This is a genomic window from Bradyrhizobium cytisi, from assembly GCF_008123515.1.
Taxonomy (GTDB): Bacteria; Pseudomonadota; Alphaproteobacteria; order Rhizobiales; family Xanthobacteraceae; genus Bradyrhizobium; species Bradyrhizobium cytisi.
On sequence record NZ_VSSR01000023.1, the window covers coordinates 167,813 to 225,483 of the forward strand.

Consider the following 57,671-nt stretch of genomic DNA (forward strand, 5'->3'; position numbering starts at 1 on the left):
CGCAGCACGCCGGTCCAAGGCGTCATCAGAATGGCAATGTCGGGAAGGGAGCCGGCGGACCGGCTCCCGGGTTCGTCAGGCCTCAGAAAGAGAGAGGCGGATCAGATGTGGTAGGTCTTCAGCGGCGGGATGCCGTTGAACGCCACCGCCGAGTAGGTCGACGTATAGGCCCCGGTGCCTTCGATCAGCAGCTTGTCGCCGATCTCGAGCGTCACCGGAAGCGGATACGGGTTCTTCTCGTACAGCACGTCGGCGCTGTCGCAAGTCGGGCCGGCGAGCACGCACGGGGTCATGTCCGCGCCGTCATGCGGGGTACGGATGGCATAGCGGATCGACTCGTCCATCGTCTCGGCGAGACCGCCGAACTTGCCGATGTCCAGATACACCCAGCGCACCTCGTCCTCGTCGCTCTTCTTCGAGATGAGCACGACCTCGGATTCGATGATGCCGGCGTTGCCCACCATGCCGCGGCCCGGCTCGATGATGGTTTCCGGAATCTGGTTGCCGAAGTGCTTGCGCAGCGCGCGGAAGATCGAGCGGCCGTAGGTCACGACCGGCGGCACGTCCTTCAGGTACTTGGTCGGGAAGCCGCCGCCCATGTTGACCATGGAGAGGTTGATGCCGCGCTCGGCGCAGTCGCGGAACACCTGCGAGGCCATCGCCAGAGCGCGGTCCCACGCCTTCACCTTGCGCTGCTGCGAGCCGACATGGAAGGAGATGCCGCACGGCTCCAGGCCCAGACGCTTGGCGACGTCGAGCACCTCGACGGCCATTTCCGGGTCGCAGCCGAACTTGCGCGACAGCGGCCATTCGGCGCCGGCGCAGTCATAGAGGATGCGGCAGAACACCTTCGCGCCGGGAGCGGCACGGGCGACTTTCTCGACCTCGGGGACGCAGTCCACGGCAAACAGCCGGATGCCGAGCGCGAAGGCGCGCGCGATATCACGTTCCTTCTTGATCGTGTTGCCGAAGGAGATGCGGTCGGGCGTAGCGCCAGCAGCCAGCGCCATCTCGATCTCGGCGACGGTCGCGGTGTCGAAGCACGAGCCCATCGATGCCAGCAGCGCCAGCACTTCCGGCGCCGGGTTCGCCTTGACGGCATAGAACACGCGGCTGTCGGGCAGCGCCTTGGCAAAGGTCTGGTAATTGTCGCGCACGACCTCGAGGTCGACGACGAGGCAAGGCTCGGTGTCCCGGCCCTCGCTGCGGCGGTTGCGCAGGAATTCCTGAATACGTTCGGTCATAGCACTCTCCCAAACGGCCCAGCGACGGGGATCCGTTCAAAAAATGTCGTCGGATAAGAGTGCTCCGGCCAGATCACGCGATGGAGGCGTGACGAGCCAAAGACTCACATCAGACTGTGCTGCCGTGGATTGGTTGGGAATTTTTCCCGCCCGCACACCTGGCAATGAAGGACAAGCCTTTTCAGTAGCCCGCGCCGGCGTTGGACTGCCGGTAGAGACCAAAAAAGCCCGATCCGTCGTTGCTTTAAGTCGCGTCCCCCGTTGAGAGCGGGGTGCGCCGGTTCGCCTCCGGCTGCCAGTCACGGTTGCAAAGGGCAAAGTCACCTTCGACAAGGCATCTCTTTGAGAGAGATGCTGGACGCTCCGGGTTTGCTTCCGTCATCTGACTTTAAAGGTCTTCCGACTTCTGCACTTCCGAAGAGCCCCTCGGCTTCTTCACCCCTTGGCGGCTGTCCGGCCTCTTGTCCGGATACCTACCGACTGACACACGACCACAGGCACGTGCGAAATTGGGCAAGAACGCACATAAGGGTTTTGAATCTCGATCGCAAGAATTTTTTTAGCCTAGCGACAAGATTACCTAACATCTGCTTGCGCTGTGATGCGCGAGCGACGCTGAAGATGAACAGGCGTTAAGTTTTTCCAGAGCAGCGCGTGTGCGCGCGTCAGCCGCGCTTCGTGAACGGCTCGACACGCTGAGCGGCGCGGATGAAGGCGGTCATCACCAGCACGCCGAGCGCAAACATCACGGCCTGAAGGATGTGCGCGCCCTGGTCGCCGAGCCCGAACAGAATTGCGAGTGCCCAGCCGCCGGCAAATGCCGCACCGAACACCTCGGCACCGATCAGGATGGCGGCGCTGACAACGGTGATGACGCTCGGCCAGACGATCTGACGGGAAGACGAGGAGGAGGCGTTCATGGGCTTTGGGGTCCGTAGCTTCGAGGGCCGCAATCTCCCCGAAAAGGCGGGCGGGAGCAAGGCCAAATGGCCCAAAAAAGCCCCATCGCGTGCTATAGCTGGATCCAACAAATCGGCTCAAAAAACGGACTTGTGATGTCAGACCCCCGCCAAACCACGGACACCGAGGCCAACCCGCTGCTGAAGGCCTGGGTGACGCCATTTGTGACCCCGCCCTTCGACGAGATCAAGCCGGAGCATTTCCTCCCCGCCTTCGAGCGGGCTTTTGCCGATCACTCCGCCGAGATCGCGGCGATCACCAACGATCCGGCCGCGGCCGACTTCGCCAACACCGTCACGGCGCTGGAGCGCTCCGGCAAGCTGCTCAACAAGGTTGCTTCCGTCTTCTACGACCTGGTCTCGGCGCATTCCAACCCGGCCATCCTGGAGATCGACAAGGAGGTTTCCTTGCGGATGGCGCGGCACTGGAATCCAATCATGATGAATGCCGTGCTGTTTGGCCGCATCGCCCAGCTGCACGAGAACCGCGCCAATCTCGGCCTCGACCCGGAGCAGCTCCGCCTGCTGGAGCGCACCTACACCCGCTTCCACCGCGCCGGCGCCGGCCTCTCCGACGAGGCCAAGACGCGCATGGCCGAGATCAACGAGAAGCTGGCCCAGCTCGCGACCGGCTTCAGCCATCATCTGCTCGGCGACGAGCAGGACTGGTTCATGGAGCTCGGTGAGGCCGACCGCCAGGGCCTGCCGGAGAGCTTCGTCGCCGCCGCCAAAGCTGCGGCAGAAGATCGCGGCATGGAAGGCAAGGCCATCGTGACGCTGTCGCGCTCCTCGACCGAGCCGTTCCTGAAGAGCTCGGCCCGGCGCGACCTGCGCGAGAAGGTCTACAAGGCCTTCACGGCGCGCGGCGACAACGGCAATTCCAACGACAACAACACGACCATCGGCGAGATCCTGAAGCTGCGCGAGGAGAGCGCCAAGCTGTTGGGCTACCCGACCTTCGCGGCCTACCGGCTCGAAGACTCCATGGCCAAGACGCCGGATGCGGTTCGCGGCCTGCTCGAACGGGTCTGGAAGCCGGCCCGGGCCCGGGCACTCGCCGACCGCGACGAGATGCAGGCGCTGATCACGGAGGAGGGCGGCAATTTCAAGCTCTCTCCCTGGGATTGGCGCTTCTACGCCGAGAAGCTCCGGCTCCAGCGCGCCAATTTCGACGACGCCGCGATCAAGCCTTATCTGACGCTCGACCATATGATCGCCGCCGCCTTCGACTGCGCCACGCGCCTGTTCGGCGTCACCTTTGCGGAGCGCAAGGACGTGCCGGTCTGGCACCCGGATGTCAGGGTCTGGGAGGTGAAGGGCCCCGACGGCAAGCACAAGGCGCTGTTCTACGGCGACTACTATGCCCGGCCGTCAAAACGCTCCGGCGCGTGGATGACCTCGCTGCGCGACCAGCAGAAGCTCGATGGCGAGATCGCGCCGCTCGTCATCAACGTCTGCAATTTTGCCAAGGGTACCGGAGCCGAGCCCTCGCTGCTGTCACCCGACGATGCCCGCACCCTGTTCCACGAGTTCGGCCACGGGCTGCATGGCATGCTCTCCAATGTGACGTATCCGTCACTGTCGGGCACCTCGGTGTTCACCGATTTCGTTGAGCTGCCCTCGCAGCTCTACGAGCACTGGCAGGAGCGGCCCGAGGTGCTGCAGCAATTCGCCCGCCACTACCAGACCGGCGAGCCGCTGCCGGACGACCTGCTCAGGCGCTTCCTTGCCGCGCGAAAATTCAACCAGGGTTTTGCCACCGTCGAGTTCGTCTCCTCGGCGCTGGTCGATCTCGAATTCCACTCCCAGCCGGCGGCAGCCGTGCAGGATGTCCGCGCCTTCGAGAGACGCGAGCTGGAGAAGATCGGCATGCCCGAGGAAATCGCGATGCGGCACCGGCCGACCCAGTTCGGCCATATCTTCTCCGGCGACCACTACGCGGCCGGCTATTACAGCTACATGTGGTCGGAGGTGATGGACGCCGACGCCTTCGGCGCCTTCGAGGAGGCCGGCAACATCTTCGATCCTGATGTGGCCAAGCGCCTGCACGACGACATCTATTCGAGCGGCGGATCGGTCGATCCGGAAGCCGCCTACGAGGCCTTCCGCGGCCGCCCGCCCGAGCCCGACGCGCTGCTCCGCCGTCGCGGCCTGCTCGACGCTCCGAAGGCGGCCTGATGGGCATGCGCGCCCTGCTAGGATGGTTCCTCTCCGCGGCAATGATGCTCGCGGCAAGTGCGGCAAGCGCGCATCCGCATGTTTCGGTAGCAGTGACGAGCGAGCTGCTTTATGCGCCGGACGGCGCCGTAACCGGCATCCGTCACGCCTGGACTTTCGACGACGCATTCTCGGCCAACGCTGTGCAGGGGCTTCGGGGGGAGGCTACGGGCGCCTACACCCGCGAGGAGCTGGCGCCGTTGGCGCAGACCGAAGTCGAGTCACTGAAGAATAACGCCTACTTCACCTTCTTGAGGGTAAAGGAGAGACTCCCGATTGCAGAGCCTGTCGATTACTTCTTTGACTACAAGGACGACCACCTGACTCTGCATTTTACGCTGCCGCTGAAAACGCCTGTGAAGGCGAAGTTTCTTCATCTGACTATTTTTGATCGTTCCTTTTTCATCGATTTTCGGTTGGCAAACGAGCATCCGCTCAAACTTGTCGGTGCGCCCGCCGGTTGTGAGGTATGGCTGCGGCGGTCAATGGGCAACGACCGGGACCGCAAGCTGGTGCAGGAAGCGAGCGAGGATACCTTCAAGGAGGGCGGTGCGAACGTCGCCGTCGGCCTGTTGTTCGGCGTTCCGATCGAGGTGGAGTGCCCATGATCCTGCCGGTTTGGATACTTCCGATGCGCCGCCTGTTCGGACTGCTGCTCGCCGCCGCGATGACCTTTGCGGCAGGTGCGGCGCGCGCGCATCCGCATGTCTGGATCACCGCGACCAGCGAATTGCTCTACGCCGCGGACGGCAGCATCACCGGCGTGCGCCACGCCTGGACCTTTGACGACATGTTCTCGGCCTATGCGGTGCAGGGGCTCGAGGCCAAGAAGAAAGGGGCCTATACGCGCGAGGAGCTTGGGCCGCTGGCGCAGACCAATGTCGAGTCGCTGAAGGAATATGCTTACTTCACCTTCGCGCGAGCCGACGGCAAGAAGGAGCGATTCCAGGAGCCGGTCGACTATTATCTCGACTACAAGGACACGGTGCTGACCCTGCACTTCACCTTGCCGCTGAAGACGCCGCTCAAGCCGAAGCAACTGATGCTGGAAGTGTTCGACCGATCCTTCTTCATCGACTTCCAGATGGCCAAGGACAACCCGGTCAGGCTGGTCGGTGCGCCCGCGGGCTGTGAGATGAAGCTCGATCGTCCCAGCGACGGCACCGCGACTGCGCAGAAGCTCAATGAGCAGACTTTCATGGACGGACCGAACGCCAATTTCGGCATGATGTTCGCCAACAAGATCACGGTGGATTGCCCTTGAAGCCGCATCTCTCGCATCTTGGTCGCGGGCTCCTCGCCTGCGCCGCTGTTCTCCTCGTCGTCGGCGTGGCCGATGCCGCGCTCCATGATGTCCTCGCGCAAAATCCGTTCGGCGCGCCGAAGTCGGCGCAGGCGGCCGAGCCCGAGGCCAGCGGCCTCATCGGCTGGCTGCTGGCAAAGCAGTCGGAATTCTATCGCCAGATGTCGTCGACCATCCGCGCTGCGAAGACCGACGGCTCAGCGGTGTGGACGCTGCTCTTCATCTCCTTTGCCTACGGCATCTTCCACGCCGCCGGCCCCGGCCACGGCAAGGCCGTGATCGCCTCCTATCTCGTCGCCAACCGCGAGACCGCGCGGCGCGGCATCGCGCTGTCGTTTGCCTCGGCGCTGATGCAGTCGCTGGTCGCGATCCTGATCGTCGGCATCTCGGCCTGGATCCTGAATGCGACGGCCAAGACCATGTGCAAGGCGGAGGGCGCGATTGAGATCGCGAGCTATGGCCTGATCGCGCTGTTCGGCCTGCGGCTGGTCTGGGTCAAGGGCCGCACGTTCATCAGCGCGCTCCAGGCGACGCAGCCGGTGCCGGCGATCGCGGGCGTGCCGCACGACCATGATCACAGCCATCACCACCATCATCATGATCACGATCACCACGATCACGCACACGCCCTTCAACACCACGCTGATGACCACGTCCACGACGAGCATTGCGGCCATTCCCACGGCCCCACGCCGAGCGAGCTCGCCGGCCCCGGTGGCTGGCGGCGCGGCTTTGCTGCGATCCTGACCGTCGGCATCCGCCCCTGTTCGGGTGCGATCCTGGTGCTGGTCTTCGCGCTCGCCCAGGGCCTGTTCTGGGCCGGCATCGCCGCGACCTTCCTGATGGGCCTGGGTACCGCGATCACGGTCGCGGCCATTGCGGTGATTGCCGTGTCCGCCAAGGACATCGCCGGCCGCCTGAGCGGAGTCCGCGACGGCGGCGGCGCCCTCTTCATGCGCGGCATCGAGTTCGGCGCCGCCGCCCTCGTGCTGCTGTTTGGCGCGGGACTGTTATTCGGCTACATCGCGGCCGAACGGACGACGTGTTTTTAAGCCAAACTCTCGTGCCCCGGACGCAGCGCAGCGTCCCTTCGACGATGTGCTGCACAGCCGGGGCCCATCTCTCCGTGTGGCAGGGCTTGGCTTTTTGGATCCCGGCTCTGCGGAGCAGCGCCGTAAGCGCGTTTACGCGCGTCTTCAACGCGCTATGGCGCTGCACCGCGTCCGGGACGCGGGTGCTCACACCGGCAAATACCGCTTCAGCATCGGCATCAAGAAAATCCCGAGATTGAGCGCAAAGCCGATGCTCCAGAGGATGGAGCGCAGCGTCGGGCGGTTGCCGAGATAGGTCAGGACATAGGCGATCCGCACGATCAGGAACAGCACCGCGAGCTCGTCGATCAGGCGCTGCGGCGAGTCCCGGAATTCGGCGAGCAGGACGGCAAAGGCGAAGAACGGGAAGGTCTCGATCCCGTTCTGGTGCGCGCCCAGCGCGCGCTGCGCGATGGCGTCCTCATAGAAGGCGGGATCGCGCGGCCGGGAATTGTCGAAGCCGCGAAACCGGATCCATTTGATCGAGCCGATCGTCAAGAGATAGAGCAGCAGCGCTCCGAGAACGCACCATTCTGCGAGTGTCATCTTCCCTCCCCCGCTCGTGGGGGACCCTAGCGAAACCGGGCTCATCTTGACAAGTTCGGAGCAACGCGCGACGCAACTGACCATGACGGCTACCGTTCCCAATGAGACCGCGAAACCGGCCGCAGCACCGGCCCAGCCGCGCGTCGGCGTGCTGCTGGTCAATCTCGGCACGCCCGATACCGCCGATGCCCCGGGCGTGCGGGTCTATCTCAAGGAATTTCTCTCGGACGCCCGCGTCATCGAGGACCAGGGCCTGATCTGGCAGCTGGTGCTGAACGGCATCATCCTGCGAAGCCGTCCACGCACCAAGGCGCTCGACTACCGGAAGATCTGGAATAACGAGCGCAATGAATCGCCGCTGAAGACTATTACGCGGTCGCAAGCCGACAAGCTCGCCGCCGCGTTGTCGGACCGCGCCCATCTAGTGATGGATTGGGCGATGCGCTACGGCAATCCCTCGATCAAGGCGGGCATCGATGCGCTGATCGCGAAGGGCTGCGATCGCATCCTCGCCGTGCCGCTTTATCCGCAATATTCCGCCTCGACCTCGGCGACCGTCTGCGACGAGGTGTTCCGCGTGCTCGCCCGCCTGCGCAATCAGCCGACACTGCGGGTGACGCCGCCTTATTACGAGGACGAGGCCTATATCGAGGCGCTCGCAATCTCGATCGAGACGCATCTGGCGACACTGCCGTTCAAGCCCGAGCTGATCGTCGCCTCCTTCCACGGCATGCCGAAATCCTATGTCGACAAGGGCGATCCCTATCAGAGCCACTGCATCGCCACGACCGCGGCGCTGCGCCGCCGGCTCGGCATGGACGAAACAAGGCTGCTGCTGACCTTCCAGTCGCGCTTTGGCAATGACGAGTGGCTGCAGCCCTACACCGACAAGACGATGGAGCGTCTCGCCAAGGAGGGTGTGCGCCGCATCGCCGTAGTGACACCGGGTTTTTCGACCGACTGCCTGGAGACGCTGGAGGAGATCGCGCAGGAGAACGCCGAGATCTTCAAGCACAATGGTGGCGAGCAGTTCTCGGCGATCCCCTGCCTCAACGACAGCGATCCCGGCATGGATGTGATCCGCACGCTGGTGCTGCGCGAGCTGCAAGGCTGGATATGAGGATCGCTTCATGAACCGCCGCGAATGTCTGGCGCTTCTTGGGGCGATCACCGCGTTGGCGCCGTCCGCTCTGGCGCAGCAGCCGACGACAATGCGACGGCTCGGCGTGCTCACGGTCACCGAAGATGACGTGATCGGGCAGGCTCCCCTTGCCGAGGCGCTCGCCGCCCACGGCTGGAAGGAAACGGCCAATCTGCAAATCGACTGGCGCAGCGGCGACGGTGACAGGCAGCGGACCGCGAAGTTCGCAGAGGAGCTGGTCGCGCTCAAGCCAGATGTCTTGTTCGCGATCGGTACGCCCTCGGTCGAGGAACTGCAGAAGCGTACGGCGGCGCCGATCGTCTTTGCCGTGATCACCGACCCTGTCAGCCAGGGCTTTGTCAAAAACCTCGCCCATCCCGGCGGCAACATCACCGGCTTCACCGATTATGACGGCCCGCTCGCCGGCAAGTGGCTGGACCTGCTGACGCAGATCCAGCCAAGGGTGTCACGCGTCTTTGTCGTCTACAATCCCGCGACTGCGCCTTTCGCTGGCCTCATGTTGCACGCGATCGAGCAGGCCGGACGCGCGCTTCATGTGACAGTCGAGCCTGCGCCGGTCCACGACGCAGTCTCGCTTGCCGCGCTGGCCTCGCACAGAGATGGCGGTTTCCTGGTGCTGCCCGACTTCTTCACCATGGCCAATCGCGCGCCTCTGCTCGCGGCCATTGCGCAAGTGCGGGCGCCGGCAATGTTCTGGAGCCGCATCTTCGTCGATGAAGGCGGGCTGATGGCTTACAGCACCGACAGTGCCGAGCAGCTTCGCCGCGCCGCCAGCTACATCGACCGCATCCTCAGAGGCGCGCAGGCGGCCGACCTACCGGTCCAGAATCCCACCAAGTTCGAATTGGCGATCAACCTGAAGACGGCCAAGGCGATTGGTGTCACGCTGCCTCCAAGCCTGCTCGCAACCGCGAACGATGTTATCGAGTAGCGGTGCAAATCCTTAACATTTGCCGCTAGGTCTGCGCCTCCGAGCTTTCAAGGCCAGACCGCAAATACATAACCGTGACCGTTCCCTCTCCGTGCATCTTGTGCAGAATGGCGTGGATGCCGACGTGAAAGGCGACCGCTGAACCGGTAGGGTCCTGGTCCCGACCAATGGCAGCACGGGAAAGGGCTTTCCCGCCTTGGAGGAAATATGAGCGGTTTCGATATTTTCGCGATTGTTCTGGTGTTGCTCGTCATCGTCACGCTGATCGCCGGCGTGAAGACGGTGCCGCAGGGCTATGACTGGACCATCGAGCGGTTCGGCAAATACACCCAGACGCTGAGCCCCGGGCTCAATCTGATCGTGCCCTATTTCGACCGTGTCGGGCGCAAGATCAACATGATGGAGCAGGTGATCAACATTCCCGAGCAGGAGGTCATCACCAAGGACAACGCCACCGTGACGGTGGACGGCGTCGCCTTCTTCCAGGTGTTCGATGCCGCGAAGGCGAGCTACGAGGTCTCCAACCTCGAGCAGGCGATCATTGTGCTGACCATGACCAACATCCGATCGGTGATGGGCTCGATGGATCTCGATCAGGTGCTGTCGCACCGTGACGAGATCAACGAGCGCCTGCTGCGCGTCGTCGATGCCGCGGTCTCGCCTTGGGGCCTCAAGGTCAATCGCATCGAGATCAAGGATATCGTGCCGCCCGCCGACCTCGTCGAAGCGATGGGCCGGCAGATGAAGGCCGAGCGTGTCAAGCGCGCCGACATCCTTCAGGCCGAAGGTGCGCGCCAGTCCGAGATCCTGCGCGCCGAGGGCGCCAAGCAGGGGCAGATCCTGCAAGCCGAAGGCCGCCGCGAGGCCGCCTTCCGCGACGCCGAAGCGCGCGAGCGATCGGCGGAAGCCGAGGCCAAGGCCACGCAAATGGTCAGCGAGGCAATCGCCAAGGGTGACGTGGCGGCGTTGAACTACTTTATCGCCGACAAGTACATCAAGGCGTTCGGCCAGCTGGCGGAGTCGCCGAACCAGAAGGTCATCATGCTGCCGGTCGAAGCGATGGGCATGCTGGGTTCGCTTGCCGGCATCGGCGAGATCGCCAAGGCGACGTTCGGCGAAAGTGCCGTATCCGCTGCCGCTGCCGCCCGTCGCGGCGGCTCGGTGCCATCCTCCGCTCCTACGCCGCCGGCCGTGCCGCCGCGGCAGGGATAGGATCAGTGCATGGCCTTCCCATAAGGTCATGCGCCAATTTTTAGAGGTCGTGTCATGACCGACATGTTCGTATCGCTCGGCACCTGGAACTGGCTGATCTTCGGCTTCATCTTGATGGCGCTGGAGGTGATCGCGCCGGGCGTGTTCCTGTTCTGGCTCGGACTTGCGGCGTTGCTGGTCGGCCTGATCTCGTTCGCTGTCGTTATCTCCTGGCAAATCCAGCTCGTGATGTTCGCGGTGTTCGCGGCCGCTGCCGTGCCGGTGTGGCGCCGGCTCGCCCGGCCGAAGCCGGAGGCAAGCGCAAGCCCCTTCCTCAACAAGCGCAGCGAGGCGCTGCTGGGCCGCGAGTTCACGCTGGAGAAGCCGATCATCGACGGCAACGGCACCATGCGCATCGGCGACACGGTGTGGCGCGTGGCAGGCCCGGACACACCGGCGGGAACGCGGGTGAAGGTGGTGCAGGTGGACGGCGCCAATCTGACGGTGGCAGCGGCGTAATCCACCGCAATGACGAGCTTGTTGAGGCTGGATTGCCAGACCTAGGCACCGGTCTTGCTGTGCCACCTCTCCGCAAACCTGTGTAGCGGCATGAATGTCTCGCACAGATCCCGCCCGAGCGCCGTCAGGCCATAGCCGCCGCCATCGCCCAGCTCGACGAACCCCGCCTCGCGCAACTCCGTCAGTCGCGCCTGCAGCACCGTCGGCGAAGCCTCGTCGCAGGCGGCGCGAAGCGCGCGCGAGGTGAGGGGATCCTCGCGCAGCTCCCACAGGATCCGCAGGCTCCAGCGCCGGCCGAGCAGATCGAGCAGCGCCATGATCGGCCGCCCGCTGCGCGAGCCACGCACGCGGCGCGCCCCTGATGCTGGTTGTTTCGCCATCGCGCCCCCTCTTGCGTCTTGCTACGGATAATGTAGCGTATTGCTACAGTAAGTGTAGCAAGGAGGACGGCCATGTCATCCCCGACGCCGCGTATCGCTCCGCTCGCGCCGCCTTATCCCCCGGAGATCCAGGCGCAGTTCGATCGCATCATGCGCGGCGCGCCGCCGCTGGTGCTGTTCCGGGTCATGGCGGGGCACACCCGCGCCTGGGACAAGTTTCGCGCCGCCGGCCTGCTCGATCCCGGTCCGCTGTCGCTGCGCCAGCGCGAGATCGTCATCGATCGCACCTGTGCGCTCAACCGTTGCGAATATGAATGGGGCGTCCATGTCGCGATCTTCGCCGGCGCAGCGAAGCTCACCGAGGATGAGGTACGCGCAACTGTTGAGGGCGATGCGAACTCACCCTGCTGGTCGCCGGCCGAGCAGGGTCTGATCGCGGCGGTGGACGCGCTGCATCACCGCGCGACGTTCACCGACGCGGAGTTTGCTGGACTGTCGGCGCATTACGACGAGGCCCAGATCCTGGAGGTCATGCTGCTGTGCGGCTTCTACCGCACCGTGTCGTATCTGGCGAACGGGCTACGATTGCCGCTGGAGGAGAAGGCAGCGCGGTTTCCGGCGCAGGTCTAACCGCCCGTCATCGCGAGGAGCCCTTGCGACGAAGCAATCCAGACTGTCTCCGCGGAGACAGTCTGGATTGCTTCGCTTCGCTCGCAATGACGGAGGCGAGAGCGCTCTACGCCACGCCCGCGCGCAAGAGATCGTGCAGATGCACGATGCCGACCACCTGGTCCGCCTCGGTCACCAGCAGCGTCGTGATCTTGCGGGTGTTCAGCACCTCGATCATCTCGGTCGCGAGCATCGAGGGCGGCACCGTCTTTGGCTGCCTGGTCATGATATCGTCGACCGAAGCCGTCAGCAGGTCCGGCCGCATGTGACGGCGCAGATCGCCGTCGGTGATGATGCCGACGGCCTCGTTGGCGGCGTTGACGATGCAGACGCAGCCGAGCCCCTTGGCGGACATCTCCATCACCGCATCGGACATCTTGGTGCCTTCAGGCTTCACCGGGATCTCCGCACCGGTGCGCATGTAGTCGCGGACGAATTTCAGCATCGCGCCCAGCTTGCCGCCGGGATGGAAGTGGGCGAATTCCAGCGCGGTGAAGCCGCGGCCTTCGAGCAGCGCAATCGCAATGGCATCGCCGATCGCGACCTGCATCATGGTCGAGGTGGTCGGCGCCAGATTGTGCGGGCAGGCCTCGCGCGCCTTCGGCAGCTCGATCACGATGTCGGCGGCCTGGCCCAGCGAGGAGGCCGCGTTCGACGTCACCGCAATCATCGGGATCGCGAACCGCGCCGAATAGTTCACCAGCGTCTTCATCTCCGGCTGCTCGCCGGACCAGGACAGCGCCATGATGACGTCGTCGGTGGTGATCATGCCGAGATCGCCATGGGCGGCTTCAGCGGTGTGAACGAAGAACGCCGGCGTGCCTGTCGAGGCCAGGGTCGCTGCGATCTTGCGCGCCATGTGGCCGGACTTGCCGAGCCCGGTGACGATGACACGGCCCTTGGCGTTGCGGATCAGGTCGACAGCCCTAGCGAACGCCTCTCCCAGCGGACCGCGCAGGGCGGTCGCGAGCGCGTTGATGCCGCCGCTCTCGGTCTCCAGCGTGCGGAGCGCGGATTCGACGCTTGTCGGGGTAGGGCCGGATGATGGGGTCATCAGCGGTTTCGAGCTCGGCATGCATCTATCCAGAGAGGTAGGGCGATTGCCGCCTCCTTAGCACGCCCGCGCCGACGAGGCGACGCGGGCTCCAACGCCCTCAACCGGTCATTAACCATAATTGTTTTAACTCCATTAACGATGGTTCCCGCGCATTCGCGGAAGGGCATCGAAGAAGCGTTTGATTTCGTTGGAGTTATTCCATCGTGGGGTCGCCTCCAGGTAGGGGCCGGAGCAGTTGCGCGTACGTCTTTCGCGCCGCTTTGCCATGCCTGCTGCTGACCGCACTGGAAACCGGCCCGGCGGCCGCCCAGAGCCTGACGCCCGATCTGTTCAATCCCAATCGCGGCGGCTTCGTCGCGCCCGACACCCTGCCGACGCGCCGCACGGCCGCTGTCCCGCAGGCGCCATCGGATGCGATCCCGGCGCCGCCGGATCCCAACGACGATCCGCGCAAGAGCCGCGAGAGGCCTGCGCCGTCGCGTATCGGTCAGGTCCCGACGTATGGCCTGCCCGCAGCCAACGGCGCGAGCAGCTCCGGCTACGACTCGCTCAACCGCAAGCGCCAGCAGCCAAGACTCTATCCGGGCCAGCCGAAGCCGAAGAAGCCCACAGGTCCGGGCTCGCCGGTGCCGTCCGTAACACCGACACTGTCCCCTCTCGGCGCACCGCGCATTGCGCCACCGCCGTCGGAGACCGCGAACAAGACGCCGGTGCCGCCGGCGATGGCCGGCACCGTACCCGGTCAGCCTCAGCGCCGTCGCCTCAAGATCGATGACGATGCGTTCGGCGCGGTCGGCGATTACGCCGGCAGCTTCCTGATCAAGGGCGGCCTCGAGCTTTCCACCGGCTACGACACCAATCCTGCGCGCCTGCAGAAGCCGGTCGGCTCGCCGGTCTACGTCGTCGCGCCCGATCTTCTCGTCATGTCCGACTGGGAACGCCACGCGCTGGTCGCAGATCTGCGCGGCTCGTTCTCGGGCTACACCAACAACATGCCGGCGACGATCGACGGACTTGCCTCGCCGTCGCCGGTCGAAATCAACCGTCCCGATTTCACTGGCCATGTCGACGGCCGTTTCGACGTCGACCGCGATCTCAAGCTGACCTCGCAGCTGCGCCTGCGCCTCGCCACCGACAATCCCGGCAGCCCGAACGTGCAGGCCGGCCTGCAGAAATATCCCGTTTACGCCACCTATGGCGGCACCTTCGGTTTCGACCAGACTTTTAACCGCTTCCAGGTCGCGGCCGGCGCCACGATCGACCGCACCGCCTATACCGACTCCAAACTCACCGACGGCTCGACCTTCAGCAACGACGATCGCGATTTCAACCAGTATGGCGGCGTCGGGCGTTTCTCCTATGAGCTCAAGCCGGGCCTCAAGCCGTTCGTCGAGATCGAAGGCGACAACCGCGTCCACGATCAGGCCGCCGATCGCAACGGATACTTGCGCGATTCAAACGGCGGCTATGCCAAGGTCGGCTCGTCCTTTGAATTCTCGCGCATCCTTACCGGCGAGATCTCGGTCGGCTACTCCGCGCGCAACTATGTCGACCCGCGGCTGAGCCAGCTCTCGGGTTTCCTGACCTCGGGCTCGCTGATCTGGAACGCGAGCGGCCTGACCACGGTGAAATTCAACACCGACACGCAGATCGCGGAAACCACGATCCCCGGCTCCTCCGGCGTGCTGGTGCACACCTATGCTGCCGAGGTGGATCATGACTTCCGCCGCTGGCTCACCGCGATCGGCAAGTTCACCTACGGCACCTACGACTATCAGGGCCAGAACCGCAACGACAAGACCTACTCGCTTGAAGGCAACCTGATCTACAAGCTCAACCGCAATGTCTGGATCAAGGGCACGCTGCGCCACGACATCCTGGACTCGAACCAGCCGGGCTCAAGCTCGCAGGGGACGGTGGTGATGGTCGGGGTGAGGCTGCAGAATTAGTACGCCTGCCGCCGTGCACATTCAGCGAGGCAAAAGGCGAGGGCGCGGCTCTTTCCGCCGTCATTCCGGGGCGCGCGAAGCGCGAGCCCGGAATCCATTTATCCACCGTCCCTGAGGCCCGATGGATTCCGGGCTCGCGCCAAGTGGCGCGCCCCGGAATGACCGAACCTACCGCGGCAGGTCCGTCTTCCCCATCAGGAACGTGTCGATCGACCTTGCGCACAGCCGGCCCTCGCGGATCGCCCACACCACCAGCGATTGCCCGCGCCGCATGTCGCCGGCGGAGAACACGTTCGGGCGCGAGGTCTGGTAGTCCAGCGTGTTGGCCTTGACGTTGCCGCGCGGGTCGAGATCGATCGCGAGCTGCTTCAACAGGCCCTCGTGGACGGGATGGACAAAGCCCATCGCGAGCAGGATCAACTCGGCATCGAGCTCGAACTCGGTGCCGGCAATCGGCTTGAACTTGTCGTCGATGCGCACGCAGTGCAGCTTCTTGACCTTGCCGTTCTCGCCGGAAAACTTCTGCGTCAGCACGGCGTATTCGCGGACCGCGCCTTCGGCCTGGCTCGACGACGTGCGCATCTTGAGCGGCCAGTTCGGCCAGGTCAGGCCCTTGTTCTCGCGCTCGGGCGGGGCGGGCATGATCTCGAGCTGGGTCACCGAGAGCGCGCCCTGGCGCAGCGAGGTGCCGATGCAGTCAGAGCCGGTGTCGCCACCACCAATGACGACGACATGCTTGCCGCCGGCCAAAATCTCGGTGACGCCGTTCAGCGGCTCCTCCGAGACGCGGCGGTTCTGTTGCGGCAGGAAGTCCATCGCGTAGTGAATACCGTCGAGCTCGCGGCCGGGGATCGCCAAGTCGCGCGGAGCCTCTGCGCCGCCGGTCAGCGCAACGGCGTCGTACTCGTTCAACATCTCGCGCGGATCGACATTGCCGTCGACGCCGACATGGCTGTTGTAGTGGAAGGTGACGCCTTCACCTTCCATCTGTGTGACGCGGCGGTCGATGATGCCCTTCTCCATCTTGAAGTCGGGAATGCCATAACGAAGAAGGCCGCCGGCCTTGGCGTACTTCTCGAACAGGTGCACGTCGTGGCCGGCGCGCGCGAGCTGCTGCGCGCAGGCCATGCCGGCCGGACCCGAGCCGATCACGGCGACCTTCTTGCCGGTTTTCACCGCCGCGACTTCAGGCTTCAGCCAGCCATTGTCCCAGGCACGATCGACGATCGCGCATTCGATGGTCTTGATGGTGACGGGGTTGTCGTCGATGTTGAGCGTGCAGGAGGCTTCACATGGAGCCGGACAGATGCGGCCGGTGAACTCCGGGAAATTGTTGGTCGAGTGCAGGTTGCGCGAGGCTTCTTCCCAATTGCCCTGATAGACGAGGTCGTTGAAATCGGGGATCTGGTTGTTGACCGGGCAGCCGGGCGTGCCGGGCGCGACCGAGCCGGTGCCGTGGCAATAGGGAATGCCGCAGTTCATGCAGCGCGCAGCCTGGTCGCGCGTTTCCTTCTCGGTCAAGGGAACGACGAACTCGTTGTAATGCTTCACGCGCTCGGCGACCGGGGTGTACTTGCGGTCATGCCGTTCGATTTCGAGAAAACCCGTGATCTTGCCCATTAAACCCGAAGTCCCTGCCGCTTAAATTCGTTTGTTGCTTCCCCACCGTCATTGCGAGGAGCGAAGCGACGAAGCAATCCAGTCTATATCCGAGGAGAAAGTCTGGATTGCTTCGCTACGCTCGCAATGACGGGCGCTGATATTCCTAGGCCCCGATCGCGATTTTCGGCTCGGCGTCCGCGTTGGCCGCCATTTCGCGCAGCGCGCGCCGGTACTCGACCGGCATCACCTTTCGGAATTTGGGCAGCCAATCCTTCCAATTGGCAAGGATGTCGGCGGCGCGGTTGGAGCCGGTCGCTTTCGCATGGCGCGAGATCAGGACGTGCAGGCGCTCGACGTCGGAGTCGAGCAGGTTCTTGAACACGTCGACCCGGCCATGCGCCTCGAGGTCACCCGAGTGGTTGTAGGTGCCGGCATTGATCAGCTCTTCCGACAGCACCGGCTCGAGCTCGACCATCGCCATGTTGCACAGCTTGTCGAAATCGCCGGTCTCGTCGAGCACATAGGCGATGCCGCCGGACATGCCGGCCGCGAAGTTGCGCCCGGTCTTGCCGAGCACGACCACGATGCCGCCGGTCATGTATTCGCAACAATGATCGCCCGCGCCTTCGACGACGGCGACCGCGCCCGAGTTGCGCACGGCAAAGCGTTCGCCGGCGACGCCGCGGAAGTAGCACTCGCCCTGAATCGCGCCGTACATCACGGTGTTGCCGACGATGATGCTCTCTTCCGGCACGATGCTGCTGTTGGCCGGCGGCTTGACGATGATCTTGCCGCCAGAGAGGCCCTTGCCGACATAGTCGTTGGCTTCACCTTCGAGCTCGAAGGTGACGCCGTTGGCGAGCCACGCACCGAAGGCCTGACCCGCGGTGCCCTTGAGGCTGACATGGATGGTGTCCTGCGGCAGGCCGGCGTGGCCGTAGATCTTGGCGACCGTGCCGGACAGCATCGCACCGGCGGAGCGGTTGGTGCTGTTGATCGCAGCCTCGATCTTCACCGGCGCGCCGCGATCGAGCGAGGGCTGTGCCTTCTCGATCAGCGTGCGGTCGAGCACCGCCTCCAGATGATGGTTCTGGCGCTCGGAGTGATAGATCTTCTGGCCCTTCTCCTCCTTCTGCTTGACGAAGAGCTTCGAGAAGTCGAGCCCCTTGGCCTTCCAGTGCGCGACCAGCTTGGTCTGGTCGAGCAGCTGAACTTGGCCGATCATCTCGTTGAAGGTGCGGAAGCCGAGCGAGGCCATGATCTCGCGGACTTCCTCCGCGACGAAGAAGAAGTAGTTGATCACGTGCTCGGGCTGGCCGGTGAAGCGCTTGCGCAGCACGGGATCTTGCGTGGCGACGCCGACCGGGCAGGTGTTGAGATGGCACTTGCGCATCATGATGCAGCCGGCCGCAATCAGCGGCGCGGTGGCAAAGCCGAACTCGTCGGCACCGAGCAGCGCGCCGATCACGACGTCACGACCGGTGCGGAAGCCGCCGTCGACCTGGACCACGATGCGGCTGCGCAGCCGCTCGCGCACCAGCGTCTGGTGGGTTTCGGCAAGGCCGATTTCCCACGGCGAGCCGGCATGCTTGATCGAGGTCAGCGGCGAGGCGCCGGTGCCGCCCTCGAAGCCCGCGATGGTGACATGATCGGCGCGCGCCTTGGCGACGCCCGCGGCGACGGTGCCGACACCGATCTCGGAGACGAGCTTGACCGAAACGTCGCCCGTCGGGTTGACGTTCTTGAGGTCGTAGATCAGCTGCGCCAGATCCTCGATCGAGTAGATGTCGTGGTGCGGCGGCGGCGAGATCAGGCCGACGCCCGGCGTCGAATGACGAACTTTTGCGATGGTCGCGTCGACCTTGTGGCCGGGCAGCTGGCCGCCTTCGCCGGGCTTGGCGCCCTGCGCCATCTTGATCTGCATCATGTCGGAGTTGACGAGATACTCCGTGGTGACGCCGAAGCGGCCGGAAGCGACCTGCTTGATCGCCGAACGCATGCTGTCGCCGTTCGGCATCGGCTTGAAGCGATCCGCTTCCTCGCCGCCTTCACCGGTGTTCGACTTGCCGCCGATCCGGTTCATGGCGATCGCAAGCGTCGTGTGCGCCTCGCGCGAGATCGAGCCGAAGCTCATCGCACCCGTGGCGAAACGATTGACGATGTCCTTGGCCGGCTCGACCTGATCGAGCGGAATGGGCTTGCGCTTCTCTTCGTCCGCATTCTTGATCCGGAACAGGCCGCGCAGCGTCAGCAGCCGCTCCGACTGCTCGTTGAGGATTTTTGCGAAGGCGCGATAGCGCTCCAGCGAATTGCCGCGGGCGGCATGCTGAAGCAGCCCGACCGACTCGGCGGTCCAGGCATGATCCTCGCCGCGGCTGCGATAGGCGTATTCACCACCGACATCGAGCGCGGTCTTGTAGACCAGCGCCTCGCCGAACGCGTCGGCATGGCGGCGCACGGCCTCTTCCGCGATCTCGGCGAGACCCACGCCTTCGACGCGGGTATGCGTGCCGACGAAGAACTTTCCGACGAAGTCCGCCTTGAGGCCGACCGCGTCGAAGATCTGCGCGCCGCAATAGGACTGGTAGGTCGAGATGCCCATCTTGGACATCACCTTGAGCAGGCCCTTGCCGATCGACTTGATGTAGCGCTTGACGATCTCGTAGTCGTCGAGCGGGCCGGGCAGGCGGTCCTTCATCGCGATGATGGTTTCGAAAGCCAGATAGGGATTGATCGCTTCAGCGCCGTAACCCGCGAGGCAGGCGAAGTGATGCACTTCGCGCGGCTCGCCGGACTCGACGACGAGGCCGACCGAGGTGCGCAGGCCGGTGCGGATCAGATGGTGGTGCACGGAGGCGCAGGCCAGCAGCGACGGGATCGGCACGCGGTCAGTGCCGACCATGCGGTCGGACAGGATAATGATGTTGACGCCCTCGCGCACCGCAGCTTCCGCGCGCGCGCAGAGCTCGTCGAGCACCTGGTCCATGCCGGCCGCGCCGAGACCGGCGTGGAAGGTGGTGTCCAGCGTGCGCGACTTGAAGTGCGACTCGGCCACATCCGAGATCGAGCGGATCTTTTCGAGATCGGCATCGGTCAGGATCGGTTGGCGTGCTTCGAGGCGCTTGGTTGTGGCAAGGCCCTGCAGATCGAACAGGTTCGGCCGCGGCCCGATGATCGAGACCAGGCTCATCACCAGCTCCTCGCGGATCGGGTCGATCGGCGGGTTGGTGACCTGCGCAAAGTTCTGCTTGAAGTAGGTGAACAGCGGCTTGGCCCTGTCCGACAGCGCCGATATCGGCGTGTCGTTGCCCATCGAGCCGGCCGCTTCCTCGCCGATGGACGCCATCGGTGTCATCAGGATGGCGATGTCTTCCTGGCTGTAGCCGAACGCCTGCTGGCGATCCAAAAGCGATAGGTTAGAGCGCACGCCGGTGGTCGGCACCTTCGGCAGCTCTTCCAGCACGATCTGGGTCCGCTCCAGCCACTCCTCGTAGGGATGGCTGCGCGCCAGCTCGGCCTTGATCTCGTCGTCGGGGATCAAGCGGCCCTGCTCGAGGTCGACCAGCAGCATCTTGCCGGGCTGCAACCGCCACTTGGTGATGATCTGGTCCTCGGGGATCGTCAGCACGCCCATTTCGGACGCCATCACGATACGGTCGTCCTTGGTCACGAGGTACCGCGCCGGCCGCAGACCGTTGCGGTCGAGCGTGGCGCCGATCTGGCGGCCGTCGGTGAAGGCGATCGCGGCGGGGCCGTCCCACGGCTCCATCAGGGCGGCGTGATATTCGTAGAAGGCGCGGCGCTTCTCATCCATCAAGGGATTGCCGGCCCACGCCTCCGGAATCATCATCATGACGGCGTGCGGCAGCGAGTAGCCGCCCTGCACCAGGAATTCGAGCGCGTTATCGAAGCAGGCAGTGTCCGACTGGCCTTCGTAGGAGATCGGCCACAGCCGGTTGATGTCCTTGCCGTACAGCTCGGAGCTCACAGAGGCCTGGCGCGCCGCCATCCAGTTGGTGTTGCCGCGCAGCGTGTTGATCTCGCCGTTATGCGCGATCATGCGGTAGGGATGCGCCAGCGACCACGCCGGGAAGGTGTTGGTCGAGAAGCGCTGGTGAACGAGCGCGAGCGCGCTCTCGAAATCCTTCTCGTGCAAATCGGGATAGTACTTGCCGAGCTGGTCGGCGAGGAACATGCCCTTGTAGATCACGGTGCGGCAGGACATCGAGCAGGGGTAATAGCCTGCGAGCCCGCGGTCGCGGCGCTGGTAGATCGCCTGCGAGATCGACTTGCGCAGGATGTAGAGCCGGCGCTCGAAATCGTCCTCGGTCTTGGCGGTGCCGTTGCGGCCGATGAACACCTGCATGCAGGCGGGCTCGGTCGGCTTCACGGTGACGCCGAGCGAGGAATTGTCGGTCGGCACGTCGCGCCAGCCGAGCAGGGTCAGGCCTTCCGCCTTGATCTGGTCGGCGATGATGCTCTTGATGACGTTGCGCCAGGCGGTGTCGCGCGGCATGAACAGCGCGCCGATGGCGTATTCGCCGGGCGCGGGCAGCGCGAAGCCGATCTCCTTGGCCTTGCGGCTGAAGAAGGCGTGCGGGATCTGGACCAAGATGCCGGCGCCGTCACCGGCGCGCGGATCGGCGCCGACGGCGCCGCGGTGCTCGAGGTTGCAGAGGATGCTGAGCGCGTCCGAGACGATCTCGTGGGACTTCTTGCCCTTGATGTTGGCGATGAAGCCGACGCCGCAGGAATCCTTCTCCAGGCTCGGATCGTAGAGACCTTCGGCCGGCGGGCGCGAATTGTGTTCCTGAATCGGATCGGTCGTTTTCGAGGCGACCGTCGCCGACAGCTCTTCTGCCACGATGTTTGCGCGCTCGAATTGCGACCCGTTCATGTCCTCGTCCTCTCCATGCGGCAAGCTGCCTCACCGCCATCTTCGGCGCACCTTGGACGTCCCGCGGCACCCGGTTTTGGGCCACCGCTCGTCCTCTGCGAGCCGCATTTTCTTAAATTCAGGCCAAGGCGTTCTTCGTCCCCGAGAACGGCTTTGCCTGGTACCTTCGCGGCGCTCGAGAGCACCGATTTTTGTTGCAATCCCTATGCCGGAACCGCAAGCAAAATTGAGACAGTCTTCCTGTCCTAAACATCACCTTGCCAAATTTTTGTCTATCACACAAGCGCGCGAAAGTCCCGATTCCCAAAGTGTCAATCGCCGCTTTCTGAATGGCGCGCGGCCCCGGTTTTGAAGCAAACGCGCCCTGATCCGGCCCTGCCGACGCCGAAATCCCGAATGAAGCTTCGGATCGCCCCTTCGAAAGGCGCGCCACGCCGCAAGAAGCGAAAGAGCGCGACCATCCGGGGGCCTGACAGGAGCGTGTCGACCATGAAGTTTTTCACAGGATGTGTGGCCGCGGCCACCCTGGCGCTAGCCGCAACCGCTGCTCAGGCTCAGATTCCGGCGAGCGGTCTTTCCGGCGGGGCCATGATCGCGGTGTCGGATTTCGATGGACCCTACGGGCCACCGGACGCCGCGCCACCGCCGCGTTACGGCTACGGCTATGGTTATGAGGAGCGCGGCCCGGCGCCGGCGCTGCTGCCGCCCACCGAGGTCTACGCGGTGCTGCGCGAAAACGGCTTCTCGCCGCTCGGCATCCCGCGCCTGCGCGGCGCGGTCTATACCATCGCGGTGATCGACCGTCGCGGCGACGACGGCCGGCTCGTGATCGATGCCCGCGACGGGCGGATTATCCGCTTCATGCCGGCGGCTGATGCCTATGGCATGGCGCCGGCCTATGAGGAGCCTTCGGTTGCACCTTACCGGCCGCAAAGCGCGCTGCCGCCGCCGACCATGGTCCGTGGCGGCCCGCCGCGCCCGCCAGCGCCGATCCCGCATGTCGCCAGCCGCGCCGTTCCGCTGCCCAAGGCGGCTCCGCAGCGGGTCGAGACACCGGTCGCGGCTACCAAGCCCGCCGAGCAGACGGCGCAGCAGGTCCAGGCATCGCAGGCGCAGCAGACGGCCGCCGTGCAGGCAAAGCCGGCCGAGGCTGCCGCACCCACCATTGGTCAGGCGAAGCCGCCGGCAACGATCTTGCCGACGCAAGAGATGCCGGCGGCACAGGGGCTGGATTAGAGCGACGCGCGCTTGACGCGACAGCGCGGAGACAGCTGAGCAAAACAAAAGGCGCCCGAAATGCTCAGGCGCCTTTTGCATTTTCAGCGATCGCCGCTCAGCTGCGCGGATACCCGGCCGCCTCCATGATCAAATTCGCAACCTCCTTCGGATGCGACACCAGCGAGAGGTGGCCGGCATCGAGCTCGATCGTGGTCGCGTTCATGCGCTTGGCGAGGAAGCGTTCGAAATCGGGGTTGATGGTGCCGTCGTTCTTTGACACCGCGTACCAGCTCGGCTTCGAATGCCAGGCGGCTTCAGTGGTGCGGCCGGCGAAGATCGAGGCGGCCGTCGGCCACTGCACCGCGTAGAGCTCCTTCGCGCGTTCCGGCGCGACGCCGTTGGCGAAATATTTCAGGAAGGCATCTTCGGAAAGTTTTGTGTAGCCGTCGCGCTCGACGATGCCGGCACGCGCGGGTCCCGCCGGAAACTGCTTCGACAACGCGACGAAATCCTCGTTGGCATCGGGGGCGCGCGCGGCGATGTAGACGAGGCCGGTGACCTTCGGATCGGTGCCGACCTGGCTGATCACGGTGCCGCCCCAGGAATGCGCGACCAGCACGGTCGGACCATCCTGCTCGGCCAGCGCGCGCTTGGTCGCATCGACCGACTCGGCGAGCGATCCCAGCGGATTCTGCACGGCGGTGACGTTGAGGCCTGCGGCCTGAAGGATCGGGATCACCTCCGACCAGCTCGAGCCATCGGCCCAGGCGCCATGCACCAGCACGACGTTCTTCGCCTTCACCGTCTGCGGGGTCTGCGCATGGGCAAGGCTGATGGGGGCCGCCAGCAGGCTCGCGGCGACGAAAAGGCTGCGCCAGAAAGGCATGATCGTTCTCCGTCTTGTTTTGGGTGCGATGCCCAAAGGACGGAGCGTAAGGTCGCGGCGTTACGCATCCTCACCACTCTGTGATGCAGCGCAAAAAACGCCCCGGGGCACCGGGGCGTTTTCGCAACCTTGAAGGTTATGTGCTGCTTAGGCGGCGACTGAGCTCTCGATCACCTGCGCCTTTGCTGCGCCGGTGTTGATCGCGATCTGGCGCGGCTTCTTGGCTTCGGGAATCTCGCGCACGAGGTCGACGTGGAGCAGGCCGTTCTCGAGCGAGGCGTCCTTCACCTGCACGAAGTCGGCAAGCTGGAAGGCGCGCTCGAAGGCTCGGGCGGCGATACCGCGATAGAGCACTTCGGACTTCGAGTTCTCGCTGGCGACTTTCTCGCCCTTGATCGTCAGCGTGTTTTCCTTCGCGACGAGGGAGAGCTCATCCTTGGCGAAGCCGGAGACCGCAACAGTGATGCGGTAGGTGTTCTCGCCGGTGCGCTCGATGTTGTAGGGGGGATAACCGGGGCTGCCGTCAGAGCCTGCCTGGTCGAGCAGGTTGAAGAGGCGATCGAAGCCGACGGTGGAACGATAGAACGGGGTGAGATCGTAGGTACGCATGGTCAAGTCCTCCATTGAGCGACTGTTCGGGTAACCCGCCCGCCAATCGGGCCGGGCTTTAGTCTGTGTGCAGCCTGATGTTCCGGTTCCGAAACACTGGTAGCGGCCTGCACTGAGGTGATATGGGTGAGTCCAGACAGCGTTCAAGAGGGCGGCAATGGCGCCTTTTAGGCGCTCCCGCCCCCCTGATTTGCAGCACTTGGCGCCCACGCACTCCCAATCATGACGCTGGTCTCGATCCCGTCCAATCCCGTTCCCGAAGACGTCGTCAGCGGCACCATCAAGACGCCCGATGGCGTCGAGCTGCGCTTTGCGCGCTGGGCGCCGCCGGCGAACCGCAAGGGCACCGTCTGCGTCTTCACCGGGCGCAGCGAGCAGATCGAGAAATATTTCGAGACCGTGCGCGATTTGCGCGACCGCGGCTTTGCGGTGGCAACGTTCGACTGGCGCGGGCAGGGACATTCCTCGCGCCGCCTGCGCGATCCGCGCAAGGGCTATGTGCGCAACTTCGCCGACTACGAGATCGACGTCGAGACCTTCGTGCAGCAGGTTGTGCTGCCGGATTGCCCGCCGCCGTTCTTCGCGCTGGCCCATTCCATGGGCGGCGCGGTGCTGTTGCGGCTGGCGCATGCGCAAAAGCGCTGGTTCGACCGCATGGTGCTGTCGGCGCCGATGATCGACCTGCCGGGCCGCGCCACCTCGTTTCCAGTGCGGGCGCTGTTGAAGACGATGCGGTTGCTGGGGCGGGGCGGCGGGTACATTCCCGGCGGCAGCGACCACCTCACCGGGCTGTCGCCCTTCATCAACAATCCCCTGACCAGCGATCCCGTGCGCTATGCGCGCAACGCCGCGATCCTGGAGGAGGATCCCACGCTCGGCCTGGCGTCACCGACGGTCGCCTGGGCCGATACCGCGTTCCGTGCGATGGACGTCTTCAAGGGCATGAACTACCCGTCCGAGATCCGCCAGCCGATCCTGATGCTGGCGGCCTCCAACGACAGCGTGGTTTCGACCGCGGCGATCGAGGAGTTCGCCTACCATTTGCGCGCCGGCTCCCATCTCGTGATCGCCGGCTCGAAGCACGAGATCCTGCAGGAGCAGGACCGCTACCGCTCCCAGTTCTGGGCCGCATTTGATGCGTTCGTGCCGGGCACGCCGCTGTTCAAGTGATGAAGACCCGGAGCATCCAGAGCCACTGAGCGTTCCGCAATCTCCGTCATGCCCGGGCTTGTCCCGGGCATCCACGTTCTCAGTGCCGCGGTAAAGATCGTGGATGGCCGGGACAAGCCCGGCCATGACGGCGAGGGCTTTGACTACAGCGTCTTCAGATACTCGATCAAATCGTAGCGCTCTTGCTCTTTCAGCACGCGGCCGATGGTGCCGTCCTTGCCCGGGCCCGGCGTGCCATCGAACGAGTGGCCGGCATTGCTGTTGCCGAACATCTCGGTGCCATCAGACGCTCGCGTCGAGAAGCGCGACTGCCCGGTCTTGCAGCTCTCGCCATCGGCGACCGCGAAGCCGACCTGCTTCGGATCGTAGTCGCGACCACCACCCATGCAGAACGATTTCGGGCGCTCGGCTGCGGGGCTCAGCATCCAGTAGAGCGAGGGCACCGATCCGTTGTGCAGGTAAGGCGCGGTGGCCCAGACGCCGTTGAGCGGGCGCGCGCGATACCAGGGCGGCGGCTCCTTCTTGTCGGGCGGCTGCGGACCGGGATTCGGGCAATTCTGGCGCGCACCCCACCAGATCTGCTGAGCCTTCGGGTCGATCTTCGCATCGTCCATCGCTTTGCGGCTGACGATGTCGACGAGCACCATCAAGCCGACCGAGTAAGGCATGTCGGTCGAAGAAATATCCGGCAGATTGCAGCTCCACCAGGCATTGAGCTTCTGCGTGGGATCGAGCTTGAGAAAGCCCGGCACCTGAACCGTCCGCGTCGCCAGCACACCGGCCTGAGCGGGATCGGTCCCCATGCCTTTGACGCTCTTTTGCACCTCGTTCAGGAATTTGTCGTTGCCGATGGTCTGCCAGCGCGACGAAGACCAGATGCTCTGGTCCGGAAATTCGGTGTCGAACACGGGATCGTTGACCGGCCCGAGATGGCATTCGGCGCAAATCTGCGCGTAGAGCTTACGGCCATTCTTGACGCGGTCGCCATCGATCTTCCAGGCATCATTGCCAAAGATGTCCGACGGCCATTTCGGTGATGTCAGTCCGGAGAGCTGCTTTTTCGGATAGGGCGGCGACCCCTTCAGCAGATCCTCGATCCAGTTCAGATTCTTGATGTCCATCGATGAGCGGAACAGCGTGTCCTTGGGTGCATTGTCGGACAAGTTGAGCAGCGCGGTTACGCCCAGCGCTTCGCCGGCGTTGCGGATCAGCGGTTGTTCGATGGAAGCGTCATATTGCGCGAATTTGAGCCAAGGCACGGTCCAGATCGGCGGGAAGCTGACCGGCGCGTCCTTGGCATGCAGATTCTTCTCGAAGCCGCTGAGGCCGCTCAGCGTCATGTCCTGGGAGAAGACCTGATTGCCGATGCGGTTGAGTGCGTCGAGGCGGCCGTAACCTTCCTCGGTGTCCTGCTGCTGCTCGTCCCGCTTCGTCTTCTCGTTGAACCTCGTCTTGCCGTCGATGGTTTTCTTGTAGGTCTTCTCCCAGTCGACCAGGAACGTGCCGATCGTGCTCAACTTCTGCTTCAGCGCATCGCGATCCGCATCGCTGGCGGAGGGGCCGAGCACACGGTCGGCGAAGCGCGTGAAGCGACCCGGCACGAGGAGCGTATAGGCGATCGACAGGCCGGTCGTGACCTCGAGCTTCCTCAGATCGGTCATCGCCGGGCCGCCGTCGAAGCGGATATCGATGCCTTTGTAGTGGATCTGGCCGGTGTGGCATGCGGCGCAGGTCAGGCCGATCCGGTCCTCGCCGACCTGGCCGGTCGCAGGATCGGGCACGCCGGTCATGCGCGCAAAGCCGACCGGCAGGCCGTCGACGTTTTCAGCCTGGGCGCCCCAGTTGACCGGCGGATCCCAAAGCCGTGCCGGCACCGGCCTCGTCTTGTCGTAGACGTTGGCATAGCCGAACCGGCGCAGCGTGGCGTCGTCGGTGTTGAGCGTCTGCGGGCTGGGGATGAAGCCGAAGCGCTGCAGATGGTCGCTGTCATGCAGCATCCCCGGCTTTGCGAAGAAATGAAGCCGCGGCTGCTCGAGCGCCATGAACCAGCTATAGGGCACCGGGAAGGTCGCCGTGCCTTGGCTGGCGTGATGAAACCAGTGCCGGTCCTCCAGCGCCCAGTTTTGCTCGAGCCAGTACGCGGCGCGGGGTTCGACGTGCTCCGGCAATGGCGGCGCCACCAGGTCCCCGAGGATGCCGGGCAACATCGGCTGGAATTGATCGGGAAAGCGCAGCGCCACGATGCCAAAGACGAGCAGCGCAGCGGCTAATCCGCCGGCAACGCGCAATATAAGCGAGGGCGGGGTAACCGGCTGACTGACGACCCGCTGGGTGATCCTGTCAGGGAATTTGCGCTTGTTGAACAATGTCCTCACCTCGGCCACGCTGAGATAGCGGTCATCACCCTGACCCTTGCCCATGATCTTGAGCAGGACCGGCCATTCGAACTTCATCAGGATTGGGTAATACCAGCGCGACTGATTGCCGGCGCGCTTGAGATTGTCGTTCATGAAGGTTTGGATTTGCGAGGCGTTGAGCCCGGTCTCGGTGCCGCCATTGGGATCGGCATAAGTGCCGCCGAAACTGGCGAGCCGCGCAATCTCGTCCTCGTTGACGCCCCCGTCGACGCCGAGGATGCGCGAGCCGGCACCGAGCTTGTCGAGCGGACCGCCGCGCAAGCCATTGAGCTGCGCGCCCCAGAAGATGCTTTGCAGGATGTGACAGGCGCCATTGGCGATCAGCGCAACGCCGCGGACTTGGATGCGGGCCAGCGTCTTTTTCGCTCCAGTCTCGCCGCTTGCATTTGCGATGGTCTGCGACAGCGTCCGGAGCGGGACCGTGCCGCCGTCGACAAGACCCTCGCCGACAAGGCCCCGGAGGAACGGGCAGGGATTGTCCGGCGAGACCTGGATCGATGGATCGATGGGGGGCTTCGAGACGGAGTCGTTCATGGCCCAAAATCCTGAAAACAGCGAATCGTGAAATACAGACGCGCCGATCAAGCGCGGAAAGTGCTAACAAACCGGCAGCAATCTATACTACTTCAGCGTGTGGAGAAGTGTGGTTGAATTCACTGTCGTGTCAATAAAGCCGGAGGTGAGATTGCAGCGCATGCGCAGGCTCGCCTTCAGGATTCGGCGGCGCGTCTGACGTCGCTCTGGACCAGGGTGAGCTTGCTGGCCGGGACGCCCGCCTTCAGGAGCCCGTCGCGGTAATGCGCGATGTCCTCGGCCCGCTTCCAGTGAAAATTCCGCAAATGGCGGTCGACATTCAGGGTCGGGTAGTTGCCCATCAGCATGCCTGTCGCCTCGATCGCCTCGCCGGTCCGTCCCAGCTGCGCCAGCGCCGCAGCGCGGATCGCGAGCGCCTGCATGTGGTTCGGATTGACGTAGAGCTGCTCGCGGGCCCACGACAGGGTCGCGTCATACTGGCCGACGAGATAGTGGCTGAAGGCATTCAGCGCCGCCCATTGATAGCGCGGGTCGCTGTTGTCGCGCTGGGCGGCCATCGAGAACAGCTCGATCGCTTGCCGGTGCTCGCCGACGACGAAGTGGCAGATGCCGAGCACGCCGCGCGCGCCCATGTCGTAGGGGTTGAGGGCGACCGCGCGCTTGGCGGCGTCCATCGCCGCCTCGTCATGGCCTTCCAATGCGTGCGCCCAGGACAGGACCGAGAACGCGAAGGATGAGCGCGGGTCGAGCCGGACGCTGGTTTCGGCAAGCCTCATCGCCTCGGCCCACATCTCGCGCGTGCCCTTGACCCAGCCGAACTGGATGCTCTGGATCTGGATCGTCGCCAGATAGGCATGCGCGATCGACAGCTTGGGATCGAGCGCGATCGCTTCCCGGAACAGGTCGACGGCCGTGCTCAGATCCTCCTTGGTCTGCCGGTAATAATGCGACAGGCCCTTCAGGAAGCGGTCCCAGGCGGTGATGTCATTGGTCGGGCGCGCGGGCGCGGAGGCCTCGGCGCGGACGATCTCGGTGGCGATGGCGGCGGACAGATTGGTCGTGATCTCGTCCTGCATCGCAAAGAGATCGCCGATGTCGCGGTCGTAACGGCCGGTCCAGAGCTGCTCGCCGGTCTCCGGCGCGATCAGCTCGGCGGTGACGCGGATCTTGGCGCCGGCGCGCCGCACCGAGCCCTGGATCAGATAGGTGGCGTCGATCTCGCGCGCGATCACGCGGGTGCCGACATTCTTGCCCTTGAAGGCGAAGGTCGAGTTGCGGCTCAGCACGCGGTAGAACGATTGCAGCGACAACGCGTGGATCAGGTCCTCGGTCAGGCCGTCGGAGAAATATTCGTCCTGGGCGTCGCTGAGATTGGCGAAGGGCAGCACGCCGACGATGGCAGTGCGGTATTGCTGCGAGAGTGCGGACCCTTCCTTCAGCTCCGGCGCAAGTGCGGTCGCGCCGTCGGGCGTCCAGGTCCAGACCCCGACCGGATCCCTGATGTTCTTGAAGCGGTGGTTGCCGCCGTCGACCAGCGGCACGGTGAGATGCTTGCTCGCCTCGCGGTAGGCCTTGGCCGAGATCGCGAACCCGCCGGGGCTCGCCACCGATTCCAGCCGGACGGCGATGTTGACGTCGTCACCGAACACCTCGTCCTCGTCGGCGATGACGTCACCCATATGGATGCCGAGCCGGAACTGCATGGTGCGTTCGGCAGGCAGATGGTGATTGCGCTCCGCCATCAGCAGCTGCATCGCGATCGCGGCCTCGGCGGCGCCGACGATGGAGGGGAATTCCAGCAGGAAGCCGTCGCCGGTGTTCTTGACGACGCGGCCGCCGTGATTGAGGATGATCGGATGGATCGCGCTGCGATGGGCCTTGAAGGCGGCATGGGTGCCGGCCTCGTCAGTGCCCATCATCCGCGAATAGCCGGCGACATCGGCGCAGACGATGGCGGCCAGACGTCTTTCCATATCCTCGGAGCTCCAAGGGAGAGGGGACAGCCACCGCGTGGCAGTCGCCTCGAATCCCGCATTTTCAGAACCCTGCCTTTATAGAGCAGATGAGGCCGAGCGAAAGTATGATCCGCATTGCAAATTCGATGCAAATCCCACGCAATTCCGGCGGTGGACGGCGGGGTGCGGACCGATTAAGGCCAATCCCCTGGGACCGCCCGACCGGGCGGCGGAGCCTCTCACATGCTGGGCATTCATGAAATCTGGCTCTTCGTCCTGTCGGGTGTGCTGCTCAACGTCGCGCCGGGGCCGGATTCGGTCTATGTGATCGGCCGCAGCATGCAGATGGGCTGGCGCGGCGGGGCAGCGGCGGCCTTCGGCATCAGTTGCGGCTGCCTTTTCCACGTCGCGGGCGCTGCGATCGGCCTTTCGGCGCTTTTGATGGCCTCATCCACCGCGTTCTCGATCCTGAAGCTGGTCGGCGCGGCCTATCTCGTCCTGACCGGCCTTTTAATGCTGTGGTCGCGCCCGGCGCTGGTGGCGGTCAAGGACGAGGCCGAGCGGAGCTCGCTGCGGCGGGTTTTCCTCCAGGGCGTCCTCACCAACGCGCTCAATCCCAAGGTCGCGCTGTTCTTCCTGGCCTTCCTGCCTCAATTCGTCGCAGCCGATTCCGTGCACAAGCCGCTCGCCTTCCTGACGCTAGGCCTGATCTTCATCTGCACGGGGACGCTGTGGTGCCTGGTGCTGGCGGCGTTCGCGGCCAAGGCGGCCCGCCGGCTGCGGCAGTCCGAGGGCGTGATCGCCTGGGTCAACCGGACCCTCGGCGGCCTTTTCATCTATCTCGGCATCCGCGTCGCGATGCTGGAGACGCGGTAGCTCATCCGAACGGATGAGTGGATCTCGCGTCAGGCGAATTCCTTCAGCAGCGCGCTGCCGGCCAAATAGACACCGAGCAAGATCATCGCGACCAGGAACCAGCGGCGGAACGCTTCCGCCGGCATCCGCGCCCGCACCGACTGGCCGATGAACATGCCGGCAAACGCCATGGCCATGGCGACGGCGCCCGGCACGGCATTGGCCGGGGTCAGCAGGCCGCCGGCGGTCAGGTTGAAGGCGAGTGCCAGCGTTGCGGTGGTGAAGAACACGCCGAGCGCCTGCACCAGCTCGTCCTTCTCCATGCCGATCGCCTGCATGAACGGCATCGAGGGGATCACCTGCACGCCGGTTGAGGCCGAGATCACGCCGGTGATCACGCCGACCACGCCGCCGACCCATTTCTCGTTCTGCGGTGCGACGTGGAACTTGAATGTGCTGAGGCCGATGATGGCGTAGATCACCAGCAGGATGCCGAGCACAACCGTGCCGTAGCGCGCGTAGGGTCCGGTCAGCGCGCCGGCGTTGAGCCAGCAGCCGATCACGGTGCCGATCATCAGCGGCCACAACCGCCTCAGGATGTCGCGCAGATGGGGGCCGACAAAGGTTTGCCAGATGTTGGTGACAATGGCGGGCACGATCACGATGGCGATCGCGCGGCTGGGCGCCATGTTCACCGCGAGCAGGCCCATGGAGACCGTCGGCAGGCCGAGCCCGACGACGCCCTTGACGAATCCGGCGACAAGAAAGATGGCGGCGATGAGAATGAGAAGCGGGTCAATCATGACCTGCACATTGACCGAAGCCGCGCCCACGCACAATCTGGAGGTTACGGAGACAGCCTTCGTCCACGACGAAAGCTAGGTTTGGAGGAGGCAACAATGCGTTTCGACCTCGTCGATCTCCAGCTCTTCATTGCGGTCGCCGACCAGCGCAGCATCACCCGCGGCGCGGAGCGCTCGCATCTGGCGCTGGCCTCCGCCAGCGCGCGGATCAAGGGGCTCGAGGACGCGCTTGGCGTCGCGCTGCTCAAGCGCGGGCGCCGCGGTGTCGAACTGACCGCGGCCGGCGAGAGCCTGCTCGACCATGCGCGGCTCGTGATCCACCAGATCGACGCCATGCGCGGCGATCTCGCGGGCTTTGCCAGCGGCGTGCGCGCCAGCGTGCACTTCCTTGCCAACACGTCGGGCCTGTCGGAGCATCTGCCGAAGGCGCTGGCCGGCTTCCTGCGCGAGCATCCCGACGTCGCCATCGACATCGAGGAGCGCGAGAGCACCGACATCGCAGCCGCGATCACCGCCGGCGCCGCCGATCTCGGTTTCGCCGCCGAGCACGCGCTGCCTGATCATATCGAGCGCTTCGTGTTCAGCGAGGACCGTCTGACGCTGGTGACATCGAAGCGCGGCCCGTTCGCCGGCCGCCGCCAGATCGATTTCCAGGAGGCCAACGCCTGCGAGTTCGTCGGCCTGACCAGCGCCACCGCGCTTCAGATGCATATTTCAAAGCATGCCGCCCGGCTCGGCATGCGCCCGCATTTCCGGGCGCGGCTGCGCGACTTCGATGCGATCTGCCAGCTGGTCTCAGCCGATGTCGGCGTCGCGCTGGTGCCCGAAGCCGCCGCCCGCCGCTGCGCCAAGCTGATGCCACTCGCCATGGTCCGCCTGCGCGACGCCTGGGCCAACCGCAAGCTCGTGATCTGCGCGCGGAGCTTCAAGGCGCTGCCGCGGCCGGCCAAGATGCTGGTAGAGCATCTGCGCGCAGCTGCGGTGTGAGGGTAAATGCGACGTACTTCCATGCGGGCGATCGGCTCCCTCTCCCGTTTGCGGGGCGCAAGCGGGAGAGGTGTAAACCGGTTACTTCGCCGTCTCCACGCCGGCGTCCTTGATCACCTTCGCCCATTTCGCGGTCTCGTCCGCAATGAATGCGCGAAAATGCTCCGGCTCGTCGCCGATCAGCGTCGCGCCTTGCGCGGCGAGCTTCTCCTTCACCGCGGGATCCGCCATCGCCTTGGTCGCGAGGTCATGCAGCGCGGTGACGATCTCCTTCGGCGTGCCCTTGGGCGCGACCATGCCGTACCAGTTCTCGATGCGCAGATCCGGAAAGCCTGCTTCCTTCGTGGTCGGCACGTCGGGCGCGGTCGGGGCGCGTTCCGCCGAGCCGATCGCGATCGGCTTCAGCGCGCCGGCCTTGACCTGCGGCAGCAGCACCGGGAGGTCGAGGAACGTCATTTGCACCTGCTGGCCCAAGAGATCGTTCACCGCGGGCGCGGCACCACGATAAGGCACGTGCACGATGTCGATGCTGGCCGTCAGCTTGAACAGCTCGCCGGCGAGATGCGGCAGGCTGCCGGGGCCGGAGGAGGCGAAGTTGAGCTTTCCGGGCTGCGCTTTCGCAAGCGCAATCAATTCGCCGATGTCCTTGGCGGGCAAATTGGCCGCCACGACCAGCATTTCCGGCACGGTCGCAACCAGCGTCACTGGAGTCAGGTCATTGAGCGTGTCGTAGGCGACCTTCTCCATGCTCGGGCTGATCGCAAGTGCGCCGGCAGAGGAGATGGCGATGGTGTAGCCGTCGGGCGCGCTCTTGGCGACCGCATCAGTGCCGAGCACGCCGCCCTGGCCGCCGCGATTGTCGATCAGCACCGGCTGGCCCGCCAGTTCCGACATGCGCTGGCCGACCACGCGGGCGATGATGTCGTTGGGGCCGCCGGCCGGAAACGGCACGATCAGCTTGATCGGTTTTGCCGGAAAAATCTGCGCCGCCGCCACTGACGGCAGCAGCAGAAACAATCCCAAAAACAATCTAAAGAACAATTTAGCGAGAAGCCTGCGTGAGATGGTCATGCAAGCCTCCCGCGAGCGCTTGTTATGGATTGAGCAGTTTCAGTGCTTCTTCGTGAACCCTGGCGTCGCCGGCCGCGACGATGCGGCCGCCGCCCTGGGCCGGCTTGCCTTCCCAGGTGGTGACGACGCCGCCGGCGCCGGTCACGATCGGGATCAGGGCTGCGATATCGTAAGGCTTCAGTTCGGTCTCGACCACGAGATCGACATGGCCGGCCGCCAGCATGCAATAGGAATAGCAATCGCCGCCATAGCGCGACAGCCGCGCGCCCTGCTCGATCCGGCCGAAAATGGCGCGGTCGCGCTCGTTCATCAGCAGCGGGCTGGTGGTGTAGGTCGTCGCCTCCGAGAGCGAGGCGCAGCGGCGGACCTGGAGCCGGCGCTCGCCGGACGGGCCTTTGTAGTTGGCCGAGCCGTTGTCGCCGGAAAAGCGCTCGCCGATGAAGGGCTGGTGCATCATGCCGTAGACAGGCATGCCCTTGTGCAGCAGCGCGATCAGCGTGCCCCAGATCGGAAAGCCGCCGATGAAGGACTTTGTACCGTCGATGGGGTCGAGCACCCAGACATAGTCGGCGTCGTCGCGCTCATTGCCGAATTCCTCGCCGACGATGCCGTGCTGGGGAAAGCTGGCCTTGATCAGCCGCCGCATCACCGCTTCCGCCGCGCGGTCGGCTTCCGTCACCGGATCGAAATCCTTGGTCTTGCTCTTGTCGTCGATCGAGAGCGAAGTCCGGAAGAACGGCAGGATGGTTTCGCCGGACGCGGTGGCAAGCCGCCCGATGAAGGCTGAGAAGTCGATCACCGTCACGGCGCATCCTCAAAACGAAACTCGGGTGAAGCTTTCATCTGCCTAGCTCAATTCGCTTCTCGCGTGCAGCGCTGTCTTGATTTGCACCCTGGTATTTTGGATGCGGATGCCGCCTGCCCTCGGCGAGCCATATGCTGGCCAAATATCGATCACAGTGTTGAGAACTTAGTTCCTTGTATGCCTCGTTCGTATGCAAATGACTATCAACCCATTGAAATTCCTTATCAAAGAAACTGAATCTGGATTTCGCTGGAAGCAAACGAGCCATGTGTTTTTGCATGGGAAACGGCTCAAAAGCCCTTGCACTTTGTGCGACGCGGCCGCATATTGTTGCGGTGCGGTAGCGCTTCTCGCGTTACCGCTGCCCTCCTTGGGCGTTTCCTCCCTAGACTTGGGCCGCTTCTTCATCAGAAGCGGCCCTTTTTTCTTATGTCGCCCGTTTTCAGTTTAGCGCGCGTACGCTCGCGAAGCGAAAACGCATTCGCGCCTCTCGCGGAGAGCCCGATCTTTCGGGAAAGAGTCGCGTCTATTCCGCCGCGGCCTGGAACGGGCCGAGATCGCCGAACGGAATCGTGGTCGCCAGCACATCGGCGAGGACGCCAAAGTCGCGCGCCACCTGCGCAAAGCGCGGGCCGCGCTCGCGGCGTCGCTCGTCCATGTAGATGGCGCGATTGAGCTCGAGCTGCACCGCGTGCAGGCCACTCGCAGGGTTGCCGTAATGCTCGGTGATGAAGCCGCCGGCATAGGGCTTGTTGCGGCCGATCGAATACCCGAGCCCGGTCATGGTCTCCTCGACGCGGTCGGGCAGCAGCGGTGCGCAGCTGGTGCCGTAGCGGTCGCCGATCACGACATCGGGGCGGCGCGGCTCGTCTCGAGAGACGCCGACCGACGGCATCGAGTGGCAGTCGACCAGCACCACGGTGCCGAACATCTGGTGCACCTTGTTGATCAGCCGGCGCAGCGCGCGATGATAGGGCTTGTACAGCGTCTCGATCCGCGCCAGCGCGTCGTCGACCAGGATGCGCTCGCGATAGATCTCCTGGCCGTCGCCGACCACGCGCGGAATGGTGCCCAACCCGCCCGCGACCCGCATCGAGCGCGTGTTCGCAAAGCTCGGCAGCCGGCCGGTGAACATGCGGGGATCGAGCTCATAAGGCTCGCGATTGACGTCGACATAGGAGCGGGGAAAGTTCACCCGCACGGTCGGAAAGCCGCGATCGCTCAGATGGCCGATCAACTCGTCCATGAAGGAATCTTCGGACCGCCGAAGCTGCGGCACGTCGATCCGCGATGCTGCGAGGAATTCGTCCGGATAGGTCGAGCCGGAATGGGGCGAGTTGAAGATAACAGGCGCGCGCCACTCGGCGGGCTCCACGATCTCGAAGGCTGGCGACACCGCGCCGTCAAACCGGGTCATCTTCTCAGGCTTCGTCCCTTCACGCCGCAAGATCCGGCCAAAATCCAGCAAGCCCCAGATCGAGTGATTCGGCCGATCGAGCGGCTCTTATGTGTCGTCATTGTCCGGAATCGCAACCATTCTGCCAAGCGAAAAGATGCGATCGGCGCTGGAACATGTCTTAACCGTGCGGGCAGGGAGACGGGGATGTGCAGACGCGTCTCGATTGATTCATGCCGCATTCGGGTTCACAAGGGGCCGCACCGGTCGGGCCCATGGTAAAGATTTTCACCCGAAATTTACCCTCTGTCGGGCTTAGTGACCTCTGCATATCCTTTGGGGATTCGACGTTCCTGCCATGCCAAAAATCCTGCTCGCCGAAGACGACAACGACATGCGCCGTTTCCTGGTCAAGGCGCTGGAAAACGCCGGTTTCCAGGTCTCGTCCCATGACAACGGCATGGCCGCCTATCAGCGGTTGCGGGAAGAGCCGTTCGAGATGCTCCTGACCGACATCGTGATGCCGGAGATGGACGGCATCGAGCTCGCCCGCCGGGCCTCGGAACTCGACCCCGACATCAAGATCATGTTCATCACCGGCTTCGCCGCGGTCGCCCTGAACTCGGATTCGGACGCCCCCAAGAACGCCAAGGTGCTGTCGAAACCCGTTCACCTGCGCGAATTGGTGAGCGAAGTGAACAAGATGCTGGCGGCCTAAATTGGCCCCCTTCCGTCCTTGCACCGGCTCCCCCGAGCCGTTATAGGGACCCCACCCGACGTAAGTGGACTATTAGGGCACGTAGCTCAGCGGGAGAGCACTACCTTGACATGGTAGGGGTCACAGGTTCGATCCCTGTCGTGCCCACCATCCTCTTCAATGACTTAGGCGCCCCGCGCCTGAGGCCTGAAGGGGTGGTTTCCACGAAATTTCCACGAAGGCCCATTTCGGCGTGGGTTGCCCCGTCCAGATGAGGCTGGCTGCCCCAATGCGGGCGCTCGGTTTCCAGCCCCCTGGAGAGGGATGCCGAAGCAAAGCCTTGCTTCCCCCACGTTACTCCGAAGGTAACGCAGAAGGCCGCGTGCTCTTTCTCGATCGTCGCTTCGGCCGTAGCCATCACTTTCTCTATCCCGCATCGAGCGCGCTAGTTCGTATTGACTGGAAAACAGCGCGCCTGGGCAGTGTCACGCGAAGCGCCTCTTTCGTCAACAGTAGGTTTCTCGTGGTTAAGCCAGTGCACTGGCTTATACTAATGGGCCTTTCCTCTCTCCATTCGGCCTCCTCAGCGCATGTCCCCATCTCCAGGAAGATTAGCCAGCGAGTGGTTCGCTTATATTCGGCCTCACGTCCGGCCATACGAGGCGCTGGGCCGGGGTGATCGCCGCGACTACATCGCCAAGCTGTCGAAGCGGGTGAAGCTGAGCGACAATACGCTCCGGCGTTTTATCTCGGCTGCCCAGTACCTGGAGGCCGAGGGCATCACTGAGCTGCCGTCCGGAGCTCGAATGCCCGTGGCTGCCGTGGAGCGCGTCGCTCGCATTGCCGCGCGCGAGCCCGAGAGACGGCAGCAGCTGCTCAAGGATGTTGCCGAGGGCAGGCTGACGATCGTTCAACTCAGGGGGATGCTCAAGAAGAACAGCAAGACGGCCGCCAGGCGCCGGCGCGCTTCAATTTTAGAAGAGCCGCTGGAGGAGCGGGCGTTGGCGGCGCTTGAAGCGCGAGGGGTTCTCAAGCGGTCCGATGCCGTGCTTGCCACGTTTCAGGGGCTGGACCAGTGGTCGTACTTCGACTCGCACACCAAGCCTGCTCTGATTATTCTTCTTTCGCGGGACCGGCGCATCATCGTCATGGATGACAGATCGATAGGTGGTACGGCTGCCTCATTCATCAGGCAACGGAGAGAATTCTTGCGCAACATCCTCGCCGGTGTGGGGCTTTATGACTTGGTCCTCGTCTTCGCCTCGATCTGGCACGAGGACATTGGGAAATTGGTGTGCGCTATGCGACCCGAGATGCGGCAGCGCATTATTCTGTTAGGGCCGGAGGCGTAGCTGCAAGGAGAATCAATCTGCGCGAGGCTGGTCCAAAGCTGCCCGGGACACACCCACTAGGCCGAACAGCGATGTGGTCGCGTTGTTTCTCAGCCATCTCGGCCACAGCGCAGCTTGCGATCGGCAGTGCGATTACCCCAAATCTACTAACAACGTATCTAACAAGAGCTACGCAGTGTCCAGAATACGGGAATCATAATCCTGGGGTCGGGGGTTCGAGTCCCTCTCCCGCTACCAAGATATTCTCCTTCCAATTCAATATCTTGTCAGCATTTAGGCCGGTCATTTTCATCGTCGGAAAATCCGAATAGCGGTCGCTGTACCCACTTTTGTACCCAAGATTTCGAATCCTTGCCTCTTGCCGGCACCGAGGCGATCGTCCCGGCCATAATCTTCACCGCATCCGACCTGCACGGCGAGGTCTGGTCGCACGGCTACAACGTGCCCGAGGAACTGGACTTCGACGTCGCGGTGTTCGCCGGCGACGTCCACCACGCCTACCGGGCGGTGAGCTGGATGAGCAACCAGCGCGCGCTGTGGCACAAGCCCGTGCTCTTCGTCGCCGGCAACCACGAATATTACGGCAGCATCAAAGAGGACGCCGCGGCCATGATCCGCGACAGGTCGCGCGGGACGAACGTCACCTTTTTGGACGCCGACGAGGTGCCGATCATCGACGGCGTCCGCTTCCTCGGCTGCACGCTGTGGACCGACTACCGCTTCGAGGCCGAGAGCCAGGCGCACGGCCTCCACGCCGGACGGTACCTGAACGACAACAAATTCATCCGGACCTCGGATGGCGCCGAATTCCCGAAGCCGTTCACGCCCGTCGAGGCCCTCAAGCGCCATCTGGCCGAACGACGCTGGCTGACCGATCGCCTCTCCGAGGAGCACGACGGCCCGACCGTGTGCATCACCCACCACGGGGTCCACCCCGGGTCGCTGCACCCGCGCTACGCCGACGACGAGGCGATGAACGCCTCCTTCATTAGCGACCTGTCCGACGCGATCGCGGAGTACCGGCCGGCCCTGTGGATCCACGGTCACGTCCACGACAGCCACGATTACACCGTGGGCGGCGACGGCGGCGACTTGACTCGCATCGTCTGCAATCCAGCCGGTTACGCCTGGTCGCCGAATCCCGACTTTATTCCCGACTCGGTCGTCGAGGTGCCGGACTGGGCGCCCCGGCCGCGCTTCCGCTAGTCCTTGCGCCTAGGCACCCGTCGCCCGCGCAGGAATCCAAAACTCGCCCTCGCATAGACCTCCGCCAGCTCCTGCTCGAGCGCCGCGTTCGCGACGATCAGCGCGCGCACCGCATCGAGCGGATCGCCGCCGCAGGCCTCGACGGCCTCGCGGACGGCGGCTCTCCAGCTCGGCGGCCTGGTCCACGGGTTGCTGCGCGGCAATCAGGAATCGTAATCATGCCAATGGTTGCGGGCGAATCCCCTCCGACCGAAATGTTCGACATCGACGGCGTGCCAGCGCTCCGCGTCCGCATGGTCGGCGTAGGAGTCGAGCCCGATGGAGCGCTGAAACGCAGCTTTGGCGGCGGCATCGTCGGCGTTCTCGATCTCCACCGTTAGGTCGTACGTCGGCATGTGCCCGCCGGCGCGGGGCGCCACCGTGACGATCCGGCCGATCGAGTGAGGGTTCGTCGTCGACGTCGGTATGGCCACGAGCAGCCGCTCGCCGACGACCGGGGGCGCGCCGTTCGTCGACAGGATCGCGTGCACTACCATCGCAGCTTCTCCCTCCGCGCCGCCAGCCGCGACCGGCCGGCATCGGCCAGGCGCCGCCGCCACGGCAGCTCGGGCAGCTCGCCGGCGACGACCGCGAGCAGCGCCATGACGACGAATCCGATCAGCGCGGCCGCCATCACACGGCCACCCCATCCAGCGGGATGTCGTCGCCGGCTTGCTCGCCCAGCAGGTAGACCCGCTGCGCCGTCCGGATCCACCTGGACTTGCGGTCGAACCAAAACACGGCGGTCGTGCTGATCTTGTCGCCGTCCTGAAACGCCGGGTCCGGGTGCCCCTTCACGTGGCCGCGCACCTTGAGAACGAACTCCTTTCCGATCGCCTTCACCTCGGTCGACCAATCGTGACAGGCGCGCGCTGCATCAGAAGCGGGGATGGCTGCTCGCCGCACGTGTAGCATTCGAGATCGCGCGCCAGCGTTTCCTTGATTCCTGTGTTCGACATCGCGTCCTCCCTTAGTGGCGCATCGCGTTAGTGTCGCGGGCTTCCAGCGTCGCCCGCACGATCTTCTGCAGCGCGCGCGCATCGACATGCCGCGCGCCTGCCAGGCCTTCGCCATGACGTTCAGCTCGTCCGGCGCGAACGGAGCGGCGTACCCGACCCATTCGTCCTCGAGCAGCATGTCGTCGATGATCGAACCCGCCAGCAACGGCAGGTTCGACCAGCCGCGGCGCCGGCACCTTCACCACACGAAATCTGTCCCGCAGGTGACTCGGCAGCACGCTGACGTCGTTCGCCGTGCAGATGAAGCTGACTGCTGAAAAATCGAATTCGCAGTCGGTCGATTGGTCACGGTAATTTTTCGCCGTCTCCTGCTCCAGGAAAGAGAGCAACGAATTGAACAGGCTGCCGTGGGTTTGGCTGGACGCCGCCTTGTCGATCTCGTCGATGAACACCAGCGGGTTGGCCGTCTTCGACGCCAGCACGGCGCGCGCCGGCACCGAGGCTTCGGTGTTGCTCCAGCCCTTGCTGGTACCCGCGAACTGTCCATCGGCGCTCGCGTCCGCTTGGTACCTCTGGACGTGCTGCCAGCCCACGGCTGCCGCGAGCTTCCTCACGACCCTGCTTTTGGAAACCCCGGGTGGTCCAAGCAGGATGGTCGGTTTCCCCATGATCGAGACCGACGCGCAGGCGTACGGCCTGACCAAGTGCGAAGGCTACCTGATCCAGGAGTTGGCGAAGCGGGGGCTGCTGCCATGACGAAGCTCAAGCCCTGCACGCCCACACACCGCTCGACGCCATCGTCTACGGCCGGCTCGGCGCGGTCTCGATGCAGCCGGCCTCCGCGGACAAGCGCTTCCGGCGCCAGCTCGCCGAACGCAACGTCGCCGTCGCGGGCCTGACCGAAGGCGAATGCCAGCACATGCACCAGCTGGCCCACAAGTATCGGAAGCAGAGTCCGCCGCATCGGCAAGGAGATCGAGCCCGAGCCTATCTGGAGCGGCGGTCGGCCGACCAGCAACACGCTGCACGAGGAGATCGCGTGATGCCGGTGCCGTTCCTGCTGTTCGCGCGCGCCGTCCTATTCGCCTGGTCGTGGGGCGCGCTGGCGTGCGTCAAGCCCGTGTTCGACGCCATCGAGGCCGAGCTGGAGAGACAAGGAGTCGAGCCGTGACGGAAGCCGAGCGCAAAGCGCGTGAGACCATCGCCATGCTGTACCGCGAGACGCCGCCTGAGGTGGCTCGCCGGCTATGGAGACCGGCTGGCGCTCACGGCCAGCTCGGCTTCTACATCTGCCGCATGTAGGGCTCGCCTGCGACGCCCGCGGAGGTGTGCGCGCGACACCTGCAGGGGCGGCGGTCTGCAGTGCCTCAGCGAGCGCATCTACTTCGCCGCTGTCGTCGGCGGAAACGTGCCGTGGAGCGACCGGGCCGCCAACACCACCGAGTTGGGCGGCGACGAGATGAGCGGAGCGTGAGGCCGGAATGAAAGTCGGACCTGCCGTCATTGCCCCACGGAGCATGGAACGCGGCTTAGCTTCACATGAGGCGCACGGCTGCGGGACGCGTCACCGCGCCGATCTATTGGTTATTTGACAGGGCCCCCGGGCTTTTCGCGCATAGACTGTTGACCTTCGCCGGGCGTGCGGCGATCGTCATTTTCGAACCTGCGCTTCAAAGCGCACCGAGAAGCAACTAAGAGGCTTCATGAAAGCAGTTTTGATCGACCCGGCGGCCAAGACGGTGAACGTCGTCTACTTGCATTCAGTCAGTAGGGCGACGAACAAATTTTTCAGCGAGAAGCCGACGCCTGTTCTGAAGCTCCCGCGAGGCGACGTCCTTCTGGCCGCCGCAGCAGAAGAGGGAGATGCATTCGTCCTCGGCGGATCCCGGCCCATCGGCGGGCCAGGGCTGATCGTCGGTCGCAAGCTGGGAGCGGGCGAGCGAGCGCCCGTGCGTGTCGATCCGGATCTCTTAAGGCAGATGGTCCGCTGGACGTCCATTGAGAAGTCGGAAACAGCAGAGACGCGGACTGTGGTGCGTGCGATCGAGATCGATCCTGAGCGGCGGTCGATCGAAGAATTTTCGATCACGCCCACGATGCTCGCCCTGCAGCATCGTCTGGGCGGCGAGATCAGGATCTGCTTCCGCGCTCCAGAGGAGGACATTGTGCTCACCGCTGCGGACGCCACGATGGACCAGTTGATGTGGCGGAAGGATGAGGCGGAGTTCTCCGGTCGCTGCGTCGTCCTCGGTCATGATTTGCGCCGGGGGCGCTTCGTCAACGTCGCGGCGTCGCTGGCCAATTTGCGAGAGAGCGTCACGTTCCGAAGCTCAACCGGCAACACTTGGACCGGTTATGAGTGCGCATCCGAAAACTCGACAGCGGGGCGATCGGATCAGGGATAAGATTTACGGCCGATGAGCGTGGACGAGCCGAGGGCTCGCCCCGAAGCAGGAGCATACAGTTCGGGGAAGTAATTCCCTTGCTTGCCGCAGCATCAAAAAGCTTGGATCAGATCTGCAGCGCGTGACGAACAGGGACGCGACCAGACCGATAAGATAAAGTGAGCGAGGGGACCCTCGCTCTCGTCAACATGCTGCATGCCGGGGACGTTCTCCAACGAGATGAAATCGGGCTTTCATCGCCTGATGGAAACGACCCAATCGAGCGGCAGCGTCCGCCTTGGATCTCCGTCGGTCTTGGCCCGGCTTTGCTTCGAAAACAGTTGGCAGCGAGCCCAGCAACTGAAAACGATTTCGCGCGCGTTAGCGACGTTAGCAGCGCCCTGAACGTCCGTGCGTACCATCCAGATGATCATCACGAGCGGACTTGCAAATGTCTGAACCCGTAACTCTACGGGCGCGGGAAGTGCTGTCCCTTAGGCGTGCCAGTGACGAGTCTGTGCGCCGGGCGCTTAGCTTCGAAATCAATTCGGCGCTGCGGCGCAGTTGGCGATGCAGCAATTAATCGTACTTCATTACGATGAATCCGATTGCGACTAACTTCGCACATGCTTCTCGTGCTTAGCGCTTGACGCGAATGTTCTGCTGCTCATAAAAGCGTCGACTACCTATTTTATAACCATCCAGTTGCGTCGCTAATTAGGTCTGGGGAAGCCCGGATCAACCATTTTTGGTTGGCTACGGCCTATCCGGCACAGCGTGGCTATGATCAGTCGACCAAGCTCTTTTTGCGGGGGGAATTGCTATGCCTAATTCACCAGCCGTCATCGGCGCGCCCACGGTTCACGATGTCGTCGAGGATGCCAGCCTGCAGGCGCTTACTGCAGAAGGGGCGATCTCAATTACGGACAGCAATGCCGGCCAGGCCTTCTTCAAGACGTCGGTCATCGCATCAAGCGGTGATCTCGGTTCGCTCTCCATCGCCGCGAACGGCTCCTACGTCTACTCCGTCGCCGACAGCAAGGTGCAGTATCTCGGCGCCGGCGAGACCAAGGTGGACACGTTCACCGTCACCTCCCTAGACGGCACCACCAAGCAGGTCGCCTTCACGATCATCGGCGTCAACGATACTGCCGTGATAGGCGTGCCGACCGTCGTCGACGTAACCGAAGACGCCGCCAGCCCGACGCTGACGGCCACGGGCTCCATCTCGATCACCGACGCCGACCACGGCCAAGCCGCGTTCAAGTCCACCGTCTCCTCCGCTCCCGGAAATCTCGGCGCCCTGGTGCTGCAGAGCAATGGCAGCTACACCTATTCCGTGGCCAACAACGCGGTTCAGTATCTCGGCGCTGGGCAGATCAAGACCGACACGTTCACCGTCACCTCCCTGGACGGCACCACCAAACAGATTTCCTTCAATGTGCACGGGACCAACGACGTCGCCGTGATCGGCACCCCGACCCAGCATGACGTCACCGAGGACGCATCCAGTCCGACGCTGTCGACAACCGGATCCATCTCCATCACCGACGCCGACCAGGGCCAGGCCTCCTTCAGGACGGCCGTCGTCGGCGCCTCCGGCAATCTCGGCACGCTCGTGCTCGCGGCCAACGGCACCTACACCTATTCGGTCGCGGACGCCGCCGTGCGGTATCTCGGCGCGGGCGACGTCAAGAACGACACGTTCACGGTGACGTCGCTCGACGGCACCCAGAAGCAGGTCTCCTTCACCATCCATGGCGTCAACGACGCCGCGGTCATCGGAGTGCCCACGGTCCACGACGTCACCGAGGATGCTTCGCATCCGCTGCTCACCGCGGTCGGGACGATTTCGATTTCGGATGCGGACCAAGGACAATCGGCATTCCGACCGACCGTCCTGTCCGGCAACGGCGATCTGGGCGTCCTGGTCCTCTCCGGCAGCGGAAGCTACGTCTACTCAGTCGCCGACAGCGCGGTTCAGTATCTCGGCGCGGGCGATACCAAGGTCGACACCTTCACCGTCACCGCCCTCGACGGCACCACCAAACAGATTTCCTTCACCATCCACGGCACCAACGATGCCGCCGTGATCGGCACGCCGACCCAGCACGACGTCACCGAGGACGCGTCCAATCCGACCCTGACCGCGCACGGGACGATTGCGATTTCCGACGTGGACCAGGGCCAGGCCGCCTTCCGCACCACCGTGACCTCAGCTCCGGGCACACTCGGCACCCTGGTCCTCGGCGCCAACGGCGCCTACACCTATTCGGTCGCCGACGGCGCCGTGCAGTATCTCGGCAAGGGCGACACCAAGGTCGACACCTTCACCGTCACCTCGCTCGACGGCACCCAGAAGCAGGTCTCCTTCACCATCCACGGCGTCAACGACGCCGCCGCGATCGGCACGCCGACCGTGCACGACGTGTTTTCCAACACCGCCGCGACCACGCTGACCGCCACCGGATCGATCTTCATTTCGGACGTCGACCAGGGCGAAGCCGCGTTCAGCACCAAGGTGATCGCCGCAACCGGAACGTCGGGCCATCTCACGCTCGCGGCGGACGGCGGCTACACCTATTCCGTCGCCGAAAGCGTGGCGCAGCATCTCGGCGCCACGGGGACCAAGGTCGACGTCTTCACCGTCACCTCGCTCGACGGCACCCAGAAGCAGGTCTCCTTCACCATCCACGGCGCCTCCAACGCGCTGTCGGCCCCGATCGACAGCGACGCCGCGGCCAACACGATTGTCGAGGGTGCGGCCGCCGGCTCCAAGGTCGGGATCACGGCGTCCGTCGCCGGCGCATCGTCGGTGACCTACTCGCTGTCCGCGGATTCCTCAGGCGGCGGCTTCGCGGTCGATGCGACCACCGGCGTGGTCACGGTGGCCGACCCCACCAAGATCGATTACGAAACCGCCGCCGGGCACGCCTACAGCGTCACCGTCCAGGCCAGCGACGGCCACGGCGGCACCAGCTCGCAGGCCTTCGCCATCGCCATCGCCGATGCTCCGCCCACGACGCCGGCGGACGCCGATGCCGCGAGCGCCAACAGCGTCGTCGAAGGCGCGCCGGCCGGCACCTATGCCGGCGTGACCGCGTCGGCCACCGACGTCAACGGACCGGGCGTCACCTACTCGCTGATCGGCGACACCTCGGGCGGCGGCTTCACCATCGACCCCGCCACCGGCGCGGTCACGGTAGCCGATCCCACCAAGATCGACTACGAATCGGCGCCGAACCATGCCTATAGCGTCGTCGTCCAGGCCAGCGACGGCACGCTGACCAGCCACCAGACCTTCGTCATCGGCGTGACGGACGCCGCACCGTCGATCCCGGTCGACAGCAATGCGGCGACCAATACGGTGGCCGAAGGCGCCGCCGCCGGTACGACCGTCGGCGTCACCGCGTCCTCGACCGACGTCAACGGACCCGCGGTCGTCTACTCGCTGATCGCCGACAGTTCGGGCGGCGGCTTCACCATCAATGCGGCGACCGGCGTGGTCACGGTGGCCGATGCCACCAAGATGGATTACGAGTCCGCGCAGGGCCATGCCTACAGCGTCACCGTCCAGGCCAGCGACGGCACGCTGACGAGCCACCAGACCTTCGCCATCGGCGTCACCGACGTGGCCCCGTCGACCCCGGTCGACAGCAATACGGCCGCCAACACGGTGGTCGAAGGCGCCGCCGCCGGATCGGCCGTCGGCGTCACCGCGTCCTCGACCGACGTCAACGGACCCGCCCTCATCTATTCGTTGATCGGCGACACCTCGGGCGGTGGATTCGTCGTCAATGCAGCCACCGGCGTCGTCACCGTCGCCGATCCCTCCAAGATCGTCTTCGATGCCGCGCATCCGAGTTTCGACGTCACGGTCGACGCTTCCGACGGCACGCTGCACAGCCAGCAGATCCTCACCATCGGCGTCACGCAGGCCAACCACGTGCCGGTCGCGGCGAACGACACGGGCTCGATCACCGAGGACCAGGTCGGCACCTTCGCGGTGCTCGCCAACGACACGCTCGACCCGGATCAGGGCGCGCCGAACAACGTCACCATCGGTGCGATCAGCAACCTCGTCGCGCCATCCGGCGCGCACATCGGCGCCGCCGACATCGGCCTCGGCGTCGATGCCTCCAACGAGGTGGTGGTCACGCTCGGCTCCGACTTCCAGCATCTGCAGGCCGGCGAGACGGCGACCTTCGACGTCGCCTACATCCTGCACGGCAACCAGGCCGGCGACACGTCGACCGCTGCGCTTCACGTCACGGTCACGGGGTCCCAGGACGCGCCGACGCTGCAGGTGACCGACGCGTCGGGGTCCGACGACGCCCCGATTCCGCTCTCGATCTCGGCCCAGCTCGTCGACGACGGCGGCACGCTCAGCGTGGTCAGCATCTCCGGCATTCCCGCCAGCTACACGCTCAACCACGGCACCTTCTTCGACAGCGACGGCCATTGGGAGGTGGCGGCCTCCGACCTCGCCGGCCTCGCCCTCGTTCCGGGCGCCCAGGCGCACGCCGACACACTGCATCTGCAGGTCTCCGTCGCCTCGATCGAGGGCGGACACCCGGCGGTCGCCACCTCCGGCATCACCGTCGACGTGACGGCGGGAGCCGGCGACACCAGCAATCGCGCGGTCGACGGCTACATCGCCGGCGCGTTCGTCTTCGCCGACGCCGACGGCAACGGCGTCTATACGCCGGGCGAGGCCTCGGCGACCACCAACGCCGACGGCAGCTTCACGCTGCACGATCCGGTCGGGACTCTGATCATGACCGGCGGCACGGACGTGTCCACCGGTCTGGCCTTCGCCGGAACGCTCAAGGCCCCCGAAGGCTCGACCGTGGTCACCCCGCTGACCACCCTGGTGACCTCGGTGATCGCGTCGGCCGCTGCGAGCGGAACGCAGATCAGCGCGACGGACGCGGCCGCCCAGGTCGCCACCGCGTTCGGCATCGACCCGACCAAGGTCGATCTCACCACCTACGATCCGGTCCCGGCCGCCGTCGGCGGCGATCCGATCGCCACCTCCGTGCTGTCGGCCGGCGTCCAGGTCCAGAGCACGGTCGCCCAGATCTCGGCGGTCGGCGCGACGAGCAGCGTGTTCGACGCCATCGCGGGCGCCATCACCAACGCCGGCGCCGGCCCGATCGACCTCAGCGCCGGATCCACGGTGGCCGCCATCGTCTCCGATTCCGGCGTCACGGGAGACGCTGCGACCCTCGTCACCGGCACCGTCACGGCCGCTGTCGGTAGCATCCAGCAGGCCCCGGACGTCACGGCAATCGCGCAGGCCGGCCAGGTCGCCCAGGGCTCCGCGACGGCATCTCTGGCCGCGATCACCGATTTCTCGGACACCTCCCAGACCGGCGCGGTGACTTCGACCTACGTCGACCATCTGGCCGACCAGGTGCAGGCCGCCGTGGTCGCCGATCCGACGGTCGCGCCCATCCAGGGCACGGCAGGCAACGACGTGCTGGTCGGCGGCGCCGGGATCGACACCATCGACGGGCGCGAAGGCAACGACCAGATCTCCGGCGGCGCGGGCGCCGACCAGCTGTTCGGCGGCGCGGGCAACGACCGCATCGCCGGCAACGCCGGCAACGACCACATCGACGGCGGCGCCGGCTTCGACCGCGCCCTCTACACCGACGCGACCGGCGGCATCACCGTCAACATGGCGGCCGGAACCGCCTCGGGAGCGGGCGTGGACAGCGACGTCCTCGTCAACGTCGAAGGCGTTGTCGGCTCCGCGTTCGACGACGTCTACGACGCCAGGGGCTTCACCGGAAGCTCGGGCACTCCCGGAACGCCGATCGGCTACAACGAATTCGAGGGCGGCGCCGGCAACGACACCGTCTACGGCACCGTCAACGCCCAGGGCGCGGCGCTGACCCGGGTGTCCTACGTCAGCGCGACGGCCGGCGTGACCGTCGACATCAAGGCAGGAACGGCGGACGGCGACGCCTCCGTCGGTCACGACACCTTCGTCGGCCCCGGCATCCAGTCGGTGTGGGGTTCGGCCTACAACGACACCATTCTCGGCAGCGACAACGGCTTCGGCACCGCGGAAGTGTTCGCGGGCTTCGCGGGCAACGACCTGATCGACGGACGGGGCGGCTTCGACCGTGCCGACTACAACGCCGATCCGACCACGACCTCCGGAATCACCGTGAACATGGCGGCGGGCATCGTGACCGGCGACGCCTCGATCGGCACCGACACGCTGCGCTCCATCGAAGCGGTTCGCGGCACCAATTTCGCCGACCATTACGACGCGACCGGCTTCAGCGGCACCAGCACCAACGCAGGGTCAAGCGGCACCTTCAACGAATTCACCGGAAACGGCGGCGACGACGTCATCGTCGGCAACGGCGCCACCCGCCTCGGCTTCAACAACGCGACCGCGGGCGTCACGGTCGATTTCGTCGCCGGCACCGCCGACGGCGACGCCTCGGTCGGCCACGACGTCTTCACCGGCGTCAACGCGGTTCAGGCCTCGATGTTCGACGACACGCTCCGGGGCGGCGCCACCAACGACACCTTCACCGGGCTCGCCGGCAACGACTACATCGACGGCCGCGGCGGCTTCGACGTCTCGAGCTACAACAACATCTTCTTCACCACCGGCGGCGTGACGGTGAACATGGCGGCCGGCACCGCGACCGGTGACGCCTCGATCGGCAGCGACACGCTGCGCTCCATCGAAGGCATCCAGGGCACCAACTTCGTCGACCATTACGACGCGACGGGCTACGGCGCGGCCGGCGCGCTCAACGTCGGCAACAACGGCACCTTCAACCAGTTCGAAGGCCTCGGCGGCGACGACGTCATCGTCGGCAACGGCAACACCCGGCTGATCTACACCAACGCCGCGGCCGCGGTCACCGTCGACCTGTCGCTCGGCACCGCCCACGGCACCGCGGCCGGCGACGCCGCGAACATCGGCACCGACAGCTTCACCGGCGTCTTCAGCGTCATCGGTTCGGCGTTCGGCGACGCCCTGATCGGCAGCGCCCACAGCGACATGTTCGTCGGCGGCGGCGGTAACGATTCCATCGACGGCGGCGCCGGCGGCGACGTCACGATCTACTCCGGAACCCTGGCCCAGTACACGATCACGACCAATGCGGGCCAGACAACGGTCAGCGACCACGTTGCGGGCCGCGACGGCACCGACACCCTCGTCAACGTCGAGGCGCTGCAGTTCACCAACGCCAACGTCCTGATCGCGTCCGGAAGCGCGGCCAACCCGGTCGACCTGTCCGACACGCGGCTGTTCTTCAACGGGCAGCCCAACGTGCTGACGACGATGACGGGATCGGCCGACGACTACGTCAAGATCAACCAGGGTCTCTCGGGCCACCTGATCGACCTCGGCGCCGGCGGCAACGACACCGTCATCCTGGGCGTGACCGGCGGCTACAACCTCACCCTCGCCAACGTCGAACACGTCGTCGGCACCGCGGGCGACGATTTCATCGGCCTCAACACCGACGTCAACCGCCTTTCCATCGACATGGGCGCGGGCAACGACACCATCAATCTCGCCAACGGCGTCAACTCGGTGTCGGAGACCAATACCGAAAACCTCAACGGCAGCGACTGGTCGGGCGCGGCCTCCAACGACACGCTGACGCTCCTGAACGACGTCTCCGGCCTCTCGGTCAACCTGGCGCAGGGCACCAACACCCTCAACCTCGCCGCCGGCGCCAACTCGCTTCTCATCGTGAGCAACATCGATACCATCAACGGCACCTCCTCCGCCGACGCGCTGACGATCTCGAACGGCGCCTACACGCCAAACAACGACCTTTCGATCGACCTCGGCGCCGGAGACGACGCGCTGACGGTCGGATCGCAGTACGGAAGCTTCGCCCTCCACAACGTCGAGCACCTCGTGGTTTCGGGCCAGCAGGACGCCTTCTACAGCCTGACCAACGACCAGACCGGTCTCTCGGTCGATCTCGGCGCCGGCAATACCGGGCTGCAGATCGCCTCCGGCGCCAACACGCTCGCGCTGACCCACGTCCAGAGCGTCGGCACGTCCGACTACGTCGGGCTCGGGGGCACCTCGTCGCCGTCCGACGACAGGCTGACGCTCACGAACGACGTCGCCGGCCTGACCGTCAACCTGCAGCTGGGCGACAACACGCTGAACCTCGCGGCCGGAACGAATTCCATCACCGCCTACAACGTCCAGCACGTCAACGGCAGCGCCTCCGACGACGTCCTGACCATGATCGACGCCGGCGGCTCCGCCGTCGATCTCGGCGCCGGCAACGACACCCTGAACCTCGTCGGACCGGCCAGCGTCACCGTCACCAACGTCGAGCAGGTCAACGGCAGCGCGTTCACCGACTTCATCACCGATGCGACCGTCGTCGGCACCACGACCATCACCGGCGGCGGCGGCAGCGATTTCATCACCGCGGGCGCCGCGACCGACGTCATCCGCTACACCGACGCCTCGGAATCCTCGAGCGCCACGGGGATGGACGCCGTCACCAACTTCGACGCCACCCAGGACCAGTTCCTGCTGGACGGCGCCGCGGGCGCGGCGGGAGCGATCCACTTCATGGCTTCAGGCGTGCTCGACGGCACGCCGGCGACGCCGCATGGCGAAGCCATCCTCGTCGACGTCGGCGGCCAACAGCAATTGCAGATCGACGTCAACGGCGACGGCGTGATCGGCGCCGGAGACATCACGGTCGTCATGAACGGCCTTGCGGGCACGCTGAGCGACGCCAATTTCGCCGTGATTACGCCGAACCACGCCCCGACCGACATCGCGCTCGGCCCGATCGTCCCGGCGCTTGTTCCGGAAAACAGTGCGCCAGGTTCGCTGGTAGGCCTGCTCTCGGACACGGATCCGGACGCCGGCGATACCGCAAACTACGTGCTGACCGACGACGCCGGCGGCCTGTTCGCGATCTCGAACGGCAACCAGATCGTCACTACCGCCCCGCTCGACTTCGAGCAGGCGGCTTCCCACCAGGTCACGGTCCAGGTCACGGACCATGCCGGCGCCACCTTCAGCAAGAACTTCCAAATCGACGTCACCAACGTCAACGAGGCGCCGACCGACATTACGCTGAGCAACCATGCGGTCGCGGAGAACGCCCCGGGGTTCACCGTGGTCGGAAACCTCTCGGCCGTCGACCCGGACGCCGGGGGCACCGCCACCTACACGCTCGTCGACGACGCCGGAGGCCTGTTCACCCTCGTCGCCAACCAGCTCGTCACCACCGGCCCGCTGGACTACGAACAGGCGGCGTCCCACCAGATCACGGTGCGCGCCACCGACGGCGGCGGCCTCACGGTCGACAAGACCTTCACCATCGCCACCACCAACGTCAACGAGGCCCCGACGGCGGTCCTGCTGTCGAACACCTCGGTCGCCGAGAACAGCGCGGCCGACACGGTCGTCGGCGCCCTTTCCGCGCTCGATCCGGACGCCGGCGACACCGCAACCTTCACGCTGACCAACGATGCGGGCGGCCTGTTCGCGATTCTCAACGGAAACCTCGTCACCACGGCCCCCTTGAACTTCGAGCAGGCGACGTCGCACCAGGTCACGGTACGCGTCACCGACGGCGGCGGCCTGACCCACGGCTCGAACTTCACCATCGCCACCACCAACGTCAACGAGGCGCCGACAGACATCCTGCTGTCCAACGCCGTCATTCCGCAGGGAACGGCCAACGGCACGGTGGTCGGCACTCTCTCGGCGGTCGATCCGGATGCCGGCGACACCGCAACCGTCACGCTCCTCGACGACGCCGGCGGGCAGTTCTCCGTCTCCGGCGGCAACCTCGTGGTGGCGGGTCCGCTGACCGCGGGCACCGAGCAGGTCACCGTGCACGCGACGGACGCTGGCGGCCTCGCGTTCGACAAGACCATCGCGATCACCGTCAACGCCGGCGCGCTGGTGACAGGCACCGCCGGCCCCGACACGCTCGTCGGCACCACGGGCGACGACACCATCCAGGGATTCGGAGGCAACGACCGCCTGCAGGGCCTCGCCGGCAACGACATCCTGGACGGCGGTCAGGGCTTCGACCGCGCGGTCTACACCGACGCGGCCTCCGGCATCACCGCGAACCTGGCCGCCGGGACGGTCACCGGCGGATCCGGATCCGACACGCTCGTCCATGTCGAGGGTGTGGTCGGCAGCGACTTCGCCGACACGTTCGACGCCACCGGATTCACCGGCGACGCCGGGGTCGCCGGCACCCAGATCGGCTTCAACGAGTTCGAGGGCCGCGGCGGCAACGACAGCATCACCGGCGCCGTCAACAGCCAGGGCGCGCTGCTGACCAGGATCTCCTACGTCAGCGCGACGGGGAGCGTCACGGTCGATCTCCAGGCGCACACCGCGACCGGCGACTCGTCGGTCGGCACCGACACCCTCGTGGGCTCCGGATTCGGCGGCGTCATCGGCTCCGCAGGCGCCGACACGCTGCTCGGCAGCAACAATGCCAACGGAACGGTCGAGATCTTCGACGGCCGCGGCGGCAACGACCTGATCAACGGCAGGGGCGGCTTCGATCGCGCCGACTACAGCCAGGATCCGACCACGACCTCGGGCATCACCGTCAACATGGCCGCGGGAACCGTGACCGGCGACAGCACGGTCGGCACGGATACGCTCCGCTCCGTGGAATCGGTGCGCGGCACCAACTTCGCCGACCACTACGACGCCACCGGCTTCGCCGGCAACAGCACCAACGCCGGCTCCAACGGCACGTTCAACGAGTTCGTCGGCATGGGCGGCGACGACGTCATCGTCGGCAACGGCAATACCCGCCTCTCCTACATCAACGCGACCGGCGGGGTGACCGTCGACATGCAGACCGGCGCGACGCCGGGCACCGGCACCGCCGACGGCGACGCCTCGACGGGGCACGACACCTTCAGCGGCGTCAACGCCGTCCAGGGTTCGATGTTCGACGACGTCTTGCGCGGCAGCGGCAACACCGCCAGTACCGAGACCTTCTACGGCGGGGCCGGCAACGACCTGATCGACGGCCGCGGCGGCTTCGACCTCGCAACCTACAACAACATCTACTTCTCGACCGGCGCGGTGAGCGTCAACATGGGGGCGGGCACGGTCGACGGCGATGCTTCCACCGGCCACGACACGTTGCGCTCGATCGAGGCGGTCCAAGGCACCAACTTCAACGACGTCTACGACGCCTCCACCTTCGGCACCGGGGCGGCCCTCAACATCGGCAACAACGGCACCTTCAACCAGTTCGAAGGGCTCGGCGGCAACGACACCATCACCGGCAACGGCAACACCCGGATCATCTACAGCAGCGCCACCGCCGGGGTGACCATCCATCTGGCCGCGGGCACCGCGACCGGCGACTCGTCGGTCGGCACCGACACCTTCACCGCCGTCAACAGCTCCACCGGAAGCCAGCTCGCCGACACCTACGATGCCTCCGGCTTCGTCGATGCCGGCACTTTCACTTCCGGCACCTTCAACCTGTTCGAAGGCCTCGGCGGCAACGACACCATCACCGGCAACGGCAGCACGCGGATCGCCTACACGCAGGCCGCCTCGGGCGTCTCGGTCGACCTGTCGGTCGGAAATGCTCACAGCATCGCGGCTTCGGACGGTGCCGGGATCGGTATCGACACGATCCTCGGCGGCGTCAACTCGGTCCAGGGCTCCAACTTCGCCGACACCATCACCGGCGGATCCGCCAACGAATTCCTGTTCGGCGGCTCAGGCGCGGACACGATCTCCGGAGGCGGCGGCAACGACACGCTCACGGGGCAATCGGGCAACGACACGCTCGACGGCGGCACCGGCACCGACATGGCGTCCTTCACCGGCACCATGGCCCAGTACGCCGTCACGACCAACGGCAGCACCGGTGTCACCACGGTCGCGGACAACGTCGCCGGACGCGACGGCACCGACACCCTGACCAACGTCGAGGTGCTGCAGTTCAGCGACGCCACCGTCCTCCTGACCGCCGGAACGGCGGCGAACCCGGTCGACGTCTCGGCCTACAACCTCCTGCCCGGCAAGATCGTCGGCACCGCCGGCGACGACTTCCTCGCGGTCGGCGGCAACGTGTTCGGCCACCAGATCGACCTCGGTGCCGGCGACGACACGGTGAGCCTCGCCTCGCCGAACTTCTACCAGTTGAACCTTCTGAACGTGGAACACGTCACGGGGTCCACCGGAGACGACAACGTCAATCTGGTCAGCAATGCCGCGGGCCTCACCGTGGACCTCGGCGCCGGCACCGACGACATGACGCTGGCCGGAGGCGTGAACTCGCTGAGCGTGACGAACGTCGAAATCCTGACCTCCAACGACTTCTCCGGCCCGGCCGTCGACGACACGCTGACGCTGCTCAACAACGCCGGCGGCGGCATGAACGTCAACCTGGCCGAGGGCGACAACACCCTGAACCTCGCCGCCGGCAGCAACACGTTCGCCTACCTTTTCAACATCCAGCACGTCCACGGCACCGCGTCCGACGACGTCCTGACGGTGACCGGCGGAATCTACACGCCCGACAACAACCCGACGGTCGATCTCGGCGGCGGCGACAACACGCTCAACCTGTCCGGCGGCTCGCTCACCGCGCTGAACATCCAGCACATCGGCGGCGACGCGAACGACAACTTCGTCACCTTCAACAACGAGCTCTCGGGAGTGGCCATCGACCTCGGCGCAGGCAACGACCACGTGACCCTCGCCAACGGGGCGAACTCGGTCTCGTTGACCAACGTCGAGAGCGTCAGCGCCAGCGACTTCACCGGCGGACTGAGTCCATCGGACGACACGCTCACGCTGCTCAACGACGTGACAGGCGTCAGCGTCAACCTCGGCGACGGGACCAACACGATCAACCTGGCGGCAGGAACCAATTCGTTCGACAACCTGTTCGGCATCAACCAGGTGAACGGGGCCAGTTCCAGCGACGTCCTGACCGTCACCCAGCAGTCCTTCGCCACCGTCTTCGACATGGCCGGAGGCACCATTAACTTCAACGACACGACCAACGGCGTCACCGTCGCCAATGCCTCGACGGTCAACGGCAGCGCCGCCGACGACAACATCACCGTCGCCAACGCGTCCGGGACCACCACGGTGACCGGCGGTCTCGGCGCCGACTACCTGACCGCTGGCGCGGGCTCGTTCAACTTCAACTTCAACGGCCCGGCCGATTCCGCCGTCGGTCACGGCGACACCATCGTCAACTTCGATGCCGGCCGCGACAACTTCACCTTCACCGGCGTCAACGCGGCGACCGCGATCCACTACGTCGACACGGCGGAATTCGACGGCACGGTCGGGTCGCCCTATTGCGAGGCGCGGGTGGACGGCACCGGACCAAACGCGCTCCTGCAGATCGACCTCGACGGCGACGGCAAGATGGGAGCCGGCGACATCGAGGTGCACCTGCAGAACTACGTCGGCACCCTCGCGGACCACAACTTCCTATTGGCTTAGGAGATTGCGGGGTCGCCGCCGCTATTCGCCAGAACCAGCTCCCGACACGAATCGACGCGATGGAAAACTCCAGTTCGACCGGCTGCGGAATCGCGCAGCACTTGAAGTGACCGCGAGTGTTGCGTCGCTGGATGGCCGTAAGATGCGGATGCAACATCGTGGCATAACCGGGCTAGTCGTCGCTCGACCCGGTGCTGCGGCTCGTCGAAGCGCCATTCTGGCGGACCGCGCCGCGCTCGGAGGGTTCTCTGCCGACCGTGGAGCGCAGTTCGGCCAAGTCGCTGAAGACGTCGGCTTGGCGGCGGAGTTCGTCTGCGATCATGGGTGGCCGGCTGACGATGGTGGAGACCACCGTTACCCGGACGCCGCGGCGCTGCACGGCCTCTACCAGCGAGCGGAAGTCGCCGTCACCCGAGAACAGCACCATCTGGTCGATGTGCTCTGCGAGTTCCATGGCGTCGACCGCGAGCTCGATGTCCATGTTGCCCTTGACCTTGCGGCGGCCGGAGGCGTCGATGAATTCCTTGGTCGCCTTGGTGACGACCGTGTAGCCGTTGTAGTCGAGCCAGTCGACGAGCGGGCGGATCGACGAATACTCCTGATCCTCGATGACGGCCGTGTAGTAGTAGGCGCGAACAAGGGTGCCGCAGCCCTCGAACGCCTTCAGCAGGCGCTTGTAGTCGATGTCGAATCCCAAGGTCCTTGCGGTGGCGTAGAGATTGGCGCCATCGACGAAGAGCGCGATCCTGCTCGGTGCGGACATGTGGACGCTGCCGGAAATTGGTTTCCAGGACGGAGCAGGAGCTTCCATCCGGACTCCAGGTCATCGAGGCAAAAATCTTCAGGTAAGGTCGGGTGGCCGGGTCTCGCTTCCGCTCATCCGCATTCCGCTCATCCGCATTCTGCGGCTCCGACACTTCGGAGGCTACGCGCAATGTCTTCCGCCTCAAAGCATTTTTCCTTCAACGAAGGACTATTCGCTGATCGCCGCGAGCAAATTTGGACGCCTAGGATCTGAACCTGCGGCAGCAGGGGTAAGACAAAGCCAATGGGAAGTCCCCCTGACGGGTTGGCGGTGCGATGCGATTCCCTGTTTTCGAGACCCACCTGAGAAAGCGCGGC

General features: G+C 64.9%; 42 protein-coding genes and 1 tRNA gene. 22 read left to right on the forward strand and 21 right to left on the reverse strand.

The features are described 5' to 3' along the window. Positions 1-101: 101 nt before the first annotated feature. A complete protein-coding gene (locus tag FXB38_RS15725) occupies positions 102-1,244 on the reverse strand; it encodes a type III PLP-dependent enzyme (RefSeq protein ID WP_148751770.1) in 1,143 nt (380 codons plus the stop codon). A 665-nt stretch (positions 1,245-1,909) separates the two neighbouring features. Then, entirely contained in the window at positions 1,910-2,164 is a 255-nt protein-coding gene (locus FXB38_RS15735) for a hypothetical protein (protein WP_148751771.1), read from the reverse strand. Between the two features lie 135 nt (positions 2,165-2,299). Here FXB38_RS15735 and FXB38_RS15740 point away from each other — a divergent pair, with 135 nt between their 5' ends. Genes FXB38_RS15740 through FXB38_RS15755 form a run of 4 tightly spaced genes read left to right on the forward strand, consistent with a single transcriptional unit; the run spans position 2,300 to position 6,775 of the window. After that, positions 2,300-4,381: a M3 family metallopeptidase gene (locus FXB38_RS15740; RefSeq protein ID WP_148751772.1), complete on the forward strand. Its 2,082-nt coding sequence runs from the start codon at positions 2,300-2,302 to the stop codon at positions 4,379-4,381. After that, the gene (locus FXB38_RS15745; RefSeq protein ID WP_148751773.1) at positions 4,381-5,028 is read left to right on the forward strand and encodes a DUF1007 family protein; all 648 of its coding nucleotides are present in this window, start codon (positions 4,381-4,383) and stop codon (positions 5,026-5,028) included. The genes FXB38_RS15740 and FXB38_RS15745 overlap by 1 nt, the downstream gene beginning before the upstream one ends. A 23-nt stretch (positions 5,029-5,051) precedes the next feature. After that, positions 5,052-5,684: a DUF1007 family protein gene (locus FXB38_RS15750; RefSeq protein WP_187434910.1), complete on the forward strand. Its 633-nt coding sequence runs from the start codon at positions 5,052-5,054 to the stop codon at positions 5,682-5,684. Continuing rightward, positions 5,681-6,775, forward strand: coding sequence for a nickel/cobalt transporter (locus FXB38_RS15755; RefSeq protein WP_187434902.1), 1,095 nt, complete (start codon positions 5,681-5,683; stop codon positions 6,773-6,775). Before FXB38_RS15750 ends, FXB38_RS15755 begins: the two co-directional genes overlap by 4 nt. A 186-nt stretch (positions 6,776-6,961) precedes the next feature. Here the strand turns inward: FXB38_RS15755 and FXB38_RS15765 are convergent, their stop codons facing one another. Further along, positions 6,962-7,360 (reverse strand): MAPEG family protein, encoded by a 399-nt coding sequence (locus tag FXB38_RS15765; RefSeq protein ID WP_148751776.1) that lies wholly within the window; start codon positions 7,358-7,360, stop codon positions 6,962-6,964. An 82-nt stretch (positions 7,361-7,442) separates the two neighbouring features. Here FXB38_RS15765 and hemH point away from each other — a divergent pair, with 82 nt between their 5' ends. The 4 genes from hemH to FXB38_RS15785 all read left to right on the forward strand — a co-directional run bounded on the left by hemH (position 7,443) and on the right by FXB38_RS15785 (position 11,163). Then, positions 7,443-8,480: a ferrochelatase gene (gene hemH / locus FXB38_RS15770; RefSeq protein ID WP_148751777.1), complete on the forward strand. Its 1,038-nt coding sequence runs from the start codon at positions 7,443-7,445 to the stop codon at positions 8,478-8,480. A 10-nt stretch (positions 8,481-8,490) separates the two neighbouring features. Further along, on the forward strand, positions 8,491-9,453 hold the full coding sequence (locus FXB38_RS15775; protein ID WP_148751778.1) for an ABC transporter substrate-binding protein: 963 nt from the start codon (positions 8,491-8,493) through the stop codon (positions 9,451-9,453). A gap of 207 nt (positions 9,454-9,660) precedes the next feature. Continuing rightward, positions 9,661-10,665, forward strand: a complete 1,005-nt coding sequence (locus FXB38_RS15780) for an SPFH domain-containing protein (protein WP_148751779.1) — start codon at positions 9,661-9,663, stop codon at positions 10,663-10,665. A gap of 54 nt (positions 10,666-10,719) precedes the next feature. Continuing rightward, complete coding sequence (locus tag FXB38_RS15785) at positions 10,720-11,163, forward strand: NfeD family protein (protein WP_148751780.1); 444 nt, start codon at positions 10,720-10,722, stop codon at positions 11,161-11,163. A gap of 41 nt (positions 11,164-11,204) precedes the next feature. Here the strand turns inward: FXB38_RS15785 and FXB38_RS15790 are convergent, their stop codons facing one another. Next, on the reverse strand, positions 11,205-11,543 hold the full coding sequence (locus FXB38_RS15790; protein WP_148751781.1) for a winged helix-turn-helix transcriptional regulator: 339 nt from the start codon (positions 11,541-11,543) through the stop codon (positions 11,205-11,207). Positions 11,544-11,615: 72 nt separating this feature from the next. Between FXB38_RS15790 and FXB38_RS15795 the strand changes: the two genes are divergently transcribed. Beyond that, a complete protein-coding gene (locus FXB38_RS15795) occupies positions 11,616-12,173 on the forward strand; it encodes a carboxymuconolactone decarboxylase family protein (RefSeq protein ID WP_148751782.1) in 558 nt (185 codons plus the stop codon). 106 nt (positions 12,174-12,279) lie between these two features. Here FXB38_RS15795 and FXB38_RS15800 read toward each other — a convergent pair whose 3' ends face one another. Further along, complete coding sequence (locus tag FXB38_RS15800) at positions 12,280-13,287, reverse strand: KpsF/GutQ family sugar-phosphate isomerase (protein ID WP_187434903.1); 1,008 nt, start codon at positions 13,285-13,287, stop codon at positions 12,280-12,282. A 185-nt stretch (positions 13,288-13,472) separates the two neighbouring features. On the opposite strand from FXB38_RS15800, the gene FXB38_RS15805 reads away from it, so the two are divergent. Further along, on the forward strand, positions 13,473-15,218 hold the full coding sequence (locus FXB38_RS15805; RefSeq protein WP_148751783.1) for an outer membrane beta-barrel protein: 1,746 nt from the start codon (positions 13,473-13,475) through the stop codon (positions 15,216-15,218). Between the two features lie 168 nt (positions 15,219-15,386). On the opposite strand, the gene FXB38_RS15810 is transcribed toward FXB38_RS15805, so the two are convergent. Next, positions 15,387-16,838 (reverse strand): glutamate synthase subunit beta, encoded by a 1,452-nt coding sequence (locus tag FXB38_RS15810; protein WP_148751784.1) that lies wholly within the window; start codon positions 16,836-16,838, stop codon positions 15,387-15,389. A gap of 145 nt (positions 16,839-16,983) precedes the next feature. Beyond that, positions 16,984-21,717, reverse strand: coding sequence for a glutamate synthase large subunit (gene gltB, locus FXB38_RS15815; RefSeq protein ID WP_148751785.1), 4,734 nt, complete (start codon positions 21,715-21,717; stop codon positions 16,984-16,986). A 489-nt stretch (positions 21,718-22,206) separates the two neighbouring features. Between gltB and FXB38_RS15820 the strand changes: the two genes are divergently transcribed. Beyond that, positions 22,207-22,953, forward strand: coding sequence for a hypothetical protein (locus tag FXB38_RS15820; RefSeq protein ID WP_148751786.1), 747 nt, complete (start codon positions 22,207-22,209; stop codon positions 22,951-22,953). A 97-nt stretch (positions 22,954-23,050) separates the two neighbouring features. Here the strand turns inward: FXB38_RS15820 and FXB38_RS15825 are convergent, their stop codons facing one another. Together FXB38_RS15825 and FXB38_RS15830 are read right to left on the reverse strand one after the other, a co-directional pair. Then, a complete protein-coding gene (locus FXB38_RS15825; RefSeq protein ID WP_148751787.1) occupies positions 23,051-23,821 on the reverse strand; it encodes an alpha/beta fold hydrolase in 771 nt (256 codons plus the stop codon). Positions 23,822-23,968: 147 nt separating this feature from the next. After that, the gene (locus FXB38_RS15830; RefSeq protein WP_187434904.1) at positions 23,969-24,430 is read right to left on the reverse strand and encodes an Hsp20 family protein; all 462 of its coding nucleotides are present in this window, start codon (positions 24,428-24,430) and stop codon (positions 23,969-23,971) included. Positions 24,431-24,652: 222 nt separating this feature from the next. Here FXB38_RS15830 and FXB38_RS15835 point away from each other — a divergent pair, with 222 nt between their 5' ends. Next, the gene (locus FXB38_RS15835) at positions 24,653-25,600 is read left to right on the forward strand and encodes an alpha/beta fold hydrolase (RefSeq protein WP_148751789.1); all 948 of its coding nucleotides are present in this window, start codon (positions 24,653-24,655) and stop codon (positions 25,598-25,600) included. Between the two features lie 143 nt (positions 25,601-25,743). Here the strand turns inward: FXB38_RS15835 and FXB38_RS15840 are convergent, their stop codons facing one another. Both FXB38_RS15840 and FXB38_RS15845 read right to left on the reverse strand, forming a co-directional pair. Then, positions 25,744-28,551, reverse strand: a complete 2,808-nt coding sequence (locus FXB38_RS15840; protein WP_148751790.1) for a di-heme-cytochrome C peroxidase — start codon at positions 28,549-28,551, stop codon at positions 25,744-25,746. 176 nt (positions 28,552-28,727) lie between these two features. After that, on the reverse strand, positions 28,728-30,524 hold the full coding sequence (locus FXB38_RS15845) for an adenylate/guanylate cyclase domain-containing protein (protein WP_148751791.1): 1,797 nt from the start codon (positions 30,522-30,524) through the stop codon (positions 28,728-28,730). A 225-nt stretch (positions 30,525-30,749) separates the two neighbouring features. Between FXB38_RS15845 and FXB38_RS15850 the strand changes: the two genes are divergently transcribed. After that, the gene (locus FXB38_RS15850; RefSeq protein ID WP_148751792.1) at positions 30,750-31,382 is read left to right on the forward strand and encodes a LysE family translocator; all 633 of its coding nucleotides are present in this window, start codon (positions 30,750-30,752) and stop codon (positions 31,380-31,382) included. A gap of 29 nt (positions 31,383-31,411) precedes the next feature. On the opposite strand, the gene FXB38_RS15855 is transcribed toward FXB38_RS15850, so the two are convergent. Then, positions 31,412-32,164, reverse strand: coding sequence for a sulfite exporter TauE/SafE family protein (locus FXB38_RS15855; protein ID WP_148751793.1), 753 nt, complete (start codon positions 32,162-32,164; stop codon positions 31,412-31,414). 96 nt (positions 32,165-32,260) lie between these two features. Here FXB38_RS15855 and FXB38_RS15860 point away from each other — a divergent pair, with 96 nt between their 5' ends. Then, positions 32,261-33,151, forward strand: coding sequence for a LysR substrate-binding domain-containing protein (locus FXB38_RS15860; protein ID WP_148751794.1), 891 nt, complete (start codon positions 32,261-32,263; stop codon positions 33,149-33,151). An 81-nt stretch (positions 33,152-33,232) separates the two neighbouring features. Here the strand turns inward: FXB38_RS15860 and FXB38_RS15865 are convergent, their stop codons facing one another. The 3 genes from FXB38_RS15865 to FXB38_RS15875 form a co-directional block, all read right to left on the reverse strand. Further along, positions 33,233-34,222 carry a Bug family tripartite tricarboxylate transporter substrate binding protein gene (locus FXB38_RS15865; protein WP_148751795.1) on the reverse strand — a complete coding sequence of 330 codons (990 nt, stop codon included), beginning with the start codon at positions 34,220-34,222 and terminating at the stop codon, positions 33,233-33,235. Between the two features lie 22 nt (positions 34,223-34,244). Continuing rightward, positions 34,245-35,027: a histidinol-phosphatase gene (gene hisN / locus FXB38_RS15870; protein WP_148751796.1), complete on the reverse strand. Its 783-nt coding sequence runs from the start codon at positions 35,025-35,027 to the stop codon at positions 34,245-34,247. A gap of 526 nt (positions 35,028-35,553) precedes the next feature. Further along, positions 35,554-36,444 carry an N-formylglutamate amidohydrolase gene (locus FXB38_RS15875; RefSeq protein WP_148751797.1) on the reverse strand — a complete coding sequence of 297 codons (891 nt, stop codon included), beginning with the start codon at positions 36,442-36,444 and terminating at the stop codon, positions 35,554-35,556. A 337-nt stretch (positions 36,445-36,781) separates the two neighbouring features. Here FXB38_RS15875 and cpdR point away from each other — a divergent pair, with 337 nt between their 5' ends. The 4 genes from cpdR (at position 36,782) to FXB38_RS15900 (ending at position 39,678) form a co-directional block, all read left to right on the forward strand. Then, complete coding sequence (gene cpdR / locus FXB38_RS15885; RefSeq protein ID WP_007597092.1) at positions 36,782-37,141, forward strand: cell cycle two-component system response regulator CpdR; 360 nt, start codon at positions 36,782-36,784, stop codon at positions 37,139-37,141. 75 nt (positions 37,142-37,216) lie between these two features. After that, positions 37,217-37,291, forward strand: a tRNA-Val gene (locus FXB38_RS15890). Positions 37,292-37,833: 542 nt separating this feature from the next. Next, positions 37,834-38,472 carry a hypothetical protein gene (locus FXB38_RS15895; RefSeq protein ID WP_148751798.1) on the forward strand — a complete coding sequence of 213 codons (639 nt, stop codon included), beginning with the start codon at positions 37,834-37,836 and terminating at the stop codon, positions 38,470-38,472. Between the two features lie 351 nt (positions 38,473-38,823). After that, positions 38,824-39,678 (forward strand): metallophosphoesterase, encoded by an 855-nt coding sequence (locus tag FXB38_RS15900; protein ID WP_187434905.1) that lies wholly within the window; start codon positions 38,824-38,826, stop codon positions 39,676-39,678. Here the strand turns inward: FXB38_RS15900 and FXB38_RS15905 are convergent. The 5 genes from FXB38_RS15905 to FXB38_RS15920 all read right to left on the reverse strand — a co-directional run bounded on the left by FXB38_RS15905 (position 39,675) and on the right by FXB38_RS15920 (position 41,344). Then, positions 39,675-39,881, reverse strand: coding sequence for a hypothetical protein (locus tag FXB38_RS15905; protein ID WP_246229913.1), 207 nt, complete (start codon positions 39,879-39,881; stop codon positions 39,675-39,677). The two genes, FXB38_RS15900 and FXB38_RS15905, sit on opposite strands and share 4 nt — an antisense overlap. Further along, positions 39,882-40,214, reverse strand: coding sequence for a hypothetical protein (locus FXB38_RS15910; RefSeq protein ID WP_148751800.1), 333 nt, complete (start codon positions 40,212-40,214; stop codon positions 39,882-39,884). Continuing rightward, positions 40,208-40,351, reverse strand: a complete 144-nt coding sequence (locus tag FXB38_RS42740; RefSeq protein WP_187434906.1) for a hypothetical protein — start codon at positions 40,349-40,351, stop codon at positions 40,208-40,210. The genes FXB38_RS15910 and FXB38_RS42740 overlap by 7 nt, the downstream gene beginning before the upstream one ends. Continuing rightward, positions 40,351-40,560 (reverse strand): hypothetical protein, encoded by a 210-nt coding sequence (locus FXB38_RS15915; protein ID WP_148751801.1) that lies wholly within the window; start codon positions 40,558-40,560, stop codon positions 40,351-40,353. The genes FXB38_RS42740 and FXB38_RS15915 overlap by 1 nt, the downstream gene beginning before the upstream one ends. Positions 40,561-40,687: 127 nt before the next feature. Continuing rightward, complete coding sequence (locus tag FXB38_RS15920; RefSeq protein ID WP_148751802.1) at positions 40,688-41,344, reverse strand: AAA family ATPase; 657 nt, start codon at positions 41,342-41,344, stop codon at positions 40,688-40,690. 158 nt (positions 41,345-41,502) lie between these two features. Between FXB38_RS15920 and FXB38_RS15925 the strand changes: the two genes are divergently transcribed. From FXB38_RS15925 to FXB38_RS15935, 4 genes are all read left to right on the forward strand, one after another. Then, positions 41,503-41,847 (forward strand): hypothetical protein, encoded by a 345-nt coding sequence (locus tag FXB38_RS15925; RefSeq protein ID WP_148751803.1) that lies wholly within the window; start codon positions 41,503-41,505, stop codon positions 41,845-41,847. Further along, a complete protein-coding gene (locus FXB38_RS44615) occupies positions 41,844-41,978 on the forward strand; it encodes a hypothetical protein (RefSeq protein ID WP_283812733.1) in 135 nt (44 codons plus the stop codon). The genes FXB38_RS15925 and FXB38_RS44615 overlap by 4 nt, the downstream gene beginning before the upstream one ends. Positions 41,979-42,379: 401 nt before the next feature. Then, positions 42,380-43,081, forward strand: coding sequence for a hypothetical protein (locus tag FXB38_RS15930; protein ID WP_148751804.1), 702 nt, complete (start codon positions 42,380-42,382; stop codon positions 43,079-43,081). 802 nt (positions 43,082-43,883) lie between these two features. Continuing rightward, positions 43,884-56,549 carry a VCBS domain-containing protein gene (locus FXB38_RS15935; RefSeq protein WP_148751805.1) on the forward strand — a complete coding sequence of 4,222 codons (12,666 nt, stop codon included), beginning with the start codon at positions 43,884-43,886 and terminating at the stop codon, positions 56,547-56,549. A 172-nt stretch (positions 56,550-56,721) separates the two neighbouring features. Here the strand turns inward: FXB38_RS15935 and FXB38_RS15940 are convergent, their stop codons facing one another. Then, the gene (locus FXB38_RS15940; protein WP_148751806.1) at positions 56,722-57,312 is read right to left on the reverse strand and encodes a LabA-like NYN domain-containing protein; all 591 of its coding nucleotides are present in this window, start codon (positions 57,310-57,312) and stop codon (positions 56,722-56,724) included. Between the last annotated feature and the right edge of the window lie 359 nt (positions 57,313-57,671).

Bases quoted from the DNA above. Each gene is read 5' to 3' on its own strand.
- cpdR (WP_007597092.1), top strand. From the start codon at position 36,782: ATGCCAAAAATCCTGCTCGCCGAAGACGACAACGACATGCGCCGTTTC.
- FXB38_RS15860 (WP_148751794.1), top strand. From the start codon at position 32,261: ATGCGTTTCGACCTCGTCGATCTCCAGCTCTTCATTGCGGTCGCCGAC.
- FXB38_RS15875 (WP_148751797.1), bottom strand. From the start codon at position 36,444: ATGACCCGGTTTGACGGCGCGGTGTCGCCAGCCTTCGAGATCGTGGAG.
- FXB38_RS15825 (WP_148751787.1), bottom strand. From the start codon at position 23,821: ATGCCTTTCTGGCGCAGCCTTTTCGTCGCCGCGAGCCTGCTGGCGGCC.
- FXB38_RS15750 (WP_187434910.1), top strand. From the start codon at position 5,052: ATGCGCCGCCTGTTCGGACTGCTGCTCGCCGCCGCGATGACCTTTGCG.
- FXB38_RS15840 (WP_148751790.1), bottom strand. From the start codon at position 28,551: ATGAACGACTCCGTCTCGAAGCCCCCCATCGATCCATCGATCCAGGTC.
- FXB38_RS15795 (WP_148751782.1), top strand. From the start codon at position 11,616: ATGTCATCCCCGACGCCGCGTATCGCTCCGCTCGCGCCGCCTTATCCC.
- FXB38_RS15940 (WP_148751806.1), bottom strand. From the start codon at position 57,312: ATGTCCGCACCGAGCAGGATCGCGCTCTTCGTCGATGGCGCCAATCTC.
- FXB38_RS15920 (WP_148751802.1), bottom strand. From the start codon at position 41,344: ATGGGGAAACCGACCATCCTGCTTGGACCACCCGGGGTTTCCAAAAGC.
- FXB38_RS15765 (WP_148751776.1), bottom strand. From the start codon at position 7,360: ATGACACTCGCAGAATGGTGCGTTCTCGGAGCGCTGCTGCTCTATCTC.
- FXB38_RS15775 (WP_148751778.1), top strand. From the start codon at position 8,491: ATGAACCGCCGCGAATGTCTGGCGCTTCTTGGGGCGATCACCGCGTTG.
- FXB38_RS15925 (WP_148751803.1), top strand. From the start codon at position 41,503: ATGCAGCCGGCCTCCGCGGACAAGCGCTTCCGGCGCCAGCTCGCCGAA.
- FXB38_RS15800 (WP_187434903.1), bottom strand. From the start codon at position 13,287: ATGCCGAGCTCGAAACCGCTGATGACCCCATCATCCGGCCCTACCCCG.
- FXB38_RS15735 (WP_148751771.1), bottom strand. From the start codon at position 2,164: ATGAACGCCTCCTCCTCGTCTTCCCGTCAGATCGTCTGGCCGAGCGTC.
- FXB38_RS15810 (WP_148751784.1), bottom strand. From the start codon at position 16,838: ATGGGCAAGATCACGGGTTTTCTCGAAATCGAACGGCATGACCGCAAG.
- FXB38_RS15930 (WP_148751804.1), top strand. From the start codon at position 42,380: ATGAAAGCAGTTTTGATCGACCCGGCGGCCAAGACGGTGAACGTCGTC.
- FXB38_RS42740 (WP_187434906.1), bottom strand. From the start codon at position 40,351: ATGGCGGCCGCGCTGATCGGATTCGTCGTCATGGCGCTGCTCGCGGTC.
- FXB38_RS15725 (WP_148751770.1), bottom strand. From the start codon at position 1,244: ATGACCGAACGTATTCAGGAATTCCTGCGCAACCGCCGCAGCGAGGGC.
- FXB38_RS15790 (WP_148751781.1), bottom strand. From the start codon at position 11,543: ATGGCGAAACAACCAGCATCAGGGGCGCGCCGCGTGCGTGGCTCGCGC.
- FXB38_RS15785 (WP_148751780.1), top strand. From the start codon at position 10,720: ATGACCGACATGTTCGTATCGCTCGGCACCTGGAACTGGCTGATCTTC.
- FXB38_RS15935 (WP_148751805.1), top strand. From the start codon at position 43,884: ATGCCTAATTCACCAGCCGTCATCGGCGCGCCCACGGTTCACGATGTC.
- FXB38_RS15845 (WP_148751791.1), bottom strand. From the start codon at position 30,524: ATGGAAAGACGTCTGGCCGCCATCGTCTGCGCCGATGTCGCCGGCTAT.
- FXB38_RS15835 (WP_148751789.1), top strand. From the start codon at position 24,653: ATGACGCTGGTCTCGATCCCGTCCAATCCCGTTCCCGAAGACGTCGTC.
- FXB38_RS15855 (WP_148751793.1), bottom strand. From the start codon at position 32,164: ATGATTGACCCGCTTCTCATTCTCATCGCCGCCATCTTTCTTGTCGCC.
- FXB38_RS15820 (WP_148751786.1), top strand. From the start codon at position 22,207: ATGAAGTTTTTCACAGGATGTGTGGCCGCGGCCACCCTGGCGCTAGCC.
- FXB38_RS15910 (WP_148751800.1), bottom strand. From the start codon at position 40,214: ATGGTAGTGCACGCGATCCTGTCGACGAACGGCGCGCCCCCGGTCGTC.
- FXB38_RS15850 (WP_148751792.1), top strand. From the start codon at position 30,750: ATGCTGGGCATTCATGAAATCTGGCTCTTCGTCCTGTCGGGTGTGCTG.
- gltB (WP_148751785.1), bottom strand. From the start codon at position 21,717: ATGAACGGGTCGCAATTCGAGCGCGCAAACATCGTGGCAGAAGAGCTG.
- FXB38_RS15865 (WP_148751795.1), bottom strand. From the start codon at position 34,222: ATGACCATCTCACGCAGGCTTCTCGCTAAATTGTTCTTTAGATTGTTT.
- hemH (WP_148751777.1), top strand. From the start codon at position 7,443: ATGACGGCTACCGTTCCCAATGAGACCGCGAAACCGGCCGCAGCACCG.
- FXB38_RS15745 (WP_148751773.1), top strand. From the start codon at position 4,381: ATGGGCATGCGCGCCCTGCTAGGATGGTTCCTCTCCGCGGCAATGATG.
- FXB38_RS15740 (WP_148751772.1), top strand. From the start codon at position 2,300: ATGTCAGACCCCCGCCAAACCACGGACACCGAGGCCAACCCGCTGCTG.
- FXB38_RS15780 (WP_148751779.1), top strand. From the start codon at position 9,661: ATGAGCGGTTTCGATATTTTCGCGATTGTTCTGGTGTTGCTCGTCATC.
- FXB38_RS15830 (WP_187434904.1), bottom strand. From the start codon at position 24,430: ATGCGTACCTACGATCTCACCCCGTTCTATCGTTCCACCGTCGGCTTC.